Origin of the sequence: Haliscomenobacter sp., from assembly GCF_033763495.1 — a bacterium.
Taxonomy (GTDB): domain Bacteria; phylum Bacteroidota; class Bacteroidia; order Chitinophagales; family Saprospiraceae; genus Haliscomenobacter.
Genome location: NZ_JANRKL010000233.1, coordinates 1 through 57,671 on the forward strand (window position 1 = coordinate 1; position 57,671 = coordinate 57,671).

Sequence of the window (57,671 nt, forward strand, 5' to 3'; positions counted from 1 at the left end):
CCCTGGCGGTTGTCCGGGGCTATTCTAAATTCAGTTGCTCCGCGATTGGATTGGTGCCCACTTATAGTTTTTCAATCATTCGGGGTGGCTTCTGTTTTACAACTTCCGATCCACCTCCTTGAACACAATCCCATACTGCTCCAACTCAGTCAGCACCGGCTCGTACACCTCCTTCATCACCGGAATTTGTACCCCGCGTGACTTGATTTTACCTTCCACCACCAATTTCACAAAAATGGCCATGGGCAATCCCACGGTTTGTGCCATGGCTGTTTCTTCTGCGTTTACCCCTTTTTGGGACATGGTGGAGGTGCGGAGGCGTTTTTCTCCTTTTTTCTCGTATTCGAATTCATGGTGCATCACCACCATGTCTTTGTCGGTAGGTTTGAGTTTCCATTTGTCCCGCAGCAGATGCTCCAGGATCAGGGCTGGAGTAGCGTTGGGCAGTTTGATTTTTTTCTTGCTGAAGACGCCCAGCCATTCCAGTTTTTTCATGATCGGCGAGGTGATGTCTTCATTCAACATCTGGGCAATCCGCTCTTTGACCGAACCACCGATGTGTTGATCCACGTAGGCATCCATCAATTCGTGGTAGGAGATTTCTCCGGAATGCAAAATTGGGAAGTCGGCATCGGTCAAACCAATCTGGATCAAAGCATCCCAAGCTTCACAGAATCCAGGGTAACGCAAAGTACCCCGTAAAATATTGGGAATATCCCCCAAGCCGTAGGCCTCGCGGTACAAGAGTGAATCGCGGTTGGCATAAGCCTCCATTTTACCCACTTCAGGAATATCGATGGTGCGGCATTCCTTGTACAAACGATGGTATGGCTGGTAACGCAAACGGCCATTCTCCAGGTATTGTGCCGTTCCTTGGCCTGCCAAAACCACGTTCCGAGGGTTCCAGGTGATTTTGTAATGCCAGGGATTGTCGTCACTTTCGGGGGCAATCAGGCCACCTGTATAGGAGCGGAAGGCGGTGACTTTGCCGCCACTTTCTTTGATCTCATCGATGACCTTCATGGCGGACATATGGTCGATGCCAGGATCCAGCCCCATTTCACCCATAAAAATCAGTTCCCGATCGCGGGCTTCATCACCCAGGCGGTACATCTCCTGCGAAACATACGATGCAGTGATCAGGTGCTTTTTGAGCTTTACACAGTCGTGTGCAACTTCGAGGTGTAAATGTGCGGGCAGTATAGAAACAACCACATCGGCGCGGCCAATCAGTTCACGGCGGTCATTGACCTTCATCACGTCCAACCATACCGCACGACCATTGGGGTGGTTTCTTACTTTTTTTTCGGCGTTCTCTAGCTGGGCATCCGCAACCGTAACGAACCAAGACCGCGCTGCGGCTTGTTCTAATACATATTTGATCAGTGAACTGGAAGAAAGTCCGGCTCCGATGATCAGAATGTTGTTCATATGGTATATTTTTGAACTAAGGGCATGTTTGTTTTGGCATACCCTGATGTAAACCAATTGCGCTGATGGTAGAGTTGAAATTGCAAGTGGACTATCGTTGTTATGCAGAAACGACAGAACTTCCATTAGAGTATCAAGAGTTGTTGGACTGTGCAAAAAAAGCGTTGGACCTCTCGTATTCGCCGTATTCTTCATTCAAAGTAGGTGCAGCTATTTTACTGGAGGATGGAACCCGGGTGCCGGGTGCCAACCAGGAAAATGCGTCCTACCCACTTTGTTTGTGCGCCGAGCGAAATGCCTTAGCCGTGGCAAATATACAGTATCCTTCCAGAAAAATGGTAGCAATGGCCGTTGTTGCTGCAAAAGATGACATTTTTGTTTCGCCTTGTGGGGCTTGCCGGCAGGTGATTTGGGAAAATGAGCAGCGAAATGGGGCTCCGATCACTATGCTGATTCAGGGGCCGGAGGGGAAGATTTATCGTTTTAAGTCGATCGGGGATTTGTTGCCTTTTGGGTTTAGTGGGACGGATTTAGAATGAGCAAGGTCCTGCTTCGCAGGGATGTTTTTCTTTTTCACCACCTTAGACACCAAAGTTCACCTGAGGTGGCACCTTAAGTATTTGAGTATTAACATTAAGTCTGGGTTAAATTTCGGCAAAAGTATAAAAGTAGATGCGCTAATTCGTACGTTTGCGACATACAAATTAAAACCTTGAAATGCACGCCAAAACCGCTGAATTTCCAGCTGAATTACAAGAACTGGCTCAAGTAGCCAAGCTCCTCTCCCACCCTGCGCGCATTGCCATCATCAAGTTACTGGCTTCGCAAAAAACGTGCATTTCAGGCGACATTGCCAATGAGTTGCCGCTGAGCCGTGCTACAGTATGCCAGCATTTGCAGGAGTTGAAAAATGCGGGGCTGATCAAGGGAGAAATCAGTGGTTTAAATGTGAATTATTGTTTGAACACGGAGAAATGGCGAGCGATTAAAGGTCAATTTGAAGCCTTGTTTGCCCTGACCATTCACGACATCAACTGCAATTGTTAAACTTTTTATACCCACCAAAATGAGTCACAAAAACGTCCTTGTTCTTTGCACCGGCAATTCCTGCCGCAGCCAGATTGCCCATGGTTATTTGGAACATTTCACCGATGGCCGCAAGGTAAAAGTGTACAGCGCCGGGGTAGAAACCCACGGCGTTAATCCCCGGGCCATCGCCACCATGCAGGAAGATGGCATCGACATCAGCCAGCATACCTCCAACAACGTCAACGAATACCTGGACGTAGATTTTGACTACGTGATCACGGTGTGCGACAATGCCAACGAGCGTTGCCCTATTTTTCCAGGCAAAGCGCAAAAGTTTCACCACAATTTTCCCGATCCGGCCAAGGCGATTGGAACGGAGGAAGAAATCATGCAGCAATTTCGGGAAGTGCGGGAGATGATCAAATCGTATTTTGGGGATTTTGCTAAAGAGTACCTTCAATAAATCCGTGCTTCTTTAACCTTAAGAATGGCTCTTATCCATGCCCAATGTCTATTTATCAAACAAGGATTTATAGCTCAAATGCATCTATAATCTTGATGTGATTGGTGCCAAACCTCAAATCAAACCACACACTATGTCTGCCAACGACTGTGCACCCGCGCACGAACGCAAAAAGCTGAGTTTCCTCGACCAATACCTCACCTTGTGGATCTTCCTGGCGATGGGTATTGGAGTAGGAATTGGCTACTTTTTTCCCTCTTCTGCCAACTTTATTAATTCTTTTTCATCCGGCACTACCAATATCCCGCTGGCCATTGGCTTGATCCTAATGATGTATCCACCGCTAGCCAAGGTGCGGTATGAAAAAATGGGGGAAGTATTTCGCAATACCAAAATCTTGACCGCCTCGCTGCTCCTGAACTGGGTAATTGGTCCTATGCTGATGTTCCTGCTGGCGATTACTTTTTTGCGCAATCAGCCAGAATACATGATCGGGTTGATCCTGATCGGGCTGGCCCGGTGTATTGCGATGGTGATTGTGTGGAACGAGCTGGCTGAAGGCAACCGCGAGTACGCCGCGGGTTTGGTGGCCTTGAACAGCATCTTCCAAGTGCTGCTCTACAGCGTGTACGCCTATTTTTTCATCACCATTTTGCCCCCCATCTTTGGCCTGAAGGGTTTGGAAGTCAACATCACCATCGCCCAAATTGCGGAAAGTGTGGCCATTTACCTGGGTATTCCTTTCCTGCTTGGAGTCATCAGTCGTTATTCCTTGATCAAAATCAAAGGTGAGGATTGGTTTCAAAACAAGTTTGTGCCCTTCATTTCTCCCATCACCCTGATCGCGCTGCTTTTCACCATCGTGGTGATGTTCAGCCTCAAAGGAGAGCTGATTGTACAAATTCCCATGGATGTATTGCGCATTGCGGTACCGCTGGTCATTTACTTTGCCATCATGTTTTTGTTGAGTTTTTTCATCGGCAAAGCCTTTGGTGCGGATTATTCCAAAAACGCGTCAATTGCTTTTACCGCAGCTGGCAACAACTTTGAGTTGGCCATAGCAGTGGCCATTGGGGTGTTTGGCATCAACAGTGGTCAAGCCTTTGTGGGGGTAATTGGGCCATTGGTGGAAGTGCCTGCGCTCATTGCCCTAGTGAATGTGGCATTTTGGTTGAGAAATAAATATTACAAGGCGGCATAGGGCAATTGTTTTATTTATCCTTTCTAGGGAGAATTTAAAAGGTTAAGGGATCATTTCTAATGCTGTTTGAAATCAATTTCGCTATTGCATCCATCAACATCAAGTTTTTTTTTATTTTTGGATTCCATTAATTGGCGAAAACAGAAAGCACCTTAGGCCTTATGGAAATTCTCAACAGCATCAGCCCTTATTTATCCGTTCTTGCTGTGATAGGAACCTATTGCCTGATTATTTATTATGACCGTTCAAAAATGCCCGATCGGGTCAAAAAACGCGGCCTTAAAGCAGAAGGTACGGTTGTAGAAATCCGGCGAAATCCCGGCCCTATCTTTGGTTCCCAGGAAGGTGAGGGTTATGCTCCAGTTGTAGAATTTGAAACCAACTGGGGCAGTCACCGCCATCATTCCACCTTTTATCAGCAACCATGCCCATTTCAAGTGGGGCAAAAAGTACAGGTAGGGTATTATTTCTACAGGTCGATTCGGGAGGTGTTACTCGATGGCGAAGAAAATCAGCCTCAATCTCCCACTTTACTCATTTGGGGAATCTGTTTTTGTTTGCTGGGCTATCCTTTTGTCGTCATTAAATTGCTCGATTTGATATAGCTGTAAATCAGTGAATGGCGAGTTCTCTCCAATAGAAAGAGAACCCGCCATGATATATCACATCCCCAACTCCTGCTTATCACCCAAAAATGGCTGGTTGTACACCCGTTTCCCGGTCGCTTTGTACAGTGCGTTCGCAACTGCGCCAAAAATCGGCGGAAATGGTGGCTCACCCATCCCAGTAGGATTGATTTCATTTTTCACAAAATGGACATCAATCGCCTTGGGTGCTTCACTCATGCGAATCATGCGGTAATTGTGGAAATTGGTTTTTTCTGGAGCTCCATTTTTGAAAGGCAATTCCCCAAAAAGTGCGTTACCGATACCATCAATCACTGCGCCCTCGGTCATATTGGCTGCAGCGTCGGGATTGACCACGATGCCGCAATCAATGGCACTGGTTACTTTTTGGACCACTGGTTTGCCATCTTCTACCGTCAACTCGAGTACGTGGGCAGCATAGCTGCTGTGGCAAAAATAGGCAGCTACACCGCGGTGTACTTTCCCTTTTGGCTTGTTTGCCCAACCCGATTTGTCGCGGACCAGTTCCAATACCCCGGCATAACGATCTGCATCGTAGTCGTTGTTTTTGCCCACTGGGCTGGCCTTGGCTTTTCTCAACAATTCCAGGCGCATTTCGATCGGGTCCTTTTTCATCATTTCCGCCAACTCGTCCAGGAATGACTGCTCGGCAGCAGCAATAAAATTGGAGCGTGGTGCCCGGAAGGCGCCGATGGTAATGTTGGATTCGATGGACCACTCCTCAGCCAGGTAGTTGTCGATTGCACCTGCCGGGAAACGATTGGCGTGCAGTGGGCTTTCAGGAATCCCCCCCGCTTTCACGTGAAAAGCGAGCAAGTTGTTGTTTTTATCCAGTGCAGCACGGTACGTGGCATAGTAGGCCGGACGGTAAACACCATTGGTCATGTCATCCTCCCGGGTGTACATCAACTTAACGGGCGCTTTAACCTGATGAGAGATGACCGCGGCCTCTACCATGTAGTGGCTGTAGGCCCGACGGCCAAAACCACCGCCCATGCGGGTCATTTCAATTTCGATGTTTTCGGCGGGTATCCCCAAACGTGCCGAGAGCGTCGGTTCAATCAGCCCTGGCGCCTGCAGTGGTCCGGCAACTTTCACTTTATCACCTTTGACATCGGCAAAAAAGTTCATGGGCTCCATACAATTGTGGGCCAGATGGGGAGCTGAGTAACTCCGTTCCAACACTTTAGCTGCAGTTTTGAAAGCGGCCTCCGGGTCACCGTCTTTGCGGACCACTCTACCAGGCTTGCTGGCAAATTCTTTCATTTTGGCGAGGTGGTCTATTGAGTTTTCCAGGCCAGCGGGAACTTTCACCTGACTTTTGTTTCCACCAAAGCCAGCTACCGTTTCGGTGTATGTTGCAAATGGTTCCCACTCAGCCTTAATCGCCTTTTTAGCATTCATCACTTCCCATGTAGAATTGCCAACAATGGCGATCAGTTCGGGGAAAGCATTGGTGTCGAATGCGCCTTTTTCTTGGCCATCATCGTAGGTTTTGAAAGAAAATACATCCTTGATGCCCGGCATACCCTTCACGGAAGCGTCGTTGAAGGATTTCAACTTCATGCCAAAAGCCGGTGGGTGCACAATCATGGCAATCAACATGCCATCTGCCTTGTAGTCCAGACCAAAGAGTGGTTTGCCCGTCACGATTTTTGGTCCTTCCACGTTTTTGTGCGAAGTGCCAATGATTTTGAAATCTTTAACCGCCTTTAATTTCACATCCTTTGGAACGGAAATTTGCGCGGCAGCCGCGGCCATTTCACCGTAAGTAGCCTTTTTGCCACTGCTGTGTTGCAAAACACTGTTGGCAGTAGTGATCTCCTCTACTGGTACATTCCAGGCTTTGGCAGCGGCTTCGCGGAGCATCTGCCGACCAGTAGCTCCGGCTTTGCGCAGGGCGTCCCACTTGGAGGGAATGCCTCTACTGCCTCCGGTAAACTGGCCAAAAGCCGCATTGGGGAATTTGGCTGGGTCGTGCATGGCCATTTCCACTCGTACGTCTTTCCAGTCCACGTCCAATTCCTCCGCCACGATCATGGGCATGGAGGTCATCACGTTTTGTCCAAATTCAGGATTGGGAGTAAAAATTGTAACCAGGCCATTGTCGCCAATTTTCAGGAAGGCATTGAAGTCGTACCATTCTTTGGGCAGAGCTAGGGAATCTTTGGCAGCAGCCAGGCTTTGTTTGGCCACCCAGTCAAATCCGATGACCATGCCACCGCCCGCGAAGAGCGTATTTTTGAGGAAAGAGCGTCTGCTCGATGCTATCTTTGTCTTTGTCATTTTTTTAGATTTTAGGAACGCGCTGCGGTTTTGATCGCCGCCTTAATCCGGATATAGGTACCACAACGGCAAATGTTGCCGTGCATCGCTGCGTCAATTTCTTCGTCGCTGGGTTTGGGGTTGTTCTTCAACAAAGCGGCCGCGCTCATGATTTGTCCGGTTTGACAGTAACCGCACTGTGGCACATCGTGTTCAAGCCAAGCTTTTTGGACAGGGTGATCACCCTTTTCAGAAAGTCCCTCAATGGTGGTAATCTTCTGATTGCCTATCTGCGCAACAGGCAGTGAACAAGAGCGCATGGCCACACCATCCAGGTGAATGGTACAGGCACCACACATCGCCATGCCGCAGCCGTACTTGGTGCCCACCAGATTGAGGTGGTCTCGAAGTACCCAGAGGATGGGTGTAGTGGGGTCGACATCAACTTGATGCTTTTTCCCATTGATAGTCAGGTTATAAACTGCCATGATATTAGGTTTGATTGAATGTACAAATTAAGAGGCTTCTGGCCTCGGAACATTATAAAAATCAAGTCAATTGTTACAAAAATCAAAGGATTTGCCGATCAGCCAAACTCCCTCTTTTCCCCCAAATAAGGTTGTTGGTAAAGCCGTTTGCCTCTTGCCTTATACAACGCATTCGCCAAAGCAGCAAACACTGGCGGGTAAGGTGGCTCGCCCATACCGGTTGGAGCGATCTCATTTTTTACAAAATGTACGTCGATGGACTCCGGAGCTTCTCCCATTCGGATCATTCGGTACTTGTCGAAGTTGCTTTTATCGGGCACCCCATCATTGAAGGAGATGGAACCGAACAAGGCGGTACCAATTCCGTCTACAATAGCACCTTCACTCATGTTGATGGCCGCGTCTGGATTGACCACGATGCCACAATCCAAGGCGCAACAAACCCTTTTGACCACGGGTTTTCCATCATCCAGCACCAAGTCCAACACTTGAGCGCAATAAGAGTTGTGACTGTAATAGGCGGACACTCCCCGGTGCACGTTGGACTGGTTTTGGCCCCATCCTGATTTTTCGCGCACCAGTTCCAGCACACCGGCATAGCGGGCAGGGTCGTAATCGTTGTTTTTGCCTACTGGGTTGGTTTTGGCGCGATTCAACAAGTCCAGGCGGAACTGGATCGGGTCTTTGCCCATTGCCTCGGCCAATTCATCCAAAAAGGATTGTTCGGCGCTGGCCATAAAGTTGGAACGGGGTGCCCGGAAAGAGCCTACCGTAATGTTGCTGTCGATGGTCCAATCCTCGGCGAGGTAATTGTCGATGGCTCCTGCAGGAAAGGCATTCGCGGCCAGCGGGCTTTCCGGGATCCCTCCAGTTTTGACGTGAAAGGCGATCAATTGATTGTTGGCATCCAGGGCAGCCCGATAAGTGGCTTGATAGGCTGGGCGATAAATACCCGAGGTCATATCATCTTCCCGGCTGTAAATCAGTTTGATGGGTGCCTCCATCTTTTGAGAAATAAGGGCAGCCTCCAGAGCCCAATGTGCGTAGGACCGTCGACCGTAACCTCCTCCCAGGCGGGTCATCTGGAAATCGATTTTTTCTAGCGGCATCCCCAGTCTGGCCGCCAGTGCCTGCTCCGTAAATTCTGGTTTTTGCAGGGGACCTGATAGCTCCGCCTTTTCCGCCGTTACATGCGCAAAAAAGTTCATCGGCTCCATACAATTGTGCGCCAGGTGAGGAGCGGTGTAGGTCCGTTCGATGATTTTTGCAGCGTTTTTGAAGGCCGTTTCAGGGTCGCCATCGCGGCGGCGCACGCGAGCGGGTATAGCTGCTGTTTGCGCAATACTACTCTCATGCCGGGCCGTACTTTCCAGGCCAGCAGGGGTACGCACCTGTTGCCTGGTGCCCAGGCGATTGACCATTTCGGTGCTTTCTGCAATGGGCTCACACTCTATTTTGATGGCCTTCTTGGCCTGCATTACCTCCCAGGTGGAATTGCCGACAATGGCGACAACATCAGGGAAATTCAGGGTGTCAAAAAACTGTTTTTCGTAATCGGCATTCATCACCTTGATGGGAAAAATGGCTTTGATACCCGGCAAATTGCGTGCTGCCGAATCATCAAAAGACTTCAATTTCAGGCCAAAGGCAGGTGGATGGATGATCATGGCGATCAACATACCTTCTTTGCGCTGGTCTATCCCAAACAGGGGCTTTCCGGTGATGATTTTGCTGGCATCTACATTTTTGCGAGAGCTGCCAATGATTTTGAAATCTTTGACCAGCTTCAAAACGACTTCCTTTGGAACTGGAATTTTGGCCGCTGCCGAAGCCATTTCGCCGTAAGTGGCCGATTTTCCGCTGGCTTTGTGGGACAATACACCCGCAGCGGTAGTGATTTCAGCAACTGGCACTCCCCAACTTTGGGACGCTGCTTCTTTTAACATTTGTCGAGCCGAGGCGCCAGCCGTACGTAGGGTCTGCCAGCTTTGGCGAATACCCTGACTTCCGCCGATGAATTGACGGGTGTACAAAGCTGTGTTCAGAGGAGCTTGTTCCACCACCACATCTTTCCAATCTACATCCAGTTCTTCCGCTACAATCATGGGCATGGAGGTTTTGACATTTTGCCCACCTTCCGGATTGGGTGCCATGATGGTAACCGTTCCATTATCGGCAATACTCAGGAAGCCGTTGAATTTGTACCAGGCTTTGGCAGAACTTGCGGGTGCTATGGTTGCAGCGGAACTTTGACAAGAAGTCAGCCATTCAAAGCCCAGCATCATGCCACCACCTGCCAATGCTGCGGATTTTAAAAAGGAACGCCTGCCGTTGTAAGTTTTTACTGTTGTCATGGTGGAGAGATTTGACTGCAATTTAGGGCTTTTCAATGCATAAAATTCTATTTTCAATTACTCACTTGTCGTTGTACTCGTGCTGTATATCGACCTTTCTGAATAAGGCTACCTGAAACCGTTCCATTTTCCTTTTACCCGCCTATATTTGTTTATCTCCTGCATTAAAAAAATCGCATCATGAAAAAAACTACTCAACGCATCACACCATTTCTATTGCTGATAACTGCCTTATTTTGCTCAGTCTTCAATGCCTTTTCCGCTTCCAGTGAGTACACGGTTATCGTGGAAGCTTACGATTGGGGGCCGGCTGTGAGCAAGGTTATTTTGGGCCTTGACAAGTCCGTAAAAGTGGTGGACCATAAGGATTACAACGTGTCGGCCACTCGCCATTCATCTTGTGTAGAAATTCCCGCCACTCAAGCCTCAGGGAGCAGGTCGGTCGTTTTTGCCTATGTTTCCGACCAGGAAGGGAAGCGGGTGGCGGAAGGCAATTACGTTACCCTGGTATTGGCAGTTGCTCCAAACCTGCCCATTTCTTCACCAATTTTTTACTCCCAAAATCCCAAATGCCGCGGCAACAACTGGATTGAGTACAAACTCTCGGTAAAGGACAACAAAAGCAATCAGGTTTGGGACAAGGAAAAAAAGCGCATTGTTCCACTGATGGACCAATTTGACCTGAGTGGCAATTACAAAGTGGATGACAGCATTACGCTCTCTTATGCTGTTTATACACCCCAAGTCAGAGCCTCCAAATCGCCCCTCATCATTTGGCTGCACGGTGGCGGTGAAGGGGGAAGCGATCCGAGTATCGCCATTATCGGCAACAAAGTGGTCAACTACGCTTCACCCGAGATCCAGAGCTACTTTGGAGCAGCTTATGTCCTAGCGCCGCAATGCCCAGGTGCCTGGATGCACAACAAAAAAGGCATAACCACCCATGGCAAAGAAGACGACATGTACAACCAGGGTTTGATGGCCATGATCAAAAACTTTGTGCGTACCCATCCCGAGATTGATCAAAGCCGCATTTACGTGGGTGGCTGTTCCAATGGTGGCTATATGGCTTTGAGGCTGATTCTAGCTGATCCTGGTTATTTTGCGGCAGGCTACATTAGCGCTTTGGCCTACCAGTCACAATACATCACCGATCAACAAATCAACAGCATTCGCAACGTGCCCATCTGGTTTGTACATGCCAAAGATGATGGCACTACCATTCCCGATAAGACAGTAGTGCCAGTTTACCAGCGCCTAAAAGCCGCCGGGGCCAAGAACGTTCACTTTACTTTTTACGACCACGTTGTTGACCTAAGTGGGTTTTACGGTGGCGAAAACTATTACTTCAATGGCCACTGGTCCTGGATTTATTCGCACAGCAACCACGCCAAGCTGGACTACGATGGTTATCCGGTTAAAATCAAGAATAAACCAGTGACGATAATGGAGTGGATGGCGGCTCAGAAAAAATGATTTTTTTCACCATCTAAGACACCTAAGAAACACCTCAGGAGCATTGCCTCCTAAGGTGTTTCTTAGATGTCTTAGATGATTCAATTAAAAATGTGTACTTAGTATTTCAAATGAAAAAACTCATTCTCCCGCGCCTCTCCCCTACTCTTGCTTTGCGCCTCATTCGCCCGCAATTCCACCCGCCGGATTTTCCCACTGATCGTTTTGGGTAAGGCCTCCACAAACTCAATGATGCGGGGAATTTTGTAGGCTGCCAAATTCTGTTCACAGTGCGCGAACAGTTCCTCCGCAAGTGCCTGATCACCCACTAATTCCGGCCGCAAGAGCACAAAAGCCTTCACCGCAAAGCCCCTTAATTCGTGCGGACTGGCCACCACAGCCGTTTCCACCACCGCATCGTGTTCAATCAATACACTTTCCACTTCAAAAGGCCCAATCCGGAAGTCGGAAGCCTTAATCACATCATCGTCGCGACCTACAAACCAAATGTAACCTTCATCGTCTTTGTAGGCTTTGTCGCCCGTGTAATACAAGCCGTGTCGAAATACCTGAGTCTTGCGTTCGGGTTCGCCGAGGTATTCCAGGAATACGCCATTTTTTCGACCGCCGTCCATTCGGATACAAATGCTGCCTTCTTCAAAAGGCGGCTGCTCTACCCCTTCTTCATCGGCAATTACGATGTCGTACAAGAAGGTCGCCTTGCCCATCGAGCCGTATTTGACCACGGTACCGGGCATATTGGCCACCAGACAAGTAGTTTCGGTTTGGCCGTAGCCGTCGCGGATGAGGATACCCGTGCCTTTTTGCCATTTTTCAATGATCTCAGCATTGAGCGGTTCACCCGCTGCCACACATTGCCGGAATTTGAATTGATACCCGGAAAAGTCTTCCAGAATCATCATCCGCAATACCGTGGGGGGCGCACAAAAGGTGGTCACCTGGTATTTTTCGATGGTTTTTAATTGTTCTTTTGCGTCAAATTTGTCGACCTGATTGGCAAAAATGGTCGCCCCCATGTTCCAGGGCGCAAAGAAGCTGCTCCAGGCAAACTTTGCCCATCCCGGTGCCGAAATGTTGTAGTGAATGTCACCATAACGCAAACCCACCCATGCAGCTGTACTCAAATGCCCGAAGGGATAGGTAAAATGGGTGTGGATCACAATTTTGGGCAGGCCCGTGGTCCCCGAGGTGAAAAAGTAAAACAAGTGGTCATCGGGTCGGGTGAAAGCTGCAGGGGCATCTTCCGCTTCCTGAGCAATCTCACCGATGGAATGCCAGCCAGCCCGACTGCCATCCACCACTATTTTCACTTTTACCTTCCGGCCCAGCATTTTTTCAGCAGCTTCTATTTTCTCAGCATTGGCCAGATCGGTGATGACTACCTCGGGAAAAATGGTTTGAAAGCGGTAGGCAATGTCTTTTTCAATCAGGTTGTTTGCCGCTGGGATGAGGATCAAACCTCCTTTGATGGCACCAAGGGTAGCGATCCAGTTGGCGGGGTCAAGGGGCAATTGGGTGTATATGCAATTTCCCTGCTGCACGCCGTGTTTGGTCAGAAAATTTAGAAATTGGTTGGCAGTGGTATAGATGCTTTGGAAGGTATAACGTTTTTCTTTTTCGTTGTGCCGCCAGATGAGGGCTGCGGCGTTGGGGTATAGTTCCAGGTTTAAGGGGCAAAATACGTCCATCACCCAGTTGAAGAATTCGGGTTGATCCAGGTCAAAAAATTGCAGATCCTGGACTTTTTCATTGGCGATGGCCTCGCGGATTGTTTTGAAATAGGTTTTGATGTTCATGTTGGCGATCTTCTATTTGAACTCAAAATGAAGGTAAAGAAAAATCAGAAAACTCAAAGTATTTTTTGCCACCGCATCCAGGATTGAAACTGCACACAATTAGCCCCAAATCATCTACTCCAATTCTGCAACTCCATTTACCTTTACCCACCACCAATTGACCTACACAGATGCAGCATCTTTTTGACTTACGCGGCAAAACCGCCCTCGTAACGGGAGCCAGTAGCGGCATGGGTAAAGCCATTGCAGAAGCTTTGGGGGCCCACGGTGCAAAGGTGATTGTCAGCAGCAATGATGCCAGTGGCTGTCAGGATGCTGCGGAAGAATTCGCTCAAAAAGGAATCTCCGCGCTGGCCTTACCTTGTGATGTAGCCAATTCTGTCGAGCGCCAGCAGTTGTACACCTTGGCTACCCAGGCGTTTGGGGGCATTGATATTCTGGTCAGTTGTGTGGGCGGCGCGGCGCCAGGTCCGTTTTTGGACATCAAGGAAGAAGTTTTCTCTCAAACCATAGAACTGAATCTGCACAGTGCCCTGCACCTGAGCCAGCTCTTTTTGTCGGGTATGCAGGCCCAAAAAAATGGGGTCATAATTTTTCTGGCCAGCATCGCCAGTGTACGTGGCAACAAAAGCATCGGTTTGTACGGCATTACCAAGGCGGGTATTGCCCAAATGGCGCGCAACCTCGCGGTGGAGTTTGGCCCCGACAACATTCGGGTCAACGCCATTTCACCGGGGTTGATTGATACCCCCTTTTCCAAAAGCCTGTTGGAGAATCCCACTTTTATGGAGCGACGACTTGCCCTAACGCCCTTGCGGCGTGTGGGCACACCTGAAGAAATTGCTGGAGTTGCGGTACTATTGGCTTCACCTGCTGGCGCTTTTATTACCGGACAAAACATCATTGTGGATGGGGGGACGACCATCAGCGATGGGAGTTGAGGAAACTCCTCAACTTTTCATCTTCTCAACTCCTCAACCTTTACCTATGTTGATCCAAAATAAACCACCCAATCCACTCAAAGACTGGCAAGTCCAGCGCGAAAACATCCGCTACCTCGGCCAGGATTTGCAGCGACCAGAATGTATCCTTACCGAGCCCAATGGCACCGTATGGTCGGCAGATGCGCGGGGGGGAGTGATGCAGTTGAATCCCGATGGTTCACAAAAACTGGTCGCGCCGTTTTTTGAACAGATTAGTGATTCGGCCAATTCCTACGAAAACCGTTACATCCAGGCTCAAGGTTCTTTACCCAACGGAGTGTGTTTTGATCAAAACGGGGATTTCATCATCGCCAACTGGGGCACCAATCACCTCGAACGGATGACGCGCGAGGGCAAAATGAACACCCTGTTGACCGAAATTGACGGCATTCCGCTGGGTAAAACCAATTTCCCTTTGCGCGACAGCAAAGGCCGCATCTGGTTCACTGTGACGACCCGCACCGAGCCCTGGTCGGATCAAATCAATACCCGAGCTACGGATGGTTACATTGCATTGATGGATGATAGGGAAGTAAGGATTGTCGCGGACAGTTTTTGTGGCACCAACGAAATCCGTTTTGATGACAATGAGGAATGGTTGTACGTGGTGGAAAGCACGGGCTGGTGCATCTCGCGCCTGCGTGTGCACCCGGATGGCAGTTTGAGTGATCGAGAAGTGTACGGCCCTTCACGGTTGAGTGGTTTCCCGGATGGTTTTGCTTTTGACACTTATGGCAACCTCTGGATTACCCTGATTTTCACTGATCAGCTCATTGCACTTACCCCGGATGGGGAGGAATTGATGTTACTCGACGACAGTACACCAAGCACCCGCCAGCGTTTGATCGAAGCCTATGAGCAACGTAAAGTTACCCCGGAAATCCTGGGCGCTACGCAGGGGAGTATTTGCCCCTGGATGGCGAGTTTGAGTTTTGGTGGGAAGGACTTAAAAACAGTCTACCTTGGTAGTTTGCGGGGGACACGGATTCCGTATTTTGAGAGTCCGGTTGCTGGGCAAAAAATGATTCACTGGAAAAGTTGAGGAGTTGAGGCTACCGCAGCGACTTGGACGCCATTGGCACACCCACACGGTCACACACTAACACACACCCATTCTTGCGGTAGCCTCAACTCCTCAACCTTCTCAACCTCTCAACTCCTCAACTCCTCAACTAACCATATGCAACGTTTCCTCCATAAAATCTGCCTCGTTACCGGTGCTGGTTCCGGCATTGGCAAAGCCACCGCCCTGGCCTTTGGTCGCGAAGGTGCCAAAGTGGTCGTCGCCGACCTGGACCTTGAACAGGCCGAACAAACCTGCCAAGCATTAAAAGCCATGCAAGTCGAGGCTTTAGCCATCGCCGTCAACATCGCCGTACGGGCTGAAGTGGAAGCAATGGTTAAAGCCACTGTTGATCGTTTTGGTCGCCTGGATTGTGCGGTTAACTGTGCGGGCATCGCTGGCCCAGTTTCCCTCCCCCTCCACGAGTACCCAGATGAATACTGGCACCAACAAATCAATGTCAACCTGACCGGAACTTGGTATTGCATGAAGTTTGAGCTTATTCAAATGTTGGCACAAGGCGGGGGGAACATCGTGAACTTGTCTTCCGCAGCGGGTTTGATTGCCCAACCCGAAAACTCCCCTTATGCGGCATCCAAACACGGGGTGGTAGGCATCACCAAAACTGCTGCCCGCGAATACGCCACCAAAAACATCCGCGTCAATGCCATCTGCCCTACCGCCATTGAAACGCCGATGATCATGGAGGGGCGGCGCAAACTGGCGCACAACCCGGAAGCCAAACAGGCAGCTATCAATTATCAGGCGATGAAAAGAATGGGGCAGCCGGAGGAAATCGCGGAGATCGCGCTTTGGTTGTGTTCTGATCAGGCGTCATTTGTTACTGGCCTGGCCATGCCCGCCGACGGCGGAGCCCTAGCTTAGGTGCCCCTTTGGTGCCTGAGGTTTCTTAGGTGGTAAAGAAAAAAAGCCCTTCGCAGAAGGGTTCTATTTTAACCACCTTAGAAACTTCAGACACCGAAGTGGCGCTTTAGAAGGGGAAGCTGATTTTTCCCTATTTTGCTCAAAAAAAAACAAACACATGATTCTCGAAGTTGCCACCATCAACATCAAACCCGGCACGAATGCCGAATTCGAAGCCAATCTCCAGGCAGCCCAGGCGGTCATCAGCCAGGCCAAAGGTTATCTCGGGCACCAGTTTCAGCATTGTATAGAAGTACCTAGCCGTTACGTTTTACTAATTCGTTGGGCCAGTCTGGAAGACCATACCGAAGGATTTCGCAGTTCCAATCTGTTCGTGGAGTGGCGGGCACTGATCGGTCCTTTTTTCGATGGGCCACCCAACGTGGAACATTTTTCCCTAAAATTTGAAAATTAGTCCTTTATGAAAATCATCGATTTGTCGGTAACCATTTCAACAGACATCAAAGAGCCCCTACCCACTACCATCGAGTACGAGGACCACAAAGAGGGGGCGAAAAAGATGGGGGCGAAACTCTTCAAAGGTTTACCCAGCGATGCCTTTCTGGAAGGCAATGGTCCGGCTGGAGAGTTTTTGTACGTAACGGGCCATACGGGCACCCACATTGATGCGCCCTGGCATTATTTCCCAACTTGTGCCGGGAAGCCGTCCCGTACCATCGAGGAGTTGCCGCTGGAATGGTTCTTCTCGGATGGGGTTGTGCTGGATTTTACCGACAAACCCGATGGATATTGCATCACGGTGGCAGACTTGCAGGAAAAACTGGCAGCCATCAATTATGCACTTAAACCTTTCGATATTGTCCTGATCCGTTGTGATGCCGACAAACGCCTGCACGATGAAGATTTTGTCAGAATCCATGTAGGTGCTTCCGCTGAAGCCACCCATTGGTTAATTGATCAAGGCATCAAAGTGATGGGTACCGATGGTTGGGGGTGGGATATTCCCATGCACATCCAGGTGCAGGATTATTTGCAAAATCCACGGCCAGGGGTAATTTGGGCCGCCCATTACGTAGGTCGGGAAAAAGAATATTGTCAAATTGAAAAACTGGCCAATCTGGATCAATTGCCACCCTTTGGGTTCAAAGTGGCTTGTTTTCCAGCGAAGATTAAAGGTGGAAGTGCTGGTTGGACGAGGGCGGTGGCGATATTTGAATGACGAATAATTCGAATGACGAATGACGAATTTTGGGTCACTGAGCGGAGCCGAAGTGCCTCCAAATTAGTTATTCGTCATTCGAATTTGAGTTGATACATCTTTAGTTTTCTACACGAACAATAAAATCAAGGTTAAAATAATTCCACCCAAAGTAAAATACAAACCCCGCTTAAATATGGTGGTTTGGGGCATGAACATCCAAAAGGCAGAAATCACAAAAAACAGCAAAGAGAGCCCAAAAAAGATGTTGAAGTAATACAAAGGATCTTCGGTTTTTGCCTTGTGCAAATGGGTCATTTTTTCCAGAATAGTCGGCAGTTGTTTTACTTTAAACTCAGCTTTCCCGGTGCTTTTGTTGTAGGTTCCGTCCCGGAAATAAATCAAATCACCTTCAGTTTTGTCCACTTTGAATTGCCGCATTTTCAGCATTTCCCCAATCTCTTTTTCACTGGCATTGGGTTTGATCATTTGAACAATCTGCTTCTCTTTTTTTAAAAAATCAGTATCACGAAAAATCAAAATCACTCCGCTTATGGCGTAAACAGCCATGATACCAGCGAGGAAAAAGCCCAAATAGCGGTGAATCACCCGCATGTTGTTGCTAAAGGAATTTGAGGTAGACATAATCACAAATGTGTTTTGGTAAAAAATTAGTTAAAGTCCCAGCGGGCAAATAACCCATAATTGTCTGCAAAGATTTTGTTTGGCCCTATTTGATCTAGATTGGCCCCCAGGCCAAAAGCCAGGGATTTTCTTTTCAGTCCACTGCGAAGATACAAGTAACTTCGGTTATGGATTCCCTCCTTTAGGTTGTGATTGTAAATAAACTGCAAACGGTTGTACCATGTCCATTTTTCGTTGAGGGGTGGTTTATATTCGTATAGTCCGAATAGTTTAAAATCAAGGTCTTCATTTAGAAACAAGGATGCAACCGTAACTGCCAGAACTTTTTTGGAGGTGTAATTGTGCTGAGGGCCAACGATCGGCGAAAACCCAGCAACCGAATTGATCTCCATTCCTGCCATTATCCCGAAACCCTTGCCCAAAGAATAACTAAATTGTGCTGGTATGGTGATGCTATTTTGGGGTATTTTTTGGTTGTAGCTAGCCGAATAGGTCGCTACACTAAAGAACCCAAATTTGCTATCGGGGCTAAATTTTTTCTTGATGACTACTTGGAAATAAAATTGGTCATTACCAAAAAGCATCTCTACCGGAAGCGGGGGTTCTGGTGCCTGCGCATTCAACTTGAAAAATGCCAAAAGTGCCAAACAAAACGCAAACACGTTTGGCCCTGTGCAGGTTGTTGCTATTCTCACGATTTTGAGGTATTGATGTAGCAACAAAAATAGACTAGAGTTCAGGCTGAAACATTGCGGTACAGCAACAATTTTGTTGTAGTATTTGCTATTACAATTCGGATTTTAGTCGGCTTAAGGTATAGGGAGTAACACCCAGGTACGTAGCTACGATTTTGTTGGAAAGTCTTGACAGAATTCTGGGCTGGTAATCCATCAGCCATTTAAGCCGTTCTAAGGCATTCTGCCCCTGAAGGTCAAAAATTCGTCTCTGTGAAGTGATATACGCCATTTCTAGAATATCTCGGTAGATAAAATTAATTTGAGGTACGGTACTTACCAGCTTGTAGAAATTCTGTCGCGAAATGACGAGTAACTCTGACTTTTCCACCGCCTGAATGAACTCAGTTGAGGGCTTCTGCTCGATAAGGCTACTTAAAGCAGTTCCAAATTTACCTTCAAAAGCGAAATACCGAGTCACTTCCTTCCCCTCGCTATTGATGTAATAAAACCTCAGGCAGCCTTTATTTACAAAGATGTTGAAGGGGCAAACATCTCCTTCCAAAAGCAAAAATTCATTTCTTTTTACCGATTTGGGTTTAAAATACGTACAAATTCCAGAAAACGTCTCTTGGTCTATTGCTATTTTAGCGTTAATGTATTCGTAGAGTAACTGGTGCATTAATTGCTAATTGTGAGATCAGAAGTAAGGAATGAGCGAGAAATAAGGAATAGAGAAAACTGCAAATTATATCTCACCATCCTCTTCCCGCTGTTTTTTCGTCTTATTCACATTTCCTCTAGGGTTTCGTCCGTATTTCTGTCTATAGTCATCAACATGCTCATCCTCGATCTTTCTGGCCTTTCCCTTTCCCATGATTCCCTTGATAAGGACTTTAGCAAAAAAACGAATCCAACCTACTGCTCGATTGAGATAATCTACCTGCTCCCGCATGCGTGAAGAATAACCGTCTTCTTCAATAGGCTTGTCACTAATTCCATATTTAAAAAGGTCATCTTCTTCGCTGTCGTAAACGCCATACAGATGGTGTTCTTTGTTGTTTTTATTGGAGTGCCATGAAACTTCATACCTAATCTTCTACATCCCAAGCCTGTTCATTGCTATAGGTTTCAATTGGAAAAGCAGGGGTATATTCGTACTTAGCCTTGGTTTTACGGGTATAGGCGGTTGAAGGAAGGTAAAGCAGTGCCTCAAAAGTAAGATCTTTGGGCATTAGGCTAGGGTCTTTCAGAACAGCCTCATAGGCTTCCTGGCCATTGGCGACCACACAACAGCGTGCATAAAGGAAATTATCTACAGAAAAATAACGATCCAACGCCCACGCATCTTCACCAATATGCTTGGCAAAGGCGAGACCATCCAAGGTGTACAACTTCTCTGACAAGATGTCGGCAAATTCGAAAATGTGACGCACCGGCCCTTGCTCCAGATAAGCCACTGCTGGCACCAACACAGCGTCGTCCTCTTCTTCTTTTTCCCAATCCAACAATGCGATGATTTCCCAAAAGTGCTTCTCGCTCAATGGATTCTTTAAGTGATCCTGGTTTAGTTCAACGCTGATTTCGCCTTCGGGATATTTCTCCTGCAGCTCGCGAATCATGTTTTCATTCAGGGCCCGAATGGGAATTTTAATGGTTTGCGTCATACTGAAAAAGTTATGCTTCACCTATTGACCAATACACAGGGTAAACAAAAATAAACTTTTTTGAGCGAAAAAGAAAATTAAGTTTGTATAATTCTTCGTATCCCTCTCCCGCCCAAACAAGTCCCAATTCTGCACAGAATTTCCCGACCTTTAATTTGTAGCCTAGCCGAACAAAGCAGACATTTGCAGAGCCAAGCTAATTTGTTTAGCTTGGAATCTTTTTCAACCTATTTTACCGAAATGAACACAAATAAAACCTTAAAAGAAGAAGCGCTACATTACCACGCCAAAGGACGCCCGGGAAAAATCGAAGTGATTCCCACCAAGGAAACCGCTACCCAGCGCGACTTGACCCTGGCCTATTCCCCTGGTGTAGCCGAACCTTGCCTGGAAATTGAGGCCGACCCCGAAGCCGTTTACAAATACACCGCCAAAGGCAACCTGGTCGCCGTTATTTCCAATGGAACTGCGGTATTGGGCCTGGGCGATATTGGGCCGGCAGCAGGCAAACCCGTAATGGAAGGCAAGGGCTTGTTGTTTAAAATCTACGCCGACATCGATGTATTCGACCTGGAGTTGAACACCAAGGATGTCGACGAATTTGTACGGACGGTGAAAATTCTTGAGCCCACTTTTGGTGGCGTAAACCTGGAAGACATCTCCGCTCCCGAGTGTTTTGAAATCGAAGAGCGCCTCAAAGCCGAATTGAATATCCCGGTGATGCACGACGACCAGCACGGCACCGCCATCATCAGCGCAGCAGCCTTGTTGAATGCACTAGAAATTGTGGGGAAAGACATTGACAAAGTCAAAATCGTGGTCAATGGCGCGGGGGCTTCGGCCATTTCCTGCTCCAAACTCTACCATAGCCTGGGTGCCAAAAAAGCGAACATGTTCATGTTTGACTCTAAAGGTTTGATCCACCCCAGCCGCACCAATCTGGATGGCAAAAAAAGTGAATTTGCCAACGACCACGCTCCTGCCGAAACAACGCTGGCTGATGCCCTCGTAGGTGCTGACGTATTCATCGGCCTTTCCAAAGGCAATGTATTGAACCAGGAAATGGTTAAGGTTATGGCCAAAGACTGCATCGTTTTTGCAATGGCCAACCCCACCCCTGAAATCAGTTACGAGGAAGCCACTGCTGCCCGGGAAGACATCATCATCGCCACTGGCCGCAGCGATTATCCCAATCAGGTCAACAACGTATTGGGTTTTCCCTACATTTTCCGTGGTGCCTTGGACGTTCGTTCCAAAGAAATCAATGAAGCCATGAAGCTTGCAGCGGTGCGCGCCCTGGCAGCACTGGCCAAAAAGCCCGTACCTGACATCGTCAACATGGCCTATGGCAAAGAAAATATGGCTTTTGGCCGGGAGTACATCATCCCCAAACCCACCGACCCCCGTTTGCTCACCGCAGTGGCACCAGCCGTGGCTAAGGCTGCGATGGATTCGGGTGTGGCCAAATTCCCGATCAAAGACTGGGATGCTTACGAAACCCAGTTGGCCAAACGCCTCGGGCTAGACAATACCCTTACCAAGGCCATCATCAGCCAGGCCAAGCGCAACCCCAAGCGGGTGGTGCTGGCCGATGCCGAGAACCTGGCCGTACTCAAAGCCGCCCAACAGGTCAAGGACGAGCGGATCGCCACACCAATTTTGCTGGGCAATGTCCAAAAAATCCATGCCCTGATCCAGGAAAACCAGTTGAATTTGCAAGATGTCAGCATCATTGATCCAATGCGGCCTCAAAGCGAATCGGAACAAGCCCGTTTAGAAAAATATGGTGACTTGTTTTTCGAAAAACGCAAGCGGAAAGGGTTTAACAAATCCGAAGCCCACGACATCTTGCGCCGCCGCAATTACTTCGGAGCCATGATGGTAGAAATTGGTGAAGCGGATGCCCTGATTGGAGGAATGACCCGCAATTACCCCGATACGGTACGGCCATCCCTACAAATCATTGGTCGCCAGCCAGGCGTAAAAAAAGTGGCGGGCATGTACATCCTGATGAGTCGTTTTGGGCCACTTTTCCTTGCCGATACCACCGTCAACTTCAATCCAAGCGCGGAAGAGATAGTAGAAATTGCTGAATTGGCTGCCAAAGAAATTGAAAAGTTCAACATCAAGCCTCGCGTTGCTTTGTTGACTTACTCCAATTTTGGGAGCGCCGATGGTGAAGATGCGGTTAAAATGCGTTTGGCCACGGAGTTGTTGAAAGCCAAACACCCTGAGATGGTCGTAGATGGTGAAATGCAAGCCCACTTGCCTTTTGATCAGGAATTACTGCAGGAAAACCATCCCTTCTGCGACCTGGTTGGTGGCGGTGCAAACCTGTTAATTTTTCCCAACCTTTCGGCTTCCAATATCGCCTACAACCTGGTTAAGGAAGTAGCCGACATTGAAAAAATCGGACCGGTTTTGCTGGGGCTCAAAAAACCAGCTCACGTCTTGCAATTGGGCAGTACGACGCGGGAAATTGTGAACATGATCGCCATTGCAGTGGTGGATGCACAAACCATCAAATAATTGAGCAGAAAGATGACGCTGCACCATCCCTCCTCGGGAACAACTGAGCTGCGGCCACGCAGCGTCATCATTTTGCTTGGTAGTTTGAATGGCTTGATGCCTTTCACTACCGACTTGTACTTGCCTGCTTTTCCAGCTATAGCCCGGCATTTTCAAACGGATATTGGCCTAGTTACCCTTTCCATGAGTAGTTTTTTTATCGGTTCCTGCGTTGGGCAAATCATCAATGGCCCGGTGTTGGATCGATTTGGTCGCAAATATCCGATGTTGCTGGGTTTGAGTTTATTTTTACTGGCTTCCCTGGGCTGTGCTTTGGCTCCAAGTATTGAATGGTTGATCAGTTTGCGTTTTTTTCAGGCCCTGGGCATCAGCATGTGCGCGGTGGGGAGCCGGGCAGTTGTGCGGGATATTTTTCCAGTCGACCAAACGGCGAGTATCTTCTCTACTTTGGCCCTGATCATGGGTGTTGCCCCCATCATTGCGCCTAGTGTGGGCTCCTGGGTCTTGTACTATTTTGACTGGCGCAGTATCTTTTTCCTTTTGGCCATCATGGCTGCGGTGTTGTTTTTTGCTTTGTACCGGTGGTTGCCCCATGTCAAACGTTCGGATGCCAATTATTCGTTACACCCCAAAGCGGTTCTGGGCAATTATTGGTCGGTGCTGCGTACGCCCAATTTTTTGGCCTATAGCCTTGTGGCGGCCATGGCGAGTGCCGCTTTGTTCGCCTGGATTTCCAGCTCTTCTTTCATTTTTATCCGACTACTGGGTTTGACAGAACAACAATTTGGCTGGGTATTCGCTACTACTGCTTCATGCCTCATCCTGAGCAATCAGTTGAATCGAATATTGTTGAAAAAATTCCGGAGTGAACAGATTGCGCTGGTTGCGGCAATTGTACAGTTGTTGGTTTGTGGGGGGCTTTTTCTGATTGTGCAATACGCCTTTAATGTACCTATTTTGCTGCTGGGCTTGTGTGCTTTCATGTTGTGTTTGGGTTTGATCACCCCCAATGCCATGGCCCTGGCGCTGCGGCCTTTCACTCAAAACGTGGGTAGTGCCACCGCCATGATGGGCAGCATTCAAATGGCTTGCAGTGCTTTGACTACTGCTGGTTTGAGTTATTTCCAAAAAGGCTCTGCTTTGCCGATGGTCGTCGCCATGATGGGTATCATTAGTGTGAGCATTGGAGTGCAATATTGGGTGAGGAGCAAAAATAAAGCGCTGGAAAGTTAAAGCCAATCTCATTAACATTAGAAAAAGGTGCATTCAGCGCAGAGTTGTGCTGAGGTCTGCCAACCCCCGACCCCTAAAGGGGAGTACATTTTTGGTAACCTAAGATTTTAACTTTTCAATTAAAAAGTAAGATTTTAAACTTACCTAATATGTACTCCCCTTTAGGGGTCGGGGGTTCTGGAGCTTGGGTAAAATAAAGCGCTGATTGCATACAAACGCTAAAGGCAGGTAAGTTCAGGTAGGTAAATGCACCGGGAAAGTGCTATTTTAGGCTCTTAAAGCAATCAGATCAAATAACACATCGATGAAAAAAATCCTGCTTCAAACTGCCTGCCTGCTTGGTGTGATTTTCCATTGCGGACTCGTTTCCAGCCAAAATATTGCGCCTGTAATTTTACAAAAGAATTGGTCAGCTTCCTGGATTACGGTTCCGGGCGCGCCACCCAATGGTTATGGCGTGTATTTGTTCCGCAAAACCATTGAGTTAGCCAGTCAACCCGCCACCTTTGTCATCCATGTCTCTGCCGACAACCGCTATAAATTGTTTGTCAATGAAAAAATGGTCTCACTGGGTCCAGTTCGAGGCGATCTGCAACACTGGCATTACGAAACCCTTGACATTGCACCCTATCTTAAATCTGGAAAAAACGTCATTGCTGCCCAAGTTTGGAACGAAGCCGAATGGCGCCCCGAGGCCCAAATCAGTTTACAAACTGCTTTCATCGTACAAGGTGCGACCGAGGCATTGAACCTCATCAACACCAACAGCAGCTGGAAATGCCAACACGACAGCAGTTACACGCCCATCAGGGTTTCACTTGCAACCTATTATGTAACCGGACCTGGAGAATTGGTGCAGTTGTCCAAACAAGCCAAGAATTGGCAAAGTCTCGATTTCCCGGATGCGGACTGGAAAAATGCCAAAACCATTTTTGCGGGCAACCCCAAAAACATCCAGGGGCAATACGGCACACCCAGTGGTTGGATGTTGATCCCTTCCACCCTACCACAGATGGAGCTCAAAGCTGAACGATTTGCAAAGGTCGCCAAAGTTCAAGGAATTGAAATTCCAGCTGGGTTCCCCGCCAACAAAGTGGATTTAAACATCCCCGCCAATACTACTGCTATCATCCTCCTAGACCAAGGCCATCTGACCAATGCCTACCCTGCCCTGCAATTCAGTGGAGGCAAAGGAGGAAGTATTTCATTACAATATGCCGAGGCTTTGTTCAGCAAAAACCCGAACAAAGGCAATCGAAACGAAGTCGAAGGCAAACAGATGATTGGGCGAAAAGACAGTTTACTCTCGGATGGTAGCGCCAATCAGACTTTCACCACCCTCAATTTTCGGACTTACCGCTATGTACAAGTACGCATCATCACCAAGGACGAAGCGCTGACCCTGCACGACGTTTCCGGCAATTTCACCGGATATCCCTTCCAATTGAATTCAAGTCTGAATACCGATAACGCAGAGATCCAAAAAATGCTGGAGATCGGTTGGCGCACTGCCCGACTTTGTGCCGTGGAAACCTACATGGATTGCCCGTATTATGAACAGTTGCAGTACATCGGAGACGCCCGCATTCAGGCCATGGTGTCCTTGTACAACAGTGGTGATGAACGACTTTTGCGCCAGGCCCTAGATCAGATGGACCAATCCCGGCAGCCGGAAGGGGTAACCCTGAGTCGGCATCCTTCCTATACGCCCCAGTACATCCCGACTTTTTCCCTCTGGTACATCGGCATGTTGCACGACTACAGCCGCTATGGCAAAGACATCGTTTTTGTCAAAAACAAGTTATCCGGGATGCGGCAGATTCTGGACTACTTCCGGGGCTTCCAAGGTGCGGATGGTTCCCTGCATGATGTTCCCTACTGGATGTTCACCGACTGGGTAACTGCTAAAGAATGGGTCGCTGGTCGTGGGCCACTGAGTAAAGATGGCAGCTCGGCTATGCTGGATTTACAATTGTTGTGGGCCTATCAATTGGCCGCTGATTTGGAAAACAAACTGGGCATCAAAGAATCCGCCGGGATTTACCAGGCCAGAGCCGCCCAACTCAAAAAAACCATCCAAAGCAAATATTGGGATGTCAGTAAAGGCATGTACGCAGATCGGATGGAAAAAGACCTGTTTTCTCAACATAGCAATTCACTGGCCATCCTGACCGGCACAGTTGCACCTGAGCAGCTTGTGGCTTTGGGAAAAAAGCTGCTGAGTGACAACGACCTGGCACCGGCTTCCATTTATTTCAAATACTACCTGCATCAGGCTTTGGTAAAAGCTGGAATGGGCAACGATTACCTGAAATGGTTGGACAAATGGCGGGAAAACATCCAGATGGGGCTGAGCACCTGGGCGGAAACTTCCGAAGTGAACACCTCTCGCTCCGACTGTCACGCCTGGGGATCTAGCCCAAATATTGAGTTTTTTCGTACCCTGCTGGGTATTGAAAGTGATGGCTTGAATTTTGCAAAAGTGAAAATCCAGCCTCATCTTGGTGAGATTAAAAAGATCAGTGGAAGCATTCCCCATCCCAATGGAGCCCTGACGGTGAGTTATGAATGGGTACAAAACAAGTGGAACATTCAGGTTGATTTGCCGGGGAAGACCACGGGGAGTTTGATGTGGAAAGGGCAGGTTTTGGTGTTGAAAACTGGGGTAAATAAGTTTGTGCTGTAAAGCTGCTTTAGTGATTTCTTGAGTGTCTTAGGTTTCTTAGGTGGTGAAGAAAAAAGCCTGCAGAGCAGGCAGCGTATTTTTCACCACCTAAGAAACCTAAGGCACCATAGATTCACTTCAGGGTTAATTACTTTGCAGGCTTCGCGAAAATCTGCTCATCCACCGGACCATTGATCACTGTTTTATTCGTGATCATGGTAAAGGCCCCCATCGGACTGGTGATATCAATGGTATTGGCCATTTTGATGCCATCGATTACCTCGTAGCCGGAAAAAACCAACTCCCCTTCCTGGCCACCAACGTTACTGGTTACTTTGTACACGAGGTAAGTGCTGGCATCCAGGTACTCATCCATAACTACCCCATTGGCGGTAATTTTGAAATGGAACATGTCCTTTTTGTCCACTTTTTCCTTACCTACCAACTCGACTTTGTTGCCTTTTTCCGTGTAGTTGTACAATGCCCCAAATGGATCAAGTTGTCCGAGCAGTGGTCTGATTTCCTCAGCAGTCATGTCTTCAGGTTCGCCAGTTCCGCCCATCATGGCAGGCATAATTTTCCAGCCTTTTTCTCCTTGTACCACTTGCACCATTGAGTTACCCATCACGGTCGATTCTGAACGCATGGATTTTCCGACTACAATGACACTTTTGCTGGGAATTTCCATACCCTGTACAGCGAGGACTCTTTCAGTCAATATGGTATTTACCGTTTTTAACTTATCAGCTCCACCCATTGCTTCCACGTGTTTGGCCACAATTTCATCTATGGTTTGGCCATTAACGAATGCAAAAGATAAAGTGGCAATAGCCAGCATGCACAACAGTTTGATTTTCATGATTGCTCTTGATTTTTGAGTTAAAAAAGAAGAAGTTGAGTTATTGTCGATTTTGTTGTCCTCCTCCAGGTACGCTCCCGCCAGTACTTTGGCCATCGGTTTTGATGTCGTCATTGTTCACCGATTTGCCTTTTTTTCGAGGCATTTCCATCGCACTCATTTTGCCAATTTTGTAGGTAAAGGTCAGTCGGAAGCCACGATTGTATAGGAAAACGTCGCTAACCTGGCTGAATTGAGGCGAATTAAGCACAGTGTGGATATTGAAGCGATTGCCCAGGAAGTTTTCCGCAGCCAGTCCCAAACTGGCCTTTTTGTCTTTAAAGTCCTTTTTGACGCCCAAAGTATACCAGGTAAAACCACCTTGGCGACCTTGCAACTGCACTTGTGAACCCTGCAAGAATCCAAAGGCCTGTACCCCCCAGCCCTTTTTAAACTGGGCCTGACCAAACATCCCTCCACTGACGTTGAAGCCGGAGTTGTTGTTGGTTTCCAGAACTCCTCCAGCATTGGCGATCTGCCCTTCCAAATTGGAATAAAGCACATTCAGGAATATCCCGATGTTGATTTTGGAAGTCAGAGCCACATTGGAAAAGATATTAGAACCATAGGTTTGTTGGTGCCCAATGTTTTCGTAGGTCGTGATCACCGCACCAGCCAGCGTATCCGAAGGTTTGGTCACCTGCAGGATGGCGTTGTTGGTGGTGCGCGCAAAAAACGAACTGGTTACAAAGGTTTTTTTGATGGTTTTGCTCAAGGTCAGTTCGTAATTATTGGTCAATTCGGGCCGCAATGAAGGGTTACCCACCGTGATATTTTGCTGATTGGCACTGTTGAAGTTTGGGTTCAACTGTTGCAAACCTGGGCGTTGAATCCGGCGATTGTAGGCCAGTTTTACCGTAGTCCCTTTGAAAGTTTTGGAAGCGTTGAAACTGGGTACCAGAACTCCGTAATCCCCAATCCCGATCACTCCACCTTCGCGGGTACTCGCATCGATCATGGTGTGTTCGTAACGCAAGCCACCTTTAAAAGTGTAGCGTTTTTTAGTGGTATAGGTATAGGAAGTATAGCCCGCTGCGATGTTTTGGTGGTAAGTCAAGGCACCCGCAGGTTGGTTAAAATCGGTATTGTATTCACCAGAAGGGTTGGCGATCAAAAAGCGGTAATCACTGTCAACCTGGCGAAAAATCCCTTTGCCCCCAAATTCGAGCATTTGATTGCGTTTGATCGGGGTCTGGTAATCGGTTTGCACCGTAAACTCCTGGTTCAGGTTGTCGTTGTCGTTGCGCTGGCGGCTAATCAGGGAGCCATTGTTGTCCAGCAGATCGGCATCGAAGTTGTTGGTCAGGTCATTGCGACTGTAGAGTGTAGAGATGCTCCATTCTTTCTGCGGTTTGTAGGTGTGGACGTAATCCAGGTTTACGTCTAAAGTGCCCGAAAGGTTTTTGCTGTCTACGTTCCGGCCAGAGGCCCCCGTCTCCAGGCCATTGCTGAACAATTTGGTCAGGAAGTCCTGCTGAAAGCTCATGTTGCGTACACCGTACCTGGCTCCTGCAGTGATGCTTTGGTTTTTGGCCAAATCATAATCGAAGCCCAGGTTGTATTGGCCGAAGAGGCCTTGGCTGTAGCCGTCTCCGGTTTGCCGCACGGTGGTGGTCAGACCTTGAGCTGTACTACTTTGTTCCAAACTCGATTTGGTAACCGTATTGTAATTGGCCCGACCAAAACCACCCAAGGTAAACCCAGCCTTTCCTTTGCGGTAATTGCCATTGAGCGAGAGAATGGAACCACGATTGCCTACCCCACCATCAACGTTGAGGTTCACCCCCTGCAGGCTGTTCTTTTTGGTGATGATGTTGATGATGCCCGCTGAACCTTCCGCATCGTACTTGGCCGATGGGCTGGTGATGACCTCGACTGTTTTGATTTGATCGGCTGGAATTTGTTTCATGGCATCTGCGACACTGCTGGCCATGATGGTGCTGGGCTTGTTGTTGATCAACACCTTGACGTTTTGGCTACCGCGCAGGCTAACGTTGCCGTCCAGATCCACTGTAAGCATTGGGACTTTGCGCAACACATCGGTAGCATCGCCGCCTTTGGCTGCAATGTCTTTTTCAGCGTTGTACACCAGGCGGTCCACTTTTTCTTCAATCAGGTCCGTTGTGCCAGTGATGGTGACCTCGTCCAGGGTTTTCACCACGGGGTTGAGTTTGATGCTCCCTAGGTCAAATTCCTGCCCTTTGGTCCAATTCAGTTTATCAATGGTTTTCGTTTGGTAGCCCAAGAAAGAAATCAGCAATTTGTACTCCCCAGCTTCTATTTTGCTGAAGCTGAATTTGCCTTTTTCATCCGAAACAGTTCCATCTACTGCTTGACCGTTGGACAATTTGTAGAGGGCAATGCTAGCGTATTCCACCGCTTTGAGCGAAGAGGAATCGATCAGGATACCAGTAACTTTTACATTTCCTTTGGGGCCTTGGATGGCTGTGGTCGGAACACCCATCGGAAATTGTGCAAATGCTGGTGTAAGGGTGAGAAAAAAGAGGGTGGTAAAAAAAACAGTCGGGTAAATTTTCTTCATGGCTTAAGTTTGATGCCTCAAAGTTGCTTCGTAAGCCATCAGCTACAAAAAAAAGTAGATGAACACGAATATCAACGAGATGGAGATAGGGAAAATGAGCGATGGAGGGTAGTTTTCCTCTTTGCGACAATCACATCCTAATTTTGTTTATTTTGGCAAATCTTTCTCTAACATTTATTGCATCTCCAAACCCTGTTTCGCCTCATGAAAGCACTATTTTACCTTGCCGTTTTTTTGATGATTGCCTTCGAAATCGCCAATGTTTATTTCATCATGCCCATGCCCGGCAGTCAACAAATAGATAGCATTGGTCTGGCTTATTTTTTGTATTCCTGGCGTTGGTACATCCGCATCGGTTTAGGAATACTGACCCTTTATAGCTTCTGGCGGGCTCGTTTCAAATCGGTATGGATTCCCTTACTTGCCCTGCTGCCCTGGGCTTTTGTGGCCTATCAGTTCAACTATAAAATGACCGCCGAAAAGATGTTTATCCAACCCGAATTGGTGATGAACAGCAGTCAGAATAACAAAGTTTCACTCAACAGGGTAGTCATTGGAGTTACCGTCAATGGGGAAGCCAGTGCCTATCCCATCCAGTATCTTGCCTATCATCATCAGGTGCGCGACGTAGTGGGAGGCCAGTTTGTCATGGTTACTTATTGCAATGTATGCCGAACAGGTAGAGTTTTTAACCCAAAAATTGAAGACAAACTTGAGGAATTCCGCCTGGTGGGTATGGATCATTTCAATGCCATGTTTGAAGACTCTCGCACCCATTCCTGGTGGCGACAAGAGAATGGTCAAGCCGTTGCTGGGCCGCTTAAAGGAAAAATTTTGCCTGAGTTGCCCAGCTCCCAAATGAGCCTGAGACAGTGGCTAAAATTCCATCCCAACAGCAAGGTGATGCAGCCTGATTCAGCCTACACCAAAGAATATGCTGAACAAAAAAACTACGAAAACGGCAATAAAAAAGGCAAACTCACCCGCACGGATAGTTTGTCCTGGAAGGATAAATCCTGGGTGGTTGGCATTCAGGTAGGGCAATACAGCAAAGCTTTTGACTGGAATGAGTTGAAAGAAAAACGAATACTCAACGGAACGGTGGGCAGCACCCCCATTGCAATTGTCCTGGCAAAGGACAACAAAAGTTTTGTGGCCTTTGAACGCCCCAATCTGGAAAAAATCAGCATGAAGGGTGATACCTTGTATAGCCAAATTTTTCGATACAATTGGTACGGGGTAGCCCTGGATCCAGGCATGACATCTTTGAAAAAGATCAATGCTTACCAGGAATTTTGGCACAGTTGGCGGACTTTTCACGGGGATGCACGGTAGGATTTTTAGCCAATTTTGTAGCTTAGCCCAGTATTTGATCACCAATCTGACTGTATATGAAAAATCTAATCATCCTGCTCTTGCTATTGTGTGGACTACAAAGCCTGTCCGCCCAAAACAATTTACCCCAAAAAAGCGCCAAAGCCAGTGTGTCCTACCGACTTGGACTCACCGACATCAACATTCAATACTTTTCTCCTGGCGTGCGAGGGCGTCAAATCTGGGGCGGTATCGTGCCTTTTGACAAAATCTGGCGCGCCGGGGCCAACAACGCCACCACCATCAGCTTTAGTACACCTATTAAAATGGAAGGCAAAATCCTGCCCGCAGGTACTTACGCTTTCTTTCTCATCCCACGTCAAAATCAAGGCTGGACGGCAGTTTTCAACACCGATTCCAAACAATGGGGCGCCTTTATTTACAATGAGGCCAAGGACGCCTTGAGGGTCGGCGCAAGAACAGAGAACCTGGAAAAACCATTGGAGCGCCTCGCCTATCAGATCGAAGAGCTAAGTCTGGAAGAAGGGCAAATCAGCTTGCTGTGGGACAACAAAAAAGTCAATGTCCGCTTTAAAGTTGACTTTATCCCGGCAGCTATTGCCCAATACGATAGCCTGATTGCCAAAGCCGATGCTGCGCAAAAATGGTTCTTGCAAGCGGAAGCTGCTGATTTGTTGACCGAAGCTGGCAAACTCAATGAAGCGCAAAAATACCTCGACGAAAGCCTGAAAGCAGGTGAGCACGTCTGGAACCTCTGGAAAAAAGCCCTCTGGCAAGCCAAAAAAGACGATTACAAAGGGGCTTTTGCCAGTACCGAAAAAATTCGGGCGATAGCCAAAGGCGACAATAAAGAAGAAAAAGGTGTCTTTGGAGCCCTCGAAATGGACGTAATTGAAACCGAAAAACGCTGGAAAAACAAACAGGCAGAAGCCCTGGCCGCCAAAAATGCCCTGCGCGACATCAACCGCGACATCTGGACGCCCTTCTCCGAGGCTTATGCCAGCAATGACGCGGCCAAGTACATCGGTTTGCATTCCAAGGAATTTGTGCGGGCCAATGGAGGTAGCAAGAGCAGCCTCGACCTGGCTGGATATGCCGCTCAATCCGAACAGAGTTTTGCCTGGGCCCTTGAGAACGGTAACCGAACCAGCATTGAGTTTCGTTTTTTTGAACGTTTTGCCTCTGCAACAACCGCTTCTGAAAGGGGTTATTTCAAATACACCAGTTATCCTAAAGAAGGTGCGCCTTGGGTTGCCTACGGAAAATTCCATGTTTTCCTGCGCAAAGAGAATGGGGTTTGGAAAATTTTGACCGATTACGATTCGGATGAAGGTGGAAAAGTGGGCGAAGCCGACTTCAAAGCGGCCGCAGCCGTGGATGATTTTTCCAGGTTCTAGCTATTCCTTTGAACAGGTATCAACTTTAGGTCTATTTTTGCGAAAAAAACCATGGCTTTTAAAATATACACCAAAACGGGTGACAAAGGGGAAACCGGGCTCTTTGGCGGAAAACGTTTGCCCAAATACCATTTGCGCATAGAGGCTTACGGCACCGTGGATGAACTGAATGCACACCTGGGTCTGGTGCGCGACAGTTTGGCCGATGAGGCTACGCGTGATGTTCTGAAGGAAATCCAGGATCGACTGTTCACCATTGGTGCCAATCTGGCGAGCGACCCGGACAAATCTATGAGCACCCCCGATTTGCTCGACTCGGATATTGAAGCACTGGAACAACAAATGGATCAGATGGATGCGCATTTGCCACCGCTGAAAAACTTCATCTTACCGGGTGGGCACCCGAGTGTTTCTTACTGCCACATCGCTCGTACGGTTTGTCGCAGGGCGGAGCGGCAGGTGGTGGCGCTGGCAGCAAATGAGCCGGTAGAAGAGATTTTGTTGCGTTACCTCAATCGTTTATCGGACTATTTATTTGTGTTGTCGCGGAAAATGGCGCAGGATTTGGGGGTGGAGGAAGTGAGTTGGTTTGCGCGGAAATAAAATTTCTGAGTTGACATTTTTATTTTCACCACCGAAGGAACCTAAGGCACCAAAGGGACACCTAAGAGATGACGCTTTTTTTACTCAGGTGCCCCTTTGGTGCCTTAGGTTCCTTTTGTGGTGAAAAAAACAAGCGGCGGAGCCGCACAAAAAAAATCTCTTTATTCCACCAATCTGGCTTTCAATTCTTCTCCACCACCAAATGCGCGGTGGCCCCATTCGTCTGCTCCACCAAAACCTTACGCGTGTTGCGCAATTGGCCTAACAATTCCGGCGTAGCGTGCCGTATGTTGATCAACTCCAACCCAGTTACCGCTTCGGTGCCCAAGGTTTCCTGAATGCGTTCAGCCAGTTGGGCTACTTTTTCACCCTGATTGAACACCGAGATGTAGAGGGTTAATGGCGTGTTTTGGATAAAAGTCACCTGCATGCGCAAATCCGAAATGGCCGCAAAGATTTCGCTAAAATGCTGCTCGGTCACAAAGGAGAAATCCTTATTGGTGATTTTCAGCAAGGCTTGATTGACCTCTACAGCCAACAGCGGTGGATAAGTAGCCACTTCGTTTTCAGAAATTAGAGTACCGCTGGTTTCAGGCTCCAAAAACGAACGTACATGCAGTGGAATGTGTTTGCGTTGAAGCGGACCGACCGTTTTTAAATGGATGATTTTAGCCCCGTAATAAGTCATGGCGATGGCCTCATCGTAGGACATTTCACTCAGCATTTTGGCTTCAGGAAAAAATCTGGGATCGGCGCTGAACACCCCTTGTGCGTCTTTCCAAATGGTCATACTTTCAGCATTCGCACAAAACGAAAAGATGGCCGCCGAATAATCCGATCCATCCCGCCCCAAAGTGGTAGTGAAATTTTCTTGCGTAGCCCCAATGAAGCCTTGGGTAACCACAAAACCTCCTTTATCGAGCATTGGCTGGGCATTTTTCAAAAAACGCTCTTCCGTTTCCTGCCACTGCACCCAGGCTTCGCGGTACAATTCATTGGTTTGGACCACATCACGGGCATCCAGCCATTGGCAGGGTAAACCAACCTTATTGAGGTAAGCACACAATATTTTGGTGGACAACAACTCCCCTACCGATACGATCTGGTCGTACATGTAATCGTAATTGTCGTGCGGTTCATCGTCCAACACCCATTCAATTTCCACAAAGGTGTCGTTGACCAGGGCGTATACTTCATCGTTTGGCTCAAACAACTCAGCCATGATGCGGTAGTGCTGGAGTTTAAGCTCTTCCAGTAATTCCAGGGCTTTGCCATCCTGTTGTGCGTGGGCCTCGACTATTTTTTCCAGGGCGTTGGTGGTTTTACCCATTGCGGACACAACGATCATGAGTGTCTCTTGTCGATATTTTTGCAGGATATCGGCTACGTTTCTGATCGCTTCGGCATCTTTTACGGATGCACCCCCAAACTTGAACACTTTACTGCGCTGATTCATTGTATGTTTGTTAGGGAACAATTTAAAAAGCCAGTGATTTTTCAATCGTTCCTAATTCTTCGGGAGCATACCCGAAATAAAGCTGCAAATATATGGATAGGATGAAAAAAACTTTCAGACTCTTTTTACTCTTGAGCATCATTTTTGTCCTGGGCGCCTTTAGTGGGCGTTTTTTTGGCGACAAAATCAGCAGTGAAGACGTGGTTGGGGCGGCAAAAATTGCCGGACTTGAGCTGACCCAAAGTGAAATTGATTCCTTGTTGCCCGGTTTGGAAGATGCGCGCAACAGTTATGTAGCCAACCGAAAAACCAACTTAACCAATGATTTAGGGCCTGCAATCTGGTTTAACCCCTTGCTGCCCGGCATGAAAATCCCTACCGGGCCAGATAAAGTCAATTTTGGAAAAGTGCCGCTAGTGCGTTTGCCCCAAAACCGCGACGACCTGGCCTGGTGTACCGTGCGGGAATTGGCCGAATTGTTGCGTACCCGTCAAATCAGTTCCGAGGAGCTCACCCGTTTTTTCCTGAACCGCCTCAAAAAATACGATCCGCAACTGCATTGTGTGATTACATTGACCGAGGACCTGGCCATCGAACAGGCCAAACGGGCCGATGCAGAAATCAAGGCGGGCAAATACCGCGGCCTGCTGCACGGCATCCCCTATGGCGCCAAAGACCTGCTGGCTACCCGCAACTACAAAACCACCTGGGGGTCGGTGCCCTACCAGGATCAGGTGCTGAATTACGATGCCACGGTGATCAAAAAATTGGAGGCTGCCGGGGCGGTGCTTTGCGCCAAACTCACCATGGGCGAATTGGCCTGGGGCGACGTCTGGTTTGGCGAAATGACCCGCAATCCCTGGGATACCAAAGCAGGGTCGAGTGGTTCTTCCGCGGGTTCAGCTTCTTCGGTTTCGGCAGGTTTGTTGCCCTTTGCGATTGGGACGGAAACTTTGGGGTCAATTGTTTCTCCATCCACCGTTTGTGGTACTTCGGGGCTGCGGCCTACCTATGGGCGGGTAAGCCGTCACGGGGCAATGGCGCTGAGTTGGTCAATGGATAAAATTGGGCCGATTTGTCGCTCCGTGGAAGATTGTGCGATTGTGTTCAACGCCATCCAGGGACCAGACCCGCAGGATGTATCGCTCATTCCGGCCGCTTTTCATTACGATGCCAGTGCTGATCCACGGCAATTGAAAATTGGCTATTTGAAAAAAGATTTTGATCGGCGTTATGCTTTTCACGATCAGGATAGTGTGGCCTTGGAAAAACTGAAGGCAATGGGCTTCAAATTGGTGCCCATCGAACTACCTGAATCACCCGATTTGAGCGTCATCCTTTCTGCCGAAGCCGCCGCCGCCTTTGATGAATTGACGCTGAGTGGTCGGGATGATTTGATGCGCCGCCAAATCAAAAATGCCTGGCCCAACTCTTTCCGGGAGTCGCGCTTTATTCCGGCGGTGGAATACATCAAAGCCAATCGTTTGCGCACCAAACTGATGCAGGACATGCAGAAGGTGTTCGAGCAGGTGGATGTGTACGTGCATCCTTCCTGGGGTAGCCGCAGTTTGAACATCACCAACCATACGGGGCATCCTTGTGTGGTGATCCCGAATGGTTTCCGCAATGGGAGGCCGACAAGTTTGAGTTTTACGGGGAGGTTGTTTGAAGAGGGGAAAATTTTGAATTTGGCAAAGGTGTATCAGGAGGCGACGACGCATCATAAGCAGCATCCGGTGTTGTAGGGGTGGGTGCGTGAAATAATGGATGTTCGGGGATATCTATAGCATCAATACAAATTCGTCATCCAGGCATTGTGGCACCAACCGCATCTAACATCTTGTAACCGCCCGTTTCAACGGGTGGATTCAGGCGTCCCCACTCTTCACATCTAACATCCTTCCAGAGGCTAACATCCTAAAATTGTGATAGATGTGGGCCTTTGGAAGGATGTTAAATGTGAGTAGGTGGGTGGCCTTGAGCCCTCAACTGAAGGCGGGGGTCCAGGATGATAGATGGATTGGGGAGTATAAACGCATATCGATTCCAGCCAGCGTCTACTGCTATTTCCGTTGCAGCGCAAGTATCTCCTTACTAATTATATGTTCCATGGTCTCCCAGTTCGGTTTCAGCAACTGCAATTGAAGACCATTGGGAACAACTTTAAAATGGTAAATTTCACCATCGACCCAATTGCCCCCTTCTACCGTTTTAAAGAATAGAATGGCATCGTACTCGATCCCTTCTCCAAAGTCGGTGATCAATTCGTAATATTTGAAGTCTTTAAAGTTACGGACTTTACCATCCTTGTCGAACTGGATTTCGGCTGGCACCGTGGTAGTTTTGTATTTTCCTGCAATCAATATTTTCCTCAATTCGGATTGTAAGTCCGTATCCACTTTCCGGTATTCATCGAAGGTCTTTGTCTGTGAGAAATACATTTTTAAATGCTTGTTTCCATCGTAGTCCAGTTCAAAAGGGTCTGAAAAAGCGGGGAAATCCGAAAGTCGAGCCAGGTCATTTATGAATTTGCCCTTAACACTGTCGTATTTGATGGGGCTGCTGTAGCCAATTTCGTGCGGGGTAAATCCTTCTAAAAACGCCGAGTCAGTCTGCAAATTCTTTGCGTCAAGTGTAAATCCTTGGACTTTGGTGCGGTAGTCTCTGCTGCTGTAAATGGATTTACTCGTTTCGATGTCCTTCAAATAAGGCTCGGAAATCCAAAGTCCTTGCAACTGGGCTATGCTTTCATTGGCAATTGCCAATTTGCTTTCCATTTGAGGGTTCTTGGAGCTTGTGCTTTTGCTGTCACAGGCGAATAAGGCTAGGGCAAGGAAAAGGCTGAAGATGATCTTGGTCATGGAGGCGTGTTTATTTGTCTTTCAAGGTATCAATCACCACTATGACTTTTTCAAGTGGCAAGTCCAAAAGTTCGGAGATTTCTGCTGCTGATTTGCCTTTACCATGTAATTTGGCAATGGTATTATTTTGCTCCTCTTCTTTTCCTTCTATTTTCCCTTCTATTATCCCTTCTTCTTTTGCCTTTTTGATAATCACTTTAGCGTCAATCTCAATCGTATGATTTCTGCTGGATATGCTCATCATGTGCCTAAGATAAGCATTGTATGCGGCCCTTTCTTTTTCGGGCAGTTTCATTTCAACCAATTTTTCGCTGGCCGCTTTCAATCCTCGTGCGGAAAAGCTCGGCTTGATCTCGGCGTTTTTTAGAAAATAAACCCACTCGTCCAATTTATCATTTACCCGTCCGCTGAACTTGCTCGTCTTAATCACCCAATACTCAGGGTAAATTTCATGTACTTTGGTTTTGTTGTACGCCTCAATCTGCTTTTCCGAAAGCCCTAAAATATCGCCTTTGTGAATACCTTTAAACACATTCGTACCATGATAAACATAGTCTTTTCCTTGCCCCAAGTCGAAATAGGCAATGGTAATGGATATGACTTTTTTTACGTTGGCGTACGCTGAACCCTCCTTAATGTGTTCAGTTATGGCTTTCGAGGCACCAAAAAGCATCCTATGGAAGTAGTCGTGTTCTTGCGTATTTTGCACCTCAATGATGACGAGTTCGCCTTTCTCGTTTTCCACTAGAATATCCACTCGGTTGAATTTGTCATCCTCAGTCTCCTTGTTGCTCTCGCTATCAAGCACTTGCTTGATTTTCACGTCTCCGCCAAGCAACTCCGACAAAAAACCTTCGAGGATGTCAAAGTTCGCTTTGTGGCGAAGCATTTTCTTCATCGCCCAGTCGAAGCGGATCAGCTTTTTGGCCATTGTTTTGATTTTTCAACAAAGATAAGATGTTTTAGGGATTGAAAGTGGGTAATTTTTTGTGTTCAAATTATTTATTTCAAGCCGTTTTGCTTAAGGCTTCCAAACCTTCACCGCCATACTTCCACTTCCAGCCTCAGCTCTGAGAATCACTAACCCGTTTACCTCCGAAGGGATTTGTAAATCCAATTCATGCACCCCCGCACTCAATTCCCCCTCAAATACCGACCTGAGCCTTTGCCCCAACAAATTAAACAATTCCAGACGAAGTTTCAGGCCCTCTTCCAGGTTCAACTTGATCCTTGCCCCCTCCTGATAAATAGTCGCTACCTCCATCTTTACGCCCATTAGTGACAAAGGCTGTCGAGTCGAAGTAGCCACTCCCCTTGCCCGATCCCAATAATCACTTTTTTGCGTACGCAAGCCTTCTGCACTGGCTACTGGAGATTTAATGTCGAGATAAGGATCTTTTTGGTAATCATAAACAGGCCATACCGTGAGGCCAGTGTCATTGGGATTCCCTGTACGGGCAAAATTGGTCCAATAGTCCATCAGCGCCTTTGCCACTAATTTGTCATTGCTGTTGAATAAAGCTCCTTTACCGTAGGTCGTCTCCTCTACACTTTGAAAGAGGAAGGGCAATTCCAGTCCATGGGCTGCTCCATAGATAGCCCCTACCCCAGCTTGGGCATGTGAAAATAAATACCGCCACACAGGTTCCGTTTGAGAGACGTCCAATCCCTTCGCCAAGCGGCGGGCTGGAGCCGTAAACTGGGCATCCGTCAAGGTTTGAATGTAAGACTGCCGTGCCTGGGCATTGGTCGTTCCGGGAGGATATAGGGTTAAACCCTCAGCTTCGTAAGCCTCGGGCACATAGGCATCAAAAAGGGTGCGCACCTGCGCCGGAGTCACCACCAGGGGACTAGAAGCGGACATTTCATCGGCATTCGAGCCCAGTAGAACCGGCATTTTGTTATGCTGGCCAGTCAAAATCACCGTGGTCGGGTCTTTGGGGATCACTAGGCCATCGACTACCGGGCCCCAGCCCAAACTCACTTTTCCACCAGCAAGCGGGCTTTCCAATTCAGCGATGATTTTCGAAACGGGCAAGGCCTTCAAGCATTGTAACTGCTGATCCAGGCTGCCAGTGGCGCAACCCATACGGGAGGCGAAGGACTTGCTGAAGTTTTCACCTACAATATAAGGAACAGCAACAGGTGAACCACTCTGGATCCCTGCTCGATGAAACAAGCCTTTCGCAGAGGGTATTGTCAACAAAAGAGAGGTGTTCACCGCACCTGCTGATTCTCCAAAAACCATCACATTGTTTGGATCGCCACCCAATTTTTCAATGTTGTCCCGGACCCATTCCAAGGCTAGAATCTGGTCCATAGTGCCGTAATTGCCTGAAGTCTTGGAGCTGCTGGCTGTTGCAAGTGCAGGATGTGACATGAAGCCCAATGCACCCAAGCGATAATTGATGGTAACAACCACAACATCTTTGCGGGAAGCCAGGAATTTTCCTGTGTACAAAAAGGCCCCACCATTCAGGGTTTCTGATGCTGAACCTTGCTGGTTTCCTCCTCCGTGAATGAAGAATAGCACCGGGCGTTTCCCGGCCAAAGCCGGAGTCCATACATTGAGATAGAGGCAATCCTCCTCCCCTTCTGTAGTCGCGCTGTCTTGAGTTGGACTATAGTTTTTTTGGGGGCATTTGGGTGAAAAATCAATCGTCATTTTGGTTTGGCTCCAGGGAGCTGGCGGTTGTGGTGCTTGCCAGCGCAGCTCCCCTACTGGTGGTTTGGCGTAGGGAATTCCTTTAAATGCCAGCACCCCCTCTTCAGTGGTGCCTGAAATGGGGCCATAGATCGTGTTCACATTGATTTGAGCGGGCAAAATGTTTGCAAAAAGGCTCAGGAAAAGGAAGTAAGGTAAAAATTGGCGCATAGGTTTGGGTTTTGTCCGCCTTTGACGATTCGATGAGGTTTTGGTTTAATTTTATAATTTTAAATTAATGAGAAAATTTTGTCTGAGTAAAAAATATTTCAGGAAATTTAACTTAAAGCTCTTAGTTTCCTCAATTTGTGTACATTGTGCTTGCTTCAATGCTCACCCACATGGATATCGTACAACAACTCCTCGCTGCCTTAGGCCCCGACTGTGTTCGAACAGCGGAACAAGCCTCCCAGCGTATGGCCAGCAATTGGGTCAACGCCCAAAACTTACAATGCCGGGCCCTTCTATTGCCTCAAACCACACAAGAAGTTTCTACAGCGTTACAAATTTGCCACGCAGCCAAACAAGCCATTGTCCCTCATGGTGGTCTAACTAACGTGGTGGGAGGAGTACAAACCCAGCCCCACGAAATTGCCCTGAGCCTGGAGCGGATGAACACCATTGAAGCCATCGATGTAGACAATCAAACTGCTACCGTACAAGCTGGAGTAGGGTTGCAACAGCTCCAAATTCAATTAAATGCTGCTGGTCTCTTTTTTCCGCTCGACCTTGGTGCCAAAGGCAGTTGTATGATTGGCGGCAACATTTCAACCAATGCAGGCGGCTTGCAGGCGCTGCGCTTTGGCGTTACCCGCAATCTGGTACTCGGCCTAGAAGTTGTGCTAGCCGATGGAACCATCATTTCCTCCATGAATCACTTGTTGAAAAATAATGCGGGATATGACCTCAAACACTTGTTCATTGGTTCGGAGGGCACGCTGGGTATCGTCACCCGGGCAGTGCTCAAACTGGAGGCTTTGCCTTTAAGCCGCAACACTGCTTACCTGGCCCTCAACAGTTTTGCTCAAGCCTGTGATTTTTTGAATTTTGCCAAAAAAACGCTGGGGCATACCCTGACAACCTATGAATTATTGTGGCAAGATTATTACCGATTGATGACTTCACCGCCTGCCCGGCACGCCCCTCCCCTGCCCCAGGATCACGCCTATTACGTATTGCTGGAAACGGCGGGGTATCATCCTGAAAATGACCAGCGATTGTTTCAAGAAACCCTGGAAAAAGCCTTTGAAATTGGCCTGATTGCGGATGCCTGTTTGGCCCAAAGCCAGCAGGAATTGGACTGGTTCTGGGGCATCAGGGAGCAGGTGGATTTTATTTTTTCGGTACATCAGCCGGTGTTTTTGTTTGATGTGAGTCTGCCCATTTCTACGATGGAGACTTACACGGAGGAGATTCGCCAGGGGCTTAGAGCAGTTTGGCCCGAAGTGTTCTTGTATGTCTTCGGGCACATGGGTGATGGCAATTTGCACTTGTTTGTATCTTGCGGGCAAAATGATCGGGCTACCCGACATCAGGTCGAGGAGATTGTATTTGGTCCATTGACAGCGATTGGTGGCTCAATCACAGCGGAGCATGGCGTAGGTTTGGAGAAAAAAGAGTGGCTGCACCTGAGTCGAAATCCTGCTGAAATTGCCTTGATGAGGCAATTAAAAAGTACATTAGATCCGCATGGAATATTAAATCCTGGAAAAATTTTTTGACTGTTAGATTTGAGGTATTTCTTGGACAATGGGCAGCCACATAGGGCAGCCCCAACATACCCGTATTATGATCACCTATACCACTTCAAAAACAAACACCGAGCTGGAAGGAATCCTCCAACTCCAAAAAGCCAACCTCCCTCAAGGCTTGACCCAAGAAGAAATTCAAAGTCAGGGCTTTGTAACCGTTCACCACACTTATGAGCAGCTTGCCCAGCTCAACGACATCGAGCAACACCTCATTGCCAAAGACGGTGAACAGGTCATTGGTTACCTCCTGGCGATGACCGCAGCGTCCAAGCATGACCTCCCTATCCTCATCCCCATGTTTGAGGCATTTGATGACATTGATTATTTTGGTAAAAAAATCTCAGCGTATCACTATCTCGTGGTCGGCCAAGTGTGTATCGGCAAAGAATACCGTGGTCAGGGCATTTTGGATCAATGTTATGCTGCGTACAAGGAGTTTTTTGGTTCCAAATACGATTTTGCCATCACTGAAATCGCACGCAACAACCCTCGTTCCCTCAATGCCCACAAAAGAATTGGGTTTGAGGAAATCCATACCTATACCGATCCTGAGGGGACAGAATGGGTAGTAGTGGTTTGGGAATGGGGAAAAGTGGTTTAGTTTGGTTTGGATTATTCTCGGTTGAAAAAATCGGTTCTCAACAATTTTCCTTATAATCGTAAAGAAAATCAGTCCATACACCTTTTTCAACCACTATTGACCATGAAACGAAAAACTTTCCTTAAAACTTCCTCCATTGCAGTGGCAGGAACTTTGTTGTCGCCACTAAGTTCTTGCACGCCTAAAACAAAAGCCAAAACGATGCGCACAAACTGGGCCGGAAATTACACCTATCAAGCCGAAAAGCTCCACCAACCCAAAACAGTTGAAGAAGTGCAAGCCCTGGTCAAAAAACTGGATCAGCAAAAAGCCCTGGGCTCCTGCCATTGCTTCAACGACATTGCCGACAGTCCGCTGAACCAGATTTCCACCGCCAATCTCAATCAAGTCATCACCATCGATGAAAAGGCCAAAACGGTGACCGTAGAAGCAGGTGCACGCTATGGCCAATTCGCCGAGGAACTGGATCAAAAAGGCTACGCCTTGCACAACCTGGCCTCCCTGCCGCATATTTCGGTAGCTGGAGCCTGCGCTACCGCTACCCACGGATCGGGAGTTACAAATGGGAACCTAGCCACCGCAGTATCAGCACTGGAGATGGTTACGCCTACTGGCGAATTGATCAACCTGAGCCGAAAGAACAATCCAACGGAATTCGCCGGCGCAGTGGTCGGTTTGGGAGCGTTGGGGATTGTGACCAAGGTTACCTTGGATTTGCAGGATACTTTTCAAGTGCGCCAGGATTTGTTCCAGGACTTACCGCTGCAATCACTCCAAGACAACTTTGAGGCCATCATGGCCAGTGGTTACAGCGTGAGTTTGTTCACCGATTGGCAAAATAAGCTGATCAGTCAGATTTGGGTAAAACGCAAAGTGGATGCCAAAACCAAGGACCTGGTTGCTGACTTTTACGGGGCTAAAGCGGCAACCAAAAACTTGCACCCCATCACCAGCCTGTCTGCTGAAAACTGTACCGATCAAATGGGGGTTCCCGGGCCCTGGTACGAACGTTTGCCCCACTTCAAAATGGGTTTCACGCCCAGCAGTGGCAAAGAATTGCAGTCGGAATACTTTGTGCCACGCGAAAATGCAGTGGAAGCAATCATGGCCCTGGAAAAAAAGGGGAATTTGATTTATCCCCAATTGATGATCAGTGAAATCCGCAGTATAGCCGCAGATGATTTTTGGATGAGCCCTGCTTACCAGCGGGATTGTGTGGCGATTCACTTCACCTTGAAGCAAAACACCCCTGAGGTGCTGCAACTTTTGCCAATTATTGAAGCAGAGCTTGCCCCATTCGGGGCTCGGCCACACTGGGGAAAGTTGTTCACCATGGCTCCGAAAGTATTGCACGAACGGTACCCAAAGTATGGGGATTTTATGAAGCTGGTGAAGCAATATGATCCAGAAGGGAAGTTCCGCAACGCTTATCTGGATTTGAATATTTATGGAAGCTGATGGTTCTTTAAAAAATCTGTGTCTAAAGAAAAACACTTTTATGCCAATCGCCCGAATTATCCTGCTTACCATCCTCTCCCTCCTGGCATTTGCGGGCAACTCCCTACTATGCCGCATTGCGTTGAAACAAACCGATATTGATCCGGCCAGTTTTACTGCAATCCGGCTCATTTCGGGGGCCACGGTGCTCTGGCTGGTGGCCAACCTGCGCAAACGGAAGCAAGAAGGCCGTGGAAACTGGGTATCTGCCCTGGCACTATTTGCCTATGCAGCTGCCTTTTCCTTTGCTTATGTAAAGCTAAGCGCTGGAACTGGAGCATTGATTCTGTTTGGGGCAGTACAAGCAACGATGATTGGTTATGGTTTGTGGAAAGGCGAGAAGCTGAAAGCCTTACAATGGCTCGGCTTAATCCTGGCGCTGATAGGTTTAATCGGATTGGTTTTGCCCGGACTGGCCGCTCCCCCACTCGGTTCAGCGTTTTTGATGTGTGTGGCCGGAGCTACTTGGGGGGTGTATTCGCTGCGGGGCCGGGGAGCCGGTGATCCGACCAAAGTTTCGGCAGGTAACTTTTTACGGGCTGCTCCGCTGGCGATTGGGTTGAGTCTTTTGCTGTTCAAACAAATGGAAATCGACCCGGCTGGAGTTGCTTATGCTTTGGTATCAGGGGCTATTACCTCAGGCATGGGGTACATATTTTGGTATACTGTTTTGCCTTCTTTAAAGACGAGCAATGCGGCGACATTGCAACTCAGTGTACCGGTAATTGCTGCCTTGGGTGGGGTTGTTTTTTTGGGTGAGCCGCTCAGTTTGAGGTTGGTTTTGGCTTCAGTGGCGATATTAGGGGGAATTGGACTGGTGGTTTTAAAGCGCTAGTAGGCATATTACCTATTATTTGATCACCCCCAAATAACGCCCCAACCAATACGGCAACAACCAGATATCCCCGGCACTGTGTTCATAATTCCCATTCCCACTTTTCCGATCCAGGTTGAACATGTTGGCATTGTGTCGTTGAATTGGGCGTTCATCGGGAGGTAGCACTTCCTTAATCGTTTGACTGCGAAAATTGGGGGCCATTTTTTCAATGTCCTGGCGGTGGCTGTTGGCAATTTCCCAGCTGATCAAATCCAGGGGATGCTCCTGCAAGTACCAAATCGCTTCCTTTAAATCAAAATTAGTTGTGCCCGTCAGGGCGGTAAATAGGTTCCAGAGCCCTTCCTTCTCGGGTCTTTCTGTTTGCCAGTGGTCCAGAATGGCCTTGCGGTAATGCCTTTTGAGGGTATCGTTCAGGGCATAGCGGTAGAGGCCCCAATAGCCTAGAAAATACATCTCATCATCCGAGTGATTCCAGGAATCGGAGAGGGTTTTGCTCAAATCATCGGCATCCTCGGGTGCGTATCCAATTTGGCTCATGGGCCGCATCAGGTTTTCAAAATAGCCCTGTTTATTGAGCAATTCGAAGGCTTTATCCCGATACTTGGTTTTTTGGGTAAAAAAATAAGCCGTTTGCAACATGGCAATGATGTTCGAAGCATTCAACTTGCGGTCGCCAACGTTGGTGGGTAAAGCATTGACGTAGCTAGGGTTCCAACGCCCCCAGGTTGTGGGTTTTCCGTCGAAATCAATCAAGTAGAGGTCGTTTTTGAGAATATGCGACATCAGGGTGTCAATCAATACGATCGCCCTTTTTTTCAAGGTTGGGTCTTCAATCAGTTCCGCCATGGCTCCGTAGGCAAAAATATGCCCAATGGCCTCATCGCTGCTGGTAGTTGATTTCCAGTCCCATTCGGCATCAGGTGATGGTTGCCATCGCTCAGGGTCAGCAAGTTGAGGGATATAGCCTCGGCGTTCAAAGGAACGGGCCGGAAAGCCGGGAACAGGATTGATTGTATATAAACGTTCCATGGCATCCAGAGATTCCCGGCAATTTTGCAAGGCCTCGGGGTCTTTGGTGACTTTGTAGCGAAAAACCTCTGCACCTAAGTACATCGAAGTCCACAAGCCGTCGTTGTCCGAATCAGCGAGGTAACCTGTCGCCAAATTGCCTTTTTTCATCCCACTCAAAGAGGCATTAAACCCGTTGCGGATGTGGCGCGTACGCACTTGGGTATCAAAAAAAGCCGCCTTTTCCTTTAAAGTCATGTGCTGGAACTGGATTTGTGCCAGGCCTTTTTGGGTCAAAATTAAAACGGAACGCTCCGGCCCTTCGGAGATGTGCAGCACTTCATTGCCAGGCAGCCAGCGTTCGCCTTGGTAATAGTCAAACTTGCCGTCTTTGCGCAGGGCAAAAGCGCCGTTGTTGCTGCCAAACCATATCTTGTCGGCAATGGTTTGTACGACTTTGATATTAGGAACTGGGACGTGTTGTTGTTTGGGGCTGAGGGTTTGGGTTTTGAGGTCAAAGCTTTGGTAGCCATCGTTGCTGCCAATGATGATTTTTTGTCGATCGGGGCTAAAATCAAAAGCGGTAAAGCCAACACCAGTGCAGATTTTTTGCAGATTCGAGGAACTTGGAGTAAAGTGATACAACCCTTTTTTGCCCAAAATCCAAAATAGTTGAGTGCTTTTTTGCCAACGCAGGCTCAGCACTTCGTCATCCGGCAATTGGCCTTGCCAAAGGGTTTGAGAGTTCTGAACGTAGTGCAACAGATGGCCATCCGAAATCAGGAAGGCAAAATCCACGCCAGCTTCCAATAGTTTGGCTTTGGGCAAGTTGTGTTTGGACAATAAGGTACCTGCCCAAGCATTGCTCAGCACATTTTGGTCGTCGAGGAAAACGAACTGGTTTTGGCACAGTGCCATTGCAGCAATTTTTTTATGCGCCAGGGTTCGATAAGTGCGATCAGGTTCCAGGGTGCCCGGATACAAAAAGCGGCCATTATAGAGCTGGATCAAGCCTCCCGAGGAATGAATTTTAATGACACCATTGCGGTCGGAGAAAGCCTTTCCATCTTGGAGATCACTCTGATCGGGTACGTAATATTTGACGCTAAAGTCTTGGATGAAGGCTTGGTCGAGGTGATAGGGTTGTTTGGATTGGGCAAATAAAAGGCTAAAACTGCACAAAAATAGCCCCCAGGTGAATGTGAATTTCATGTTCGTTTAAAGTTTTTTTGCTTGTCGCTCTAAAATCTCAATTTCGGCTCAGTTTCGCTGGATCCACCACCACATATTTGATGGCTTTTTGATCACTTTTTAAATGATAAGAATACGTAAGATGCAACAGACCATCCGCAGTTTGAATCAAACAAGGATACGAAAAACTTCCCTCCCCCTTGGCCACATTTTCCAGTGCAGTTTTCCATTTCCAGGTTTTTCCCTCATCATCCGAAAGGAACAAACTCAGGCGGTAGCGGCCATCTTCCAGGTCATTGCCCACAAAAGCCCATTTCCCATCCTGCAATACCAATAACTCAACGCTAGCGGTATTGGGAATCTCAGTTTTGGTAGCGGGCGACCAACTTTCGCCCCTGTCGCTAGACTCGCTCACTTGCACGCGTGGAGGCGCGTCCCCGCTATCACGCAAGTAGGCAAGCAATTTTCTATCCTTCTTTTGTACAAGAGTGGGTTGAATGGGGCCTCGCCCAACCAAGGGTAAACTGGGTCGCCAGGTCTGACCTTGGTCATCAGAAATCGCCATCAACGAAAGATTAAATCCATCCGAATACAGAGGTAAGATGATTCGAGAACCAATGATCAGTGGCTTGATCCGCGTCATCCAACCCATGCAGCGCTTGACGGGGTCCTGACTGGCGGCGATGATCATTTTGTCATAAGTAGGTGCGTATTCCGCCCAGCCCGCAGTGTTTTCGGGTAAAACTTTGAACTGCTTGGCCATCTCTTCGGCAAAGCGGGCGTCAGGCTTGAGCAAGATGTTGTCCTGCCAGCCCCAAATGGGTGGGCCACTTTTGAGGTAATCAGTAGAGGTTCGAACCCGCAAAATCGATTGCTCCCATTTGTTGGCTTGTACAGCAATCCAGACCAAAAAAAGGGCATTGTCTTGATTCAAAAACAAAACTGGGTTACAATCGGGTAAATTGGGGGTGTCAGCCATTAAAAAGGGGGCACTCCAGACGGTTTTTCCTTTTTCCAGGCGTGCGCCCATGAGCTTGACATCATCCGCAGTGCGTTCTCCACTGCCGTAAAACCAGACTACCAGCAGATCGTCGTTGGGCAAATGCACGAGGCTGCTGCCATGGACATGTTTGTCTTGCAGGGGAAAAATCAGCATGGATTTTTCAAAACCTGGTGTTTGGCCAAAAGCGAAAGTCAAACCAAGCCAGGCAATGGCCAGACAAGTGTTTCTTTTCAACATGCGGTCGATAAATGGGTTTAAAATAATAGGCTACATGGCACTTGATCACAAATTAATCATTAATATTGGATAAAATTTTCAGTCCACATGAAGTTCTACCTAAAAAAAATCAGCCTGTTCCTGCTGCTGGGTTTCCTAATCAGCTCCCTGGCTTGTGCTCAAAACAAGGTAAGTCCACAAACTGCCTTAAAAAGCTACATTGATACAAAGGATAAGTCCTATCAATGGGTTCTAAAAGACTCTACTACACTGGGCACGGTAAAAGCCTACCATTTGCTCCTCACTTCCCAAGAATGGCGGGAATACATCTGGCGGCACCAGCTCACGGTCTTTGTTCCCAGCACTACCCAATATGATGGCGCTTTGCTTTTCATCACGGGTGGTTCCAACAAAGCTGAGCAACCTAATTGGAGTAGTGCCGATCAGCTCTGGGCCCCTTTGGCGGGTGTCGCTGAAAAGAACAAAGGCATCGTCGCTTTGATCAAACAGGTACCCAATCAACCTTTGTACGGCACCATGACCGAAGATGAGCTCATTTCGCACACTTTGCATCAATTTAAAGGGGACAAAGATTATACCTGGCCCTTGTTGTTTCCAATGGTAAAATCGGCGGTAAAGGCAATGGATGCGGTACAGGAATTCAGCAAACAAAAAATCAAGCACACTATCAATAACTTTGTAGTCACCGGAGCTTCCAAACGCGGCTGGACCACCTGGCTCAGCGCAGCCATCGACGACCAAAGGGTAAAAGCCATCGCACCCATGGTGATCGACATGCTCAATATGCCGGCTACACTGGACTATCAATTTAAAACTTATGGTGAATACAGCGTGCAAATTGAAGACTATGTCAAATTGGGCATTCCCCAAAATACCGATACTGAAGATGGCAAAGCCATCACCGCCATGATCGATCCTTATTCTTACCGCAGCAAACTCACCGTACCCAAGATGATCTTTATTGGCACCAATGATGAATACTGGACGGTGGATGCCATCAAACACTATTACGACCAGATTCCAGGCAAAAACATGATTCATTACGTGCCCAATGTTGGCCACAACCTGGGTGGGGGCAAACAAGCGTTTGAAGCCCTGAGCGCTTTTTTTGGCCTTACGATCACGAATAAGGCGTATCCGCATTGCACCTGGACGGTCAATGAGGTGCTGGAAGGTGTTGAACTCACGGTGAATGCGCCGACTCAGGACCTGGTGGAAAGCACACTGTGGGCGACCACTTCTTCTGATCGGGATTTCCGCAACAACCTCTGGCTGAGTAAAAACATCAAGCTTAGTGGCAGCAATACCATCAAAGTTTCCCTGCCCTATCCGAAAAAAGGGTATCAGGCTTTTTACCTGGATTTGAAATACAAAGACCCGAATGGCGGAACGTTTACCACGAGCACACGGGTGTATGTGTGTGATGCAGCCGGAGTATTATAAAGATGAAAGATGAAAGATGAAATAGGCTACCGCAGCGTTTTTGGCCATGACCTTGTCTAAGTCTCTGCGGTAGCCTCTTTCATCTTTCATCTCTCATCTCTAATCATTCATCTCTCATCTCTATTTAAACAACTTTTTCTCCCCACAACTCATCATTTAGTGTAATTTTGCCACTTCAAATCAAAAATTAGGAATGAGTACTAAAAAACCTAATCGAAAGCCTGCTGGTCCAGGCCGTCAGGAAAAAGAGAATCCTACCCCTCGCACTCAGCCAACTGCACGCCCGAGCACTGGTAGCACGGAGCGTGTGCGCAGCAGCGCAAGCAGTTCTACCCGGGCACCTCGGGTCAAAAAGGACCTGATTTTCAATCGCAATAACTATATTCTCCTGGGAGCAGCCGGATTGGCCATGGCGCTTGGCATCATTCTGATGTCGGGTGGCTCAATGCCAGACCCCAACACCTGGGATGAAAACATCATTTATGGTTCCCGCCGCATGGTCATTGCGCCGATCTTTATGCTGGGGGGAGTTGTACTGGGAATTGTAGCCATTTTCCGCAAATAAACGCATTCATGACCGAGATTATCCGTGGGCTTATCCTTGGCATCGTTCAGGGAATAACCGAGTTCTTGCCTGTGAGCAGTGATGGGCATTTGGAATTGGCCAAGTATATCTTGGGCGACAAAAGTATGGGTGAAGACAGCCTGTTCATGACTATTGCTCTACATGTCGCCACTACTCTATCCATTATCGTTGTTTTCCGCAAAGACATCAAAGACATCTTTGGCGGTTTGTTCCAATTCAAATGGAATGCACAGACCGAATTCTCAGCCAAAGTTGTCGTTTCCATGATTCCTGCAGTATTTGCGGGTTTGTTTTTTGAAAAAGAAATTGAGAGTCTGTTTAGCGGCCGAATATTATTGGTTGCTGCGATGCTAGCAGTTTCTGGTCTGATGCTGCTTTTGGCCCATTATTTTGCCAAAGACACCAACAAACCTATTTCATATTTGAACGCATTCCTCATTGGTATTGCCCAAGCCTTGGCCATCGCACCTGGGCTTTCTCGTTCAGGGTCAACCATTTCCACCTCGGTGCTTTTTGGTATTGATCGGAACGTAGCCGCTAAGTTTTCCTTTTTAATGGTCATTCCCTTGATCCTTGGCAAGTTGGCCAAGGATATCCTCGATGGCCAATATAGTGGTCCACTTGAAAATGGAACTACTTTAATTGTTGGCTTTTTGGCGGCCTTTTTCACTGGGTTATTCGCTTGTCGACTCGTGTTAAAAGTGGTTCAACAAAGCAAATTGGTCTATTTTGCAGTATATTGCTTTGCTGTGGCAATCATCGCAGCAGCCTATATCCTGAGCAAAGGATAACATTTGTCTAACAAAATCGGCCATATGGACCCGAATGCCGGAGAGCGGCCACTGAATAGTCAATATTTCACCGAAGGCGCTGTATTACTCGTGGACAAACCACAGGGATGGACTTCCTTTGACGTAGTGAATAAATTGCGCGGAAAAATCCGCAGCTTGTTTCAACTAAAAAACATCAAAGTTGGGCATGCAGGCACCCTTGATCCCATGGCCACAGGCCTGCTGATCGTTTGCACGGGGAAAGACACCAAACGCATCAACGAATACCAGGATCGCTCCAAAGTGTATACGGGTACGGTTACTTTTGGGGGCACTACTGCCTCCTATGATGCGGAGACAGAAATAGACGCTACTTTCCCTTTTGAGCACATCACCCCTGAGTTATTGGAACAAGCCAAGGAAAAGTTTCTTGGCGAAATAGAACAAGTTCCGCCAATGTTTTCAGCCATAAAAGTAGATGGGCAACCGCTGTATAAAATGGCAAGAAAGGGCGAAAGCATCAAAGTGGAAGCCCGCAAAGTGCACATTTACGACATCAATTTTACCCGTGTAGAACTACCTGAAGTAGACTTTGAGGTGCATTGCAGCAAGGGTACTTACATTCGGTCTTTGGCTTATGACTTGGGTAAAGCGGTAAAAAGTGGTGCATATTTGAGTGCGCTGCGCCGCACCAAGATTGGAGAATTTGAGGTGGATAAGGCCAAATCTGTTAGTGAATGGGTGGAATGGATGGATGGAAAAATCCAGGCCTAAAATTTTCATCCATAAAGCCTATTTTTCACCAATTAGACATTTTTAAATGAACCATCTAAGACATCTAAGACCATCTTAGAGGAGCAACGCCCCTTAGATGGTCTTAGATGTCTTAGATGGTTCATTTAAAATGCGGCGAAGCCGCTCAGGACTGAGTATAGCCCTTAATGATTTTTTCAAACATACCACCTGGCAACAATCGCTTTAATTTCAGGGATAACTTCTGATACGACTTCCCCACAGGGTACAATTTCGCCAGCTTTTCCTTCTCCAAAATCCGAATGATTTCAGCAGCCATGTACTCGGCGGTAGAACCTTTGCTTACCCCGTCATTCATATTCTGGGCCACTTTAGCAAAAACACTGTTGTAAGCGGGGTTGTTAGCTGCATATTCCATGATTCGGTGAGCGGTGATTGAAGTTTGAATGTCCCCGCATTGAATGGCACAGGCTTGGATGCCAAAAGGACCAACTTCCAAGCGCAGGGCCTCGGTAATGCGGTCTACAGCTGCTTTGGTCGCACTGTACACCGCTCGATAAGGCAGGGCTACTTCGGATGCGATGGAACTGATGTTGATGATTTTACCCGCTTGGGCTTGTCGCATGTGTGGGAGTACAGCCTGGGTGACTCGAATCAAGCCAAAAACATTGGTATCAAAAGCTTGCTGAATACTGTCTACACTCATCACTTCCAATGGGCCGGCGATGCCAATTCCAGCATTGTTGATCAACACATCGATTTGGCCTTGTTCCGCGATGATTTGTTGAACGGCAGCATGTACACTCTCTTCACTTTGCACATCCATGGTAAGTAAACGGAAGCGAGTTTCCGCCCCCGTTTTTCGGCTGGTGCCATAAACAATATACCCTTTTTGAGCCAATAAAGTGGCCAATGCCTCGCCCAATCCAGAGGAGGCGCCAGTTACCAGTGCGATTTTTTTCATGCTTAGCGAGCAAATTTAGGAGCAGGGATCAGTTCTTTTGAGCCAGTGCTGTATTGATAAAAACCTTCCCCACTTTTTGCGCCCAACTTCCCAGCAGTGACCATATTGACCAAAAGTGGGCAAGGAGCGTATTTGGGTTGGCCAAAACCGTCCTGTAACACCCGTAGAATGGACAAACATACATCCAGTCCGATAAAATCAGCGAGCTGCAGGGGCCCCATCGGATGTGCCATGCCCAGTTTCATAACCGTATCGATTTCTGTAACTCCGGCCACTCCTTCGTACAGGGTGTAAATGGCCTCATTGATCATCGGCATCAAGATGCGATTGGCTACAAAACCAGGATAATCATTGACTTCTACCGGGATTTTGCCCAAGGTTTGTGAAAGTTCCATGATGATGCGGGTCGTATCATCGCTGGTGTCAAAACCACGGATGACCTCTACCAATTTCATCACTGGAACAGGATTCATAAAGTGCATACCAATCACCTGGCGGGCCCTTTGGGTCACTGCGGCAATTTGGGTGATTGAAATCGAAGAGGTATTTGTCGCCAAAATGGCTGTGGAGGGAGCAAAGGCATCCAAGTCTTGGAAAATCTTGAGTTTCAGGGCCACATTTTCAGTAGCAGCTTCTACGACAAGATTTGCATGTTTAACCCCTTCTTCCAAATTGGTTGCAGTAAGGATGTTGGCCAGGGTGCGTTCCTTATCGGCTGGCTGAATGCTTTCTTTTTTTACCATCCTATCCAGATTGTTGTTGATGGTGGCCAGGGCTTTTTCCAGCGCTGCGGCTGAAACGTCAACTAAAGTAACCTGGTGGTGGTATTGGGCAAAAACGTGCGCGATACCATTGCCCATGGTTCCCGCTCCGATTACACTAATGTTTTTCATACGAGTAAATTCAGACAGCGAAGGTAGCAGAAGTCGCTTCAATATGCAACCTTGACATAGATTTTGCCTGGCTTAGTCGAATTTTCAAGCATGGCTTGGCAGGCGCGGGTAGTTTTGGGCAGTGTTTTAAAATCACTCATTAAACCTTTACCTTAATGAAACTAAGAAGAAATGTTTATTTCGCCCTTTTGATTGGCCTGCCCTTGTTCTCCTGCTACAACAACGCCGCGGAGGAAAAAGCGGCCCGAGAATCTGAAGAAGAAGGTTTTAGCCTGAATATTTCCAGTAAAGATGGTGATGTAAAAATTGATGCTTCCAGTAAAGGAGACAAAAAGTCGGGTAAAGACAAGGATGGTTTTCACCTCAACATTTCAACAAAAGACGGGGAATCTGAAATCAACGGACTTAACCTTGAGGACAAGGTTGAGGGGTTTGATTTAAAAATTCAAGGCTCTGGTTCAAAACTAAACACCAAGGTTTTAAAAAGTCTTTTCCCTGAACACATCGGTTGGTTCAAACGCAGCGAGTACAATTTTCAAAATGCCTTGGGCCTGGTGTCCAATGCTGAAGCCCAATACGTCAAAGGCAAACAAAAGGTTACCATCGTTGTGTTGGGTGGAGCCATAGGAAGTATAGCTGGTGGCTTCAGTGATTTTTTTGAAGGCGAATTCGATCTGGAAGATTCCGACATGCACCAAAAAACCGGAGAATGGAATGGCATCAAATATGTGGAAGGTTATGATGATGAACGCCAACAGAACTTCATGCACATGGTGCTCGACAACCGCATTGTGGTCATGGTAGCAGGTGAAAACATGTCGGAATGGAACTTTAAATGGTTCTGGAAGCGCATCAACTGGAAAAAATTGGAGTCCGAATAAAGCTGATCTTTTTTAAATTGTGCAGGCTTTTAAAACCCGAATCCATGCGCAATTTATTTTTTTTACTGCTCTTGGGCAGCTTTTTGTATGCTTGCTCTGCACCAGACAAGTCTGACCAAATCCTTGTCAACGCTGATTTTAAAGCGATCGAGGTAGATTTGGAAGACTTGTTTGCTGCCGGGCAATTCCCCAAAGACACCCTCATCATCATTGAGCATGATGAATTTTTTAAGCAAAAAAAACGCTATAAAGCCTACCCATTGGCGCCAATCCTAAAACCACTACTAGCCAAAGTCAAAGATACCTCCAACCTGAGGGTGACCTTTACCTGTTCGGATGGGTATGCACCCAATATGAATTTGAGCAAAGTGCTTAGCCATAATGCCTACCTGGTCGTACAAGACCTTGATCAGGCAAAATTGGGTAATGACTGGGCCGACTCGCTGGTCAACAAGTTTCGGCCTTTTTACCTGGTTTGGCAGGATGCCTCCGAAGGCGATGCTGGTTTTGCATGGCCTTATGGCTTGGTTGAAATCCGGATTGCTTCCTTTTTTCACGACTTTGCCGATGCCTTTCCTTTGCACAATCCTGCTGCCCAAAAAGGTTTCCAACTTTTCCAGGTCCACTGCATGAAGTGCCACTCCGTCAATAAAATTGGGGGTGTGATGGGGCCGGAATTCAACTACCCCAAAAGCATCACGGAGTACTGGAAAAAGGAGGACATGTTTAATTTCATGCGCAACCCACAATCCTATCGCTATAGTGCCAAGATGCCTGCAGTTGGACTTTCCAGAGGGGAGTTTGAAGAGATTTATGGGTATTTGGTAGAGATGAAAGATGAGAGATGAAAGATGCTACCACAGCATTTTTGACCATGAATTCGTCTAAGTTTCTGCGGTAGCATCTTTCATCTCTCATCTTTAATTAAAAATCCGTGTTTGCTTCTTTCAAATCCAATGCCTTGATCCAAATATTTCGGTAAAGGACATTGTGGCCTTCGGCTTGCAATTTCAGGCCACCGGGAATGTCGGTAATGCCTTTGCCGCCGTCATTTCCACCATCAATCCCTGAATTGGGACCGCCCCAAACCTGCTGGATGCGCTGGTTGACGTGTACTTTTTTGCCGTTGAAATATACGGTAACCAAGGCTTTTTCACTGAGTTTGCCATCCACAAAACGCGCGGCACGGAAGGTGATGTCGTAGGCATTCCACTTCCCTACCCCATTATAGGCATAATAAGGTGATTTGGATTCGTTGATGATGGCAGCCATACCATGGGAAGTGGAGTCTCCATCGAGTACCTGAATTTCGTAACGATTCTGAAGGTATACGCCGCTATTGCCTCCTTTTTCAGAAATAAAAAATTCTACGTGCAGGCGAAAGTCCCGGAATGCTTGCTTGGTAACAACATCCGCACTACCATACTTGCCTCCTGCTGCTGCGGGATCATTGCTGTTCATAGCGCTGCCTTTGTCTACGGGATCCTTGACGATGGCCCACTTGATTGGCAAACTGGCCGCAAGGCGTGGCCCGTTCCAATAGGTCCAATTTTTGTCAAGGGATTTGCGTGAACCATCAAAGTATATTTTGGCGCCTTTGATGGGTTTGGCACCTACGCCAACTTGTGCTTGTATGCCATTGCTAAATAGCATGCTGCACAGCAAGGTGGCAACGAGGTGAGCACATTTAAGAGGAGATTTTGCGATCATGTCTTGCAGTTTAATGTACTCAAATATTGGATTTTTTTCTGGGAAATTATTTTTAATGTTAGTTTTAAATTGAAAGGAAATTCTAACTGAGTAAAATTTTAGGTTAATCTTAAATTGGTTCATTGCTCGACCACCCCGAAAGTTTCAAACTTTCGGGTGGGTCGAGCAATGAACCAATCTTCAATACCCAAACAATTCCTCCAAACTCATCACCTTCAGCTCCCCAAACGCTTTCAAATCTTCCATTTTCAGACGTTTATCAGAACCCAAAACACAAATGGTGTATGGCTTTTTGCTGATGTTCGTTGAATGGAAAGTTTTTAGTGCTGCGTAATCAATCCCAGGAGCTTGCTCGTAGGTCCACTTGCGGTCATCATAATCCACCCCGCGCAATTGCGCATTGAGGTAGCTGGCTACGATGTCGTAACCCTTGGTGCGATCGGTTTCAATTCCATTTTTGATGGCTGTTTTAGCCGCAGTAAGAAATACTTCCGATTCGGGCAAATCATTCAGCAATTCATTCATGCCTTCAACAGCCTCCTTGAATTTATCTGCCTGGGTTTGGATGTAAGCTTGCATGGTATAGGGCTCACCCTTTTTACCCGGAGGGGCATAATAGGCGCTGGTTGCATAGGCCAGTGCTTTGGATTCCCGCAAAGTTTGCACCACAATGCAAGTAAATCCACCAAATCCAAAGTAGTTGTTGAACACACTAACGGTGGGCGCCAATTTGGGGTCATAAACATCGGTATTCCGCACCCAGTCAATTTCAGCCTGAACCATTTCGTAATTGGCAAACAAAACCTGAGGCTTGTCCATATTCACTTTGCTAAAGTTAGTCTTGGCTGGATAAGCTTTGTAAGCAGCAGGCAGTGAATGCGCTTTCTCCAGGATGGGCTTGATTTCAGCCAGGGTTTTGGGCCCATAATAAATAACTTGATGGCGGTAGTTGAACAAATCCTTCAACAAATTCACCAAATCCTGGGCTGTTAAAGCATTGATTTCTGCTTCACTCAACACGTTGTTGAAGGGGTTTTTCGGGCCATACTGGGCATAA

General features: G+C 47.7%; 51 protein-coding genes (2 of these 51 only partly in view). 28 read left to right on the top strand and 23 right to left on the bottom strand.

The annotated features are described in order from the left end of the window. Positions 1–96: 96 nt before the first annotated feature. Entirely contained in the window at positions 97–1,431 is a 1,335-nt protein-coding gene (locus SFV55_RS27505; protein WP_320032802.1) for a saccharopine dehydrogenase C-terminal domain-containing protein, read from the bottom strand. 65 nt (positions 1,432–1,496) lie between these two features. On the opposite strand from SFV55_RS27505, the gene cdd reads away from it, so the two are divergent. The 5 genes from cdd to SFV55_RS27530 all read left to right on the top strand — a co-directional run bounded on the left by cdd (position 1,497) and on the right by SFV55_RS27530 (position 4,729). Next, complete coding sequence (cdd, locus tag SFV55_RS27510; RefSeq protein ID WP_320032803.1) at positions 1,497–1,970, top strand: cytidine deaminase; 474 nt, start codon at positions 1,497–1,499, stop codon at positions 1,968–1,970. Positions 1,971–2,148: 178 nt separating this feature from the next. After that, positions 2,149–2,478 (top strand): metalloregulator ArsR/SmtB family transcription factor, encoded by a 330-nt coding sequence (locus SFV55_RS27515; RefSeq protein ID WP_320032804.1) that lies wholly within the window; start codon positions 2,149–2,151, stop codon positions 2,476–2,478. A gap of 19 nt (positions 2,479–2,497) precedes the next feature. Then, the gene (locus tag SFV55_RS27520; protein WP_320032805.1) at positions 2,498–2,923 is read left to right on the top strand and encodes an arsenate reductase ArsC; all 426 of its coding nucleotides are present in this window, start codon (positions 2,498–2,500) and stop codon (positions 2,921–2,923) included. Between the two features lie 133 nt (positions 2,924–3,056). Beyond that, positions 3,057–4,124, top strand: a complete 1,068-nt coding sequence (gene arsB, locus SFV55_RS27525; RefSeq protein WP_320032806.1) for an ACR3 family arsenite efflux transporter — start codon at positions 3,057–3,059, stop codon at positions 4,122–4,124. Positions 4,125–4,285: 161 nt separating this feature from the next. Next, positions 4,286–4,729: a DUF3592 domain-containing protein gene (locus tag SFV55_RS27530; protein ID WP_320032807.1), complete on the top strand. Its 444-nt coding sequence runs from the start codon at positions 4,286–4,288 to the stop codon at positions 4,727–4,729. Positions 4,730–4,786: 57 nt separating this feature from the next. Here SFV55_RS27530 and SFV55_RS27535 read toward each other — a convergent pair whose 3' ends face one another. From SFV55_RS27535 to SFV55_RS27545, 3 genes are all read right to left on the bottom strand, one after another. Next, positions 4,787–7,057: a xanthine dehydrogenase family protein molybdopterin-binding subunit gene (locus SFV55_RS27535; RefSeq protein WP_320032808.1), complete on the bottom strand. Its 2,271-nt coding sequence runs from the start codon at positions 7,055–7,057 to the stop codon at positions 4,787–4,789. 11 nt (positions 7,058–7,068) lie between these two features. Then, a complete protein-coding gene (locus SFV55_RS27540) occupies positions 7,069–7,524 on the bottom strand; it encodes a (2Fe-2S)-binding protein (protein ID WP_320032809.1) in 456 nt (151 codons plus the stop codon). Positions 7,525–7,622: 98 nt separating this feature from the next. Continuing rightward, complete coding sequence (locus SFV55_RS27545; protein ID WP_320032810.1) at positions 7,623–9,878, bottom strand: xanthine dehydrogenase family protein molybdopterin-binding subunit; 2,256 nt, start codon at positions 9,876–9,878, stop codon at positions 7,623–7,625. A 180-nt stretch (positions 9,879–10,058) separates the two neighbouring features. Between SFV55_RS27545 and SFV55_RS27550 the strand changes: the two genes are divergently transcribed. Further along, complete coding sequence (locus SFV55_RS27550) at positions 10,059–11,354, top strand: hypothetical protein (protein ID WP_320032811.1); 1,296 nt, start codon at positions 10,059–10,061, stop codon at positions 11,352–11,354. Positions 11,355–11,452: 98 nt separating this feature from the next. On the opposite strand, the gene SFV55_RS27555 is transcribed toward SFV55_RS27550, so the two are convergent. Beyond that, positions 11,453–13,144: an AMP-binding protein gene (locus SFV55_RS27555; RefSeq protein ID WP_413776748.1), complete on the bottom strand. Its 1,692-nt coding sequence runs from the start codon at positions 13,142–13,144 to the stop codon at positions 11,453–11,455. A gap of 176 nt (positions 13,145–13,320) precedes the next feature. Here SFV55_RS27555 and SFV55_RS27560 point away from each other — a divergent pair, with 176 nt between their 5' ends. The 5 genes from SFV55_RS27560 to SFV55_RS27580 all read left to right on the top strand — a co-directional run bounded on the left by SFV55_RS27560 (position 13,321) and on the right by SFV55_RS27580 (position 17,300). Next, a complete protein-coding gene (locus SFV55_RS27560) occupies positions 13,321–14,091 on the top strand; it encodes an SDR family oxidoreductase (protein WP_320032813.1) in 771 nt (256 codons plus the stop codon). Between the two features lie 46 nt (positions 14,092–14,137). After that, positions 14,138–15,175 (top strand): SMP-30/gluconolactonase/LRE family protein, encoded by a 1,038-nt coding sequence (locus SFV55_RS27565; protein WP_320032814.1) that lies wholly within the window; start codon positions 14,138–14,140, stop codon positions 15,173–15,175. Between the two features lie 138 nt (positions 15,176–15,313). Then, a complete protein-coding gene (locus SFV55_RS27570; RefSeq protein ID WP_320032815.1) occupies positions 15,314–16,081 on the top strand; it encodes an SDR family NAD(P)-dependent oxidoreductase in 768 nt (255 codons plus the stop codon). A gap of 157 nt (positions 16,082–16,238) precedes the next feature. Further along, positions 16,239–16,535, top strand: coding sequence for an antibiotic biosynthesis monooxygenase (locus SFV55_RS27575; protein WP_320032816.1), 297 nt, complete (start codon positions 16,239–16,241; stop codon positions 16,533–16,535). A gap of 6 nt (positions 16,536–16,541) precedes the next feature. Beyond that, on the top strand, positions 16,542–17,300 hold the full coding sequence (locus SFV55_RS27580) for a cyclase family protein (RefSeq protein ID WP_320032817.1): 759 nt from the start codon (positions 16,542–16,544) through the stop codon (positions 17,298–17,300). A gap of 108 nt (positions 17,301–17,408) precedes the next feature. Here the strand turns inward: SFV55_RS27580 and SFV55_RS27585 are convergent, their stop codons facing one another. The 5 genes from SFV55_RS27585 to SFV55_RS27605 form a co-directional block, all read right to left on the bottom strand. Continuing rightward, positions 17,409–17,924 carry a hypothetical protein gene (locus SFV55_RS27585; protein WP_320032818.1) on the bottom strand — a complete coding sequence of 172 codons (516 nt, stop codon included), beginning with the start codon at positions 17,922–17,924 and terminating at the stop codon, positions 17,409–17,411. 26 nt (positions 17,925–17,950) lie between these two features. Then, positions 17,951–18,619: a hypothetical protein gene (locus tag SFV55_RS27590; protein ID WP_320032819.1), complete on the bottom strand. Its 669-nt coding sequence runs from the start codon at positions 18,617–18,619 to the stop codon at positions 17,951–17,953. A gap of 91 nt (positions 18,620–18,710) precedes the next feature. Further along, positions 18,711–19,280 carry a Crp/Fnr family transcriptional regulator gene (locus SFV55_RS27595; protein WP_320032820.1) on the bottom strand — a complete coding sequence of 190 codons (570 nt, stop codon included), beginning with the start codon at positions 19,278–19,280 and terminating at the stop codon, positions 18,711–18,713. A gap of 66 nt (positions 19,281–19,346) precedes the next feature. Beyond that, positions 19,347–19,694 (bottom strand): hypothetical protein, encoded by a 348-nt coding sequence (locus SFV55_RS27600; RefSeq protein ID WP_320032931.1) that lies wholly within the window; start codon positions 19,692–19,694, stop codon positions 19,347–19,349. Further along, positions 19,690–20,265: a DUF4240 domain-containing protein gene (locus SFV55_RS27605; RefSeq protein ID WP_320032821.1), complete on the bottom strand. Its 576-nt coding sequence runs from the start codon at positions 20,263–20,265 to the stop codon at positions 19,690–19,692. Before SFV55_RS27605 ends, SFV55_RS27600 begins: the two co-directional genes overlap by 5 nt. A gap of 240 nt (positions 20,266–20,505) precedes the next feature. On the opposite strand from SFV55_RS27605, the gene SFV55_RS27610 reads away from it, so the two are divergent. The 3 genes from SFV55_RS27610 (at position 20,506) to SFV55_RS27620 (ending at position 26,713) form a co-directional block, all read left to right on the top strand. Continuing rightward, on the top strand, positions 20,506–22,794 hold the full coding sequence (locus SFV55_RS27610; protein WP_320032822.1) for an NADP-dependent malic enzyme: 2,289 nt from the start codon (positions 20,506–20,508) through the stop codon (positions 22,792–22,794). Further along, positions 22,795–24,027 carry a multidrug effflux MFS transporter gene (locus SFV55_RS27615; protein ID WP_320032823.1) on the top strand — a complete coding sequence of 411 codons (1,233 nt, stop codon included), beginning with the start codon at positions 22,795–22,797 and terminating at the stop codon, positions 24,025–24,027. 304 nt (positions 24,028–24,331) lie between these two features. Continuing rightward, complete coding sequence (locus tag SFV55_RS27620) at positions 24,332–26,713, top strand: family 78 glycoside hydrolase catalytic domain (RefSeq protein ID WP_320032824.1); 2,382 nt, start codon at positions 24,332–24,334, stop codon at positions 26,711–26,713. 127 nt (positions 26,714–26,840) lie between these two features. Here SFV55_RS27620 and SFV55_RS27625 read toward each other — a convergent pair whose 3' ends face one another. Together SFV55_RS27625 and SFV55_RS27630 are read right to left on the bottom strand one after the other, a co-directional pair. After that, positions 26,841–27,665: a hypothetical protein gene (locus tag SFV55_RS27625; RefSeq protein ID WP_320032825.1), complete on the bottom strand. Its 825-nt coding sequence runs from the start codon at positions 27,663–27,665 to the stop codon at positions 26,841–26,843. Then, positions 27,592–30,132 carry a TonB-dependent receptor domain-containing protein gene (locus SFV55_RS27630; protein WP_320032826.1) on the bottom strand — a complete coding sequence of 847 codons (2,541 nt, stop codon included), beginning with the start codon at positions 30,130–30,132 and terminating at the stop codon, positions 27,592–27,594. Before SFV55_RS27630 ends, SFV55_RS27625 begins: the two co-directional genes overlap by 74 nt. A 204-nt stretch (positions 30,133–30,336) precedes the next feature. Between SFV55_RS27630 and SFV55_RS27635 the strand changes: the two genes are divergently transcribed. From SFV55_RS27635 to SFV55_RS27645, 3 genes are read left to right on the top strand one after another with little or no spacing between them, the layout of a single operon-like run. Continuing rightward, positions 30,337–31,467, top strand: coding sequence for a DUF3179 domain-containing (seleno)protein (locus tag SFV55_RS27635; protein WP_320032827.1), 1,131 nt, complete (start codon positions 30,337–30,339; stop codon positions 31,465–31,467). A 56-nt stretch (positions 31,468–31,523) separates the two neighbouring features. Then, the gene (locus SFV55_RS27640) at positions 31,524–32,864 is read left to right on the top strand and encodes a DUF2911 domain-containing protein (protein ID WP_320032828.1); all 1,341 of its coding nucleotides are present in this window, start codon (positions 31,524–31,526) and stop codon (positions 32,862–32,864) included. A 51-nt stretch (positions 32,865–32,915) separates the two neighbouring features. Next, positions 32,916–33,467, top strand: coding sequence for a cob(I)yrinic acid a,c-diamide adenosyltransferase (locus tag SFV55_RS27645; RefSeq protein ID WP_320032829.1), 552 nt, complete (start codon positions 32,916–32,918; stop codon positions 33,465–33,467). A 181-nt stretch (positions 33,468–33,648) separates the two neighbouring features. On the opposite strand, the gene SFV55_RS27650 is transcribed toward SFV55_RS27645, so the two are convergent. After that, positions 33,649–34,923, bottom strand: a complete 1,275-nt coding sequence (locus tag SFV55_RS27650) for an aspartate kinase (protein ID WP_320032830.1) — start codon at positions 34,921–34,923, stop codon at positions 33,649–33,651. Between the two features lie 101 nt (positions 34,924–35,024). On the opposite strand from SFV55_RS27650, the gene SFV55_RS27655 reads away from it, so the two are divergent. Next, positions 35,025–36,668: an amidase gene (locus SFV55_RS27655; RefSeq protein ID WP_320032831.1), complete on the top strand. Its 1,644-nt coding sequence runs from the start codon at positions 35,025–35,027 to the stop codon at positions 36,666–36,668. A 318-nt stretch (positions 36,669–36,986) separates the two neighbouring features. On the opposite strand, the gene SFV55_RS27660 is transcribed toward SFV55_RS27655, so the two are convergent. The 3 genes from SFV55_RS27660 to SFV55_RS27670 form a co-directional block, all read right to left on the bottom strand. Next, positions 36,987–37,784, bottom strand: coding sequence for a hypothetical protein (locus SFV55_RS27660; protein WP_320032832.1), 798 nt, complete (start codon positions 37,782–37,784; stop codon positions 36,987–36,989). A gap of 10 nt (positions 37,785–37,794) precedes the next feature. Next, the gene (locus SFV55_RS27665; protein WP_320032833.1) at positions 37,795–38,715 is read right to left on the bottom strand and encodes an Rpn family recombination-promoting nuclease/putative transposase; all 921 of its coding nucleotides are present in this window, start codon (positions 38,713–38,715) and stop codon (positions 37,795–37,797) included. 90 nt (positions 38,716–38,805) lie between these two features. After that, positions 38,806–40,659 (bottom strand): carboxylesterase/lipase family protein, encoded by a 1,854-nt coding sequence (locus SFV55_RS27670; protein ID WP_320032834.1) that lies wholly within the window; start codon positions 40,657–40,659, stop codon positions 38,806–38,808. 170 nt (positions 40,660–40,829) lie between these two features. Between SFV55_RS27670 and SFV55_RS27675 the strand changes: the two genes are divergently transcribed. From SFV55_RS27675 to SFV55_RS27690, 4 genes are all read left to right on the top strand, one after another. After that, on the top strand, positions 40,830–42,209 hold the full coding sequence (locus SFV55_RS27675; RefSeq protein WP_320032835.1) for an FAD-binding oxidoreductase: 1,380 nt from the start codon (positions 40,830–40,832) through the stop codon (positions 42,207–42,209). Between the two features lie 67 nt (positions 42,210–42,276). Then, positions 42,277–42,840 (top strand): GNAT family N-acetyltransferase, encoded by a 564-nt coding sequence (locus tag SFV55_RS27680; protein ID WP_320032836.1) that lies wholly within the window; start codon positions 42,277–42,279, stop codon positions 42,838–42,840. A gap of 102 nt (positions 42,841–42,942) precedes the next feature. Then, positions 42,943–44,298, top strand: a complete 1,356-nt coding sequence (locus SFV55_RS27685; protein WP_320032837.1) for a D-arabinono-1,4-lactone oxidase — start codon at positions 42,943–42,945, stop codon at positions 44,296–44,298. Between the two features lie 40 nt (positions 44,299–44,338). Then, positions 44,339–45,172 (top strand): DMT family transporter, encoded by an 834-nt coding sequence (locus SFV55_RS27690; protein WP_320032838.1) that lies wholly within the window; start codon positions 44,339–44,341, stop codon positions 45,170–45,172. A 15-nt stretch (positions 45,173–45,187) separates the two neighbouring features. Here SFV55_RS27690 and SFV55_RS27695 read toward each other — a convergent pair whose 3' ends face one another. Both SFV55_RS27695 and SFV55_RS27700 read right to left on the bottom strand, forming a co-directional pair. After that, a complete protein-coding gene (locus SFV55_RS27695; protein WP_320032839.1) occupies positions 45,188–47,395 on the bottom strand; it encodes a hypothetical protein in 2,208 nt (735 codons plus the stop codon). Between the two features lie 37 nt (positions 47,396–47,432). Further along, positions 47,433–48,614, bottom strand: a complete 1,182-nt coding sequence (locus SFV55_RS27700; protein WP_320032840.1) for a sialidase family protein — start codon at positions 48,612–48,614, stop codon at positions 47,433–47,435. Between the two features lie 87 nt (positions 48,615–48,701). Between SFV55_RS27700 and SFV55_RS27705 the strand changes: the two genes are divergently transcribed. The 4 genes from SFV55_RS27705 to truB all read left to right on the top strand — a co-directional run bounded on the left by SFV55_RS27705 (position 48,702) and on the right by truB (position 52,187). After that, on the top strand, positions 48,702–50,057 hold the full coding sequence (locus SFV55_RS27705; protein ID WP_320032841.1) for a PhoPQ-activated pathogenicity-related family protein: 1,356 nt from the start codon (positions 48,702–48,704) through the stop codon (positions 50,055–50,057). Positions 50,058–50,250: 193 nt separating this feature from the next. Continuing rightward, complete coding sequence (locus SFV55_RS27710) at positions 50,251–50,622, top strand: DUF3098 domain-containing protein (RefSeq protein WP_320032842.1); 372 nt, start codon at positions 50,251–50,253, stop codon at positions 50,620–50,622. 8 nt (positions 50,623–50,630) lie between these two features. Continuing rightward, positions 50,631–51,434, top strand: coding sequence for an undecaprenyl-diphosphate phosphatase (locus SFV55_RS27715; protein ID WP_320032843.1), 804 nt, complete (start codon positions 50,631–50,633; stop codon positions 51,432–51,434). A 24-nt stretch (positions 51,435–51,458) separates the two neighbouring features. Next, positions 51,459–52,187, top strand: coding sequence for a tRNA pseudouridine(55) synthase TruB (truB, locus tag SFV55_RS27720; protein WP_320032844.1), 729 nt, complete (start codon positions 51,459–51,461; stop codon positions 52,185–52,187). Between the two features lie 145 nt (positions 52,188–52,332). Here the strand turns inward: truB and SFV55_RS27725 are convergent, their stop codons facing one another. Both SFV55_RS27725 and SFV55_RS27730 read right to left on the bottom strand, forming a co-directional pair. Beyond that, positions 52,333–53,130: an SDR family oxidoreductase gene (locus SFV55_RS27725; protein WP_320032845.1), complete on the bottom strand. Its 798-nt coding sequence runs from the start codon at positions 53,128–53,130 to the stop codon at positions 52,333–52,335. A gap of 2 nt (positions 53,131–53,132) precedes the next feature. Beyond that, on the bottom strand, positions 53,133–54,023 hold the full coding sequence (locus SFV55_RS27730) for a 3-hydroxybutyryl-CoA dehydrogenase (RefSeq protein ID WP_320032846.1): 891 nt from the start codon (positions 54,021–54,023) through the stop codon (positions 53,133–53,135). A gap of 155 nt (positions 54,024–54,178) precedes the next feature. On the opposite strand from SFV55_RS27730, the gene SFV55_RS27735 reads away from it, so the two are divergent. Next, positions 54,179–54,904 (top strand): hypothetical protein, encoded by a 726-nt coding sequence (locus SFV55_RS27735; RefSeq protein WP_320032847.1) that lies wholly within the window; start codon positions 54,179–54,181, stop codon positions 54,902–54,904. A 44-nt stretch (positions 54,905–54,948) separates the two neighbouring features. After that, the gene (locus SFV55_RS27740) at positions 54,949–55,752 is read left to right on the top strand and encodes a c-type cytochrome (RefSeq protein ID WP_320032848.1); all 804 of its coding nucleotides are present in this window, start codon (positions 54,949–54,951) and stop codon (positions 55,750–55,752) included. 76 nt (positions 55,753–55,828) lie between these two features. Here the strand turns inward: SFV55_RS27740 and SFV55_RS27745 are convergent, their stop codons facing one another. Then, positions 55,829–56,557, bottom strand: a complete 729-nt coding sequence (locus SFV55_RS27745) for a DUF1080 domain-containing protein (protein ID WP_413776749.1) — start codon at positions 56,555–56,557, stop codon at positions 55,829–55,831. Positions 56,558–56,794: 237 nt separating this feature from the next. Further along, on the bottom strand, positions 56,795–57,671 hold the 3' portion of the coding sequence (locus SFV55_RS27750; RefSeq protein ID WP_320032850.1) for a hypothetical protein. Its footprint extends 8 nt past the window's final position; the window shows 877 of its 885 coding nt (coding positions 9–885); its start codon lies beyond the right edge, outside the window; it ends in the stop codon at positions 56,795–56,797. Then, a protein-coding gene (locus tag SFV55_RS27755; RefSeq protein ID WP_320032851.1) for a pitrilysin family protein crosses the window boundary here: on the bottom strand, positions 57,628–57,671 show its 3' portion. The gene runs 2,068 nt beyond the window's last position; only the last 44 of its 2,112 coding nucleotides appear in the window; its start codon lies beyond the right edge, outside the window — the gene reads right to left on this strand; the stop codon is at positions 57,628–57,630. Before SFV55_RS27755 ends, SFV55_RS27750 begins: the two co-directional genes overlap by 52 nt.

Coding starts and splice junctions, on each gene's coding strand:
- SFV55_RS27505 (WP_320032802.1), bottom strand. CDS start 1,431: ATGAACAACATTCTGATCATCGGAGCCGGACTTTCTTCCAGTTCACTG.
- cdd (WP_320032803.1), top strand. CDS start 1,497: ATGGTAGAGTTGAAATTGCAAGTGGACTATCGTTGTTATGCAGAAACG.
- SFV55_RS27515 (WP_320032804.1), top strand. CDS start 2,149: ATGCACGCCAAAACCGCTGAATTTCCAGCTGAATTACAAGAACTGGCT.
- SFV55_RS27520 (WP_320032805.1), top strand. CDS start 2,498: ATGAGTCACAAAAACGTCCTTGTTCTTTGCACCGGCAATTCCTGCCGC.
- arsB (WP_320032806.1), top strand. CDS start 3,057: ATGTCTGCCAACGACTGTGCACCCGCGCACGAACGCAAAAAGCTGAGT.
- SFV55_RS27530 (WP_320032807.1), top strand. CDS start 4,286: ATGGAAATTCTCAACAGCATCAGCCCTTATTTATCCGTTCTTGCTGTG.
- SFV55_RS27535 (WP_320032808.1), bottom strand. CDS start 7,057: ATGACAAAGACAAAGATAGCATCGAGCAGACGCTCTTTCCTCAAAAAT.
- SFV55_RS27540 (WP_320032809.1), bottom strand. CDS start 7,524: ATGGCAGTTTATAACCTGACTATCAATGGGAAAAAGCATCAAGTTGAT.
- SFV55_RS27545 (WP_320032810.1), bottom strand. CDS start 9,878: ATGACAACAGTAAAAACTTACAACGGCAGGCGTTCCTTTTTAAAATCC.
- SFV55_RS27550 (WP_320032811.1), top strand. CDS start 10,059: ATGAAAAAAACTACTCAACGCATCACACCATTTCTATTGCTGATAACT.
- SFV55_RS27560 (WP_320032813.1), top strand. CDS start 13,321: ATGCAGCATCTTTTTGACTTACGCGGCAAAACCGCCCTCGTAACGGGA.
- SFV55_RS27565 (WP_320032814.1), top strand. CDS start 14,138: ATGTTGATCCAAAATAAACCACCCAATCCACTCAAAGACTGGCAAGTC.
- SFV55_RS27570 (WP_320032815.1), top strand. CDS start 15,314: ATGCAACGTTTCCTCCATAAAATCTGCCTCGTTACCGGTGCTGGTTCC.
- SFV55_RS27575 (WP_320032816.1), top strand. CDS start 16,239: ATGATTCTCGAAGTTGCCACCATCAACATCAAACCCGGCACGAATGCC.
- SFV55_RS27580 (WP_320032817.1), top strand. CDS start 16,542: ATGAAAATCATCGATTTGTCGGTAACCATTTCAACAGACATCAAAGAG.
- SFV55_RS27585 (WP_320032818.1), bottom strand. CDS start 17,924: ATGTCTACCTCAAATTCCTTTAGCAACAACATGCGGGTGATTCACCGC.
- SFV55_RS27595 (WP_320032820.1), bottom strand. CDS start 19,280: ATGCACCAGTTACTCTACGAATACATTAACGCTAAAATAGCAATAGAC.
- SFV55_RS27605 (WP_320032821.1), bottom strand. CDS start 20,265: ATGACGCAAACCATTAAAATTCCCATTCGGGCCCTGAATGAAAACATG.
- SFV55_RS27610 (WP_320032822.1), top strand. CDS start 20,506: ATGAACACAAATAAAACCTTAAAAGAAGAAGCGCTACATTACCACGCC.
- SFV55_RS27620 (WP_320032824.1), top strand. CDS start 24,332: ATGAAAAAAATCCTGCTTCAAACTGCCTGCCTGCTTGGTGTGATTTTC.
- SFV55_RS27625 (WP_320032825.1), bottom strand. CDS start 27,665: ATGACGACATCAAAACCGATGGCCAAAGTACTGGCGGGAGCGTACCTG.
- SFV55_RS27630 (WP_320032826.1), bottom strand. CDS start 30,132: ATGAAGAAAATTTACCCGACTGTTTTTTTTACCACCCTCTTTTTTCTC.
- SFV55_RS27635 (WP_320032827.1), top strand. CDS start 30,337: ATGAAAGCACTATTTTACCTTGCCGTTTTTTTGATGATTGCCTTCGAA.
- SFV55_RS27640 (WP_320032828.1), top strand. CDS start 31,524: ATGAAAAATCTAATCATCCTGCTCTTGCTATTGTGTGGACTACAAAGC.
- SFV55_RS27645 (WP_320032829.1), top strand. CDS start 32,916: ATGGCTTTTAAAATATACACCAAAACGGGTGACAAAGGGGAAACCGGG.
- SFV55_RS27650 (WP_320032830.1), bottom strand. CDS start 34,923: ATGAATCAGCGCAGTAAAGTGTTCAAGTTTGGGGGTGCATCCGTAAAA.
- SFV55_RS27655 (WP_320032831.1), top strand. CDS start 35,025: ATGAAAAAAACTTTCAGACTCTTTTTACTCTTGAGCATCATTTTTGTC.
- SFV55_RS27660 (WP_320032832.1), bottom strand. CDS start 37,784: ATGACCAAGATCATCTTCAGCCTTTTCCTTGCCCTAGCCTTATTCGCC.
- SFV55_RS27665 (WP_320032833.1), bottom strand. CDS start 38,715: ATGGCCAAAAAGCTGATCCGCTTCGACTGGGCGATGAAGAAAATGCTT.
- SFV55_RS27670 (WP_320032834.1), bottom strand. CDS start 40,659: ATGCGCCAATTTTTACCTTACTTCCTTTTCCTGAGCCTTTTTGCAAAC.
- SFV55_RS27675 (WP_320032835.1), top strand. CDS start 40,830: ATGGATATCGTACAACAACTCCTCGCTGCCTTAGGCCCCGACTGTGTT.
- SFV55_RS27680 (WP_320032836.1), top strand. CDS start 42,277: ATGATCACCTATACCACTTCAAAAACAAACACCGAGCTGGAAGGAATC.
- SFV55_RS27685 (WP_320032837.1), top strand. CDS start 42,943: ATGAAACGAAAAACTTTCCTTAAAACTTCCTCCATTGCAGTGGCAGGA.
- SFV55_RS27690 (WP_320032838.1), top strand. CDS start 44,339: ATGCCAATCGCCCGAATTATCCTGCTTACCATCCTCTCCCTCCTGGCA.
- SFV55_RS27695 (WP_320032839.1), bottom strand. CDS start 47,395: ATGAAATTCACATTCACCTGGGGGCTATTTTTGTGCAGTTTTAGCCTT.
- SFV55_RS27700 (WP_320032840.1), bottom strand. CDS start 48,614: ATGTTGAAAAGAAACACTTGTCTGGCCATTGCCTGGCTTGGTTTGACT.
- SFV55_RS27705 (WP_320032841.1), top strand. CDS start 48,702: ATGAAGTTCTACCTAAAAAAAATCAGCCTGTTCCTGCTGCTGGGTTTC.
- SFV55_RS27710 (WP_320032842.1), top strand. CDS start 50,251: ATGAGTACTAAAAAACCTAATCGAAAGCCTGCTGGTCCAGGCCGTCAG.
- SFV55_RS27715 (WP_320032843.1), top strand. CDS start 50,631: ATGACCGAGATTATCCGTGGGCTTATCCTTGGCATCGTTCAGGGAATA.
- truB (WP_320032844.1), top strand. CDS start 51,459: ATGGACCCGAATGCCGGAGAGCGGCCACTGAATAGTCAATATTTCACC.
- SFV55_RS27725 (WP_320032845.1), bottom strand. CDS start 53,130: ATGAAAAAAATCGCACTGGTAACTGGCGCCTCCTCTGGATTGGGCGAG.
- SFV55_RS27730 (WP_320032846.1), bottom strand. CDS start 54,023: ATGAAAAACATTAGTGTAATCGGAGCGGGAACCATGGGCAATGGTATC.
- SFV55_RS27735 (WP_320032847.1), top strand. CDS start 54,179: ATGAAACTAAGAAGAAATGTTTATTTCGCCCTTTTGATTGGCCTGCCC.
- SFV55_RS27740 (WP_320032848.1), top strand. CDS start 54,949: ATGCGCAATTTATTTTTTTTACTGCTCTTGGGCAGCTTTTTGTATGCT.
- SFV55_RS27745 (WP_413776749.1), bottom strand. CDS start 56,557: ATGCTATTTAGCAATGGCATACAAGCACAAGTTGGCGTAGGTGCCAAA.